This is a genomic window from Streptomyces sp. NPDC090021 (genome assembly GCF_044748225.1).
In the GTDB taxonomy this organism is placed as follows: Bacteria; Actinomycetota; Actinomycetes; order Streptomycetales; family Streptomycetaceae; genus Streptomyces.
Genome location: NZ_JBIVFO010000042.1, coordinates 1 through 56,495, shown reverse-complemented (window position 1 = coordinate 56,495; position 56,495 = coordinate 1). Strand labels below are relative to the sequence as shown.

The 56,495-nt window shown below is 72.5% G+C and carries 52 protein-coding genes and 1 riboswitch (1 of these 53 running past the window's edge); of the genes, 34 read left to right on the top strand and 18 right to left on the bottom strand.

Going from position 1 to position 56,495, the window contains the following annotated elements:
- The 3 genes from ACIPXC_RS28400 to ACIPXC_RS28390 all read left to right on the top strand — a co-directional run.
- A protein-coding gene (locus tag ACIPXC_RS28400) for a DUF5304 domain-containing protein (protein ID WP_401623778.1) crosses the window boundary here: on the top strand, positions 1 to 130 show its end. It extends 353 nt beyond the left edge of the window; 130 of the gene's 483 nt are visible here — the last part of the coding sequence; its start codon lies off the left edge, out of view; the stop codon is at positions 128 to 130.
- A gap of 61 nt (positions 131 to 191) precedes the next feature.
- Positions 192 to 1,133, top strand: a complete 942-nt coding sequence (locus ACIPXC_RS28395; protein WP_386526416.1) for an ROK family glucokinase — start codon at positions 192 to 194, stop codon at positions 1,131 to 1,133.
- Positions 1,134 to 1,201: 68 nt separating this feature from the next.
- On the top strand, positions 1,202 to 1,963 hold the full coding sequence (locus ACIPXC_RS28390) for an endonuclease/exonuclease/phosphatase family protein (protein ID WP_401623775.1): 762 nt from the start codon (positions 1,202 to 1,204) through the stop codon (positions 1,961 to 1,963).
- A 284-nt stretch (positions 1,964 to 2,247) separates the two neighbouring features.
- On the opposite strand, the gene ACIPXC_RS28385 is transcribed toward ACIPXC_RS28390, so the two are convergent.
- Together ACIPXC_RS28385 and ACIPXC_RS28380 are read right to left on the bottom strand one after the other, a co-directional pair.
- Positions 2,248 to 2,829 (bottom strand): hypothetical protein, encoded by a 582-nt coding sequence (locus tag ACIPXC_RS28385; protein WP_401623773.1) that lies wholly within the window; start codon positions 2,827 to 2,829, stop codon positions 2,248 to 2,250.
- Positions 2,822 to 3,601, bottom strand: coding sequence for an alpha/beta hydrolase (locus ACIPXC_RS28380; protein ID WP_401623771.1), 780 nt, complete (start codon positions 3,599 to 3,601; stop codon positions 2,822 to 2,824). The genes ACIPXC_RS28385 and ACIPXC_RS28380 overlap by 8 nt, the downstream gene beginning before the upstream one ends.
- A 171-nt stretch (positions 3,602 to 3,772) precedes the next feature.
- Here ACIPXC_RS28380 and ACIPXC_RS28375 point away from each other — a divergent pair, with 171 nt between their 5' ends.
- The 4 genes from ACIPXC_RS28375 to ACIPXC_RS28360 all read left to right on the top strand — a co-directional run bounded on the left by ACIPXC_RS28375 (position 3,773) and on the right by ACIPXC_RS28360 (position 7,674).
- Positions 3,773 to 4,522 carry a lysophospholipid acyltransferase family protein gene (locus ACIPXC_RS28375; protein ID WP_401623806.1) on the top strand — a complete coding sequence of 250 codons (750 nt, stop codon included), beginning with the start codon at positions 3,773 to 3,775 and terminating at the stop codon, positions 4,520 to 4,522.
- Positions 4,523 to 4,569: 47 nt separating this feature from the next.
- A complete protein-coding gene (gene macS, locus ACIPXC_RS28370; RefSeq protein WP_401623769.1) occupies positions 4,570 to 5,787 on the top strand; it encodes a MacS family sensor histidine kinase in 1,218 nt (405 codons plus the stop codon).
- Positions 5,788 to 5,846: 59 nt separating this feature from the next.
- The gene (locus ACIPXC_RS28365; protein ID WP_046775590.1) at positions 5,847 to 6,491 is read left to right on the top strand and encodes a response regulator transcription factor; all 645 of its coding nucleotides are present in this window, start codon (positions 5,847 to 5,849) and stop codon (positions 6,489 to 6,491) included.
- A 154-nt stretch (positions 6,492 to 6,645) separates the two neighbouring features.
- A complete protein-coding gene (locus ACIPXC_RS28360) occupies positions 6,646 to 7,674 on the top strand; it encodes a 6-phosphofructokinase (RefSeq protein WP_401623803.1) in 1,029 nt (342 codons plus the stop codon).
- Positions 7,675 to 7,708: 34 nt separating this feature from the next.
- Here the strand turns inward: ACIPXC_RS28360 and ACIPXC_RS28355 are convergent, their stop codons facing one another.
- The gene (locus ACIPXC_RS28355) at positions 7,709 to 9,676 is read right to left on the bottom strand and encodes an anthranilate synthase family protein (RefSeq protein ID WP_401623767.1); all 1,968 of its coding nucleotides are present in this window, start codon (positions 9,674 to 9,676) and stop codon (positions 7,709 to 7,711) included.
- A gap of 333 nt (positions 9,677 to 10,009) precedes the next feature.
- Between ACIPXC_RS28355 and ACIPXC_RS28350 the strand changes: the two genes are divergently transcribed.
- Entirely contained in the window at positions 10,010 to 11,371 is a 1,362-nt protein-coding gene (locus ACIPXC_RS28350) for a class II 3-deoxy-7-phosphoheptulonate synthase (RefSeq protein ID WP_401623765.1), read from the top strand.
- A gap of 173 nt (positions 11,372 to 11,544) precedes the next feature.
- Entirely contained in the window at positions 11,545 to 11,811 is a 267-nt protein-coding gene (locus ACIPXC_RS28345; protein WP_401623763.1) for a bacterioferritin-associated ferredoxin, read from the top strand.
- A gap of 69 nt (positions 11,812 to 11,880) precedes the next feature.
- Here ACIPXC_RS28345 and bfr read toward each other — a convergent pair whose 3' ends face one another.
- Entirely contained in the window at positions 11,881 to 12,357 is a 477-nt protein-coding gene (gene bfr / locus ACIPXC_RS28340; protein WP_030037303.1) for a bacterioferritin, read from the bottom strand.
- Between the two features lie 173 nt (positions 12,358 to 12,530).
- Between bfr and ACIPXC_RS28335 the strand changes: the two genes are divergently transcribed.
- Positions 12,531 to 13,163: a sulfite oxidase-like oxidoreductase gene (locus ACIPXC_RS28335; protein WP_401623762.1), complete on the top strand. Its 633-nt coding sequence runs from the start codon at positions 12,531 to 12,533 to the stop codon at positions 13,161 to 13,163.
- Positions 13,164 to 13,274: 111 nt separating this feature from the next.
- On the opposite strand, the gene ACIPXC_RS28330 is transcribed toward ACIPXC_RS28335, so the two are convergent.
- The 5 genes from ACIPXC_RS28330 to thiO all read right to left on the bottom strand — a co-directional run bounded on the left by ACIPXC_RS28330 (position 13,275) and on the right by thiO (position 18,439).
- Entirely contained in the window at positions 13,275 to 14,135 is an 861-nt protein-coding gene (locus ACIPXC_RS28330) for a deoxyribonuclease IV (RefSeq protein ID WP_401623761.1), read from the bottom strand.
- Positions 14,136 to 14,141: 6 nt separating this feature from the next.
- Positions 14,142 to 16,055 carry a Stk1 family PASTA domain-containing Ser/Thr kinase gene (pknB, locus tag ACIPXC_RS28325; RefSeq protein ID WP_401623759.1) on the bottom strand — a complete coding sequence of 638 codons (1,914 nt, stop codon included), beginning with the start codon at positions 16,053 to 16,055 and terminating at the stop codon, positions 14,142 to 14,144.
- A 217-nt stretch (positions 16,056 to 16,272) separates the two neighbouring features.
- Positions 16,273 to 17,067 carry a thiazole synthase gene (locus ACIPXC_RS28320; RefSeq protein ID WP_401623757.1) on the bottom strand — a complete coding sequence of 265 codons (795 nt, stop codon included), beginning with the start codon at positions 17,065 to 17,067 and terminating at the stop codon, positions 16,273 to 16,275.
- A gap of 5 nt (positions 17,068 to 17,072) precedes the next feature.
- Positions 17,073 to 17,273 (bottom strand): sulfur carrier protein ThiS, encoded by a 201-nt coding sequence (gene thiS, locus ACIPXC_RS28315; RefSeq protein ID WP_401623756.1) that lies wholly within the window; start codon positions 17,271 to 17,273, stop codon positions 17,073 to 17,075.
- Positions 17,270 to 18,439 (bottom strand): glycine oxidase ThiO, encoded by a 1,170-nt coding sequence (thiO, locus tag ACIPXC_RS28310; protein ID WP_401623754.1) that lies wholly within the window; start codon positions 18,437 to 18,439, stop codon positions 17,270 to 17,272. Before thiO ends, thiS begins: the two co-directional genes overlap by 4 nt.
- Positions 18,437 to 18,548, bottom strand: a riboswitch (TPP riboswitch). Its footprint overlaps the gene before it by 3 nt.
- An 81-nt stretch (positions 18,549 to 18,629) precedes the next feature.
- Here thiO and ACIPXC_RS28305 point away from each other — a divergent pair.
- The 5 genes from ACIPXC_RS28305 (at position 18,630) to ACIPXC_RS28285 (ending at position 22,957) form a co-directional block, all read left to right on the top strand.
- On the top strand, positions 18,630 to 19,850 hold the full coding sequence (locus tag ACIPXC_RS28305; RefSeq protein ID WP_401623752.1) for an NAD(P)/FAD-dependent oxidoreductase: 1,221 nt from the start codon (positions 18,630 to 18,632) through the stop codon (positions 19,848 to 19,850).
- 84 nt (positions 19,851 to 19,934) lie between these two features.
- Positions 19,935 to 20,300, top strand: a complete 366-nt coding sequence (locus tag ACIPXC_RS28300) for an Rv2175c family DNA-binding protein (protein ID WP_392577359.1) — start codon at positions 19,935 to 19,937, stop codon at positions 20,298 to 20,300.
- A gap of 75 nt (positions 20,301 to 20,375) precedes the next feature.
- A complete protein-coding gene (gene thiE / locus ACIPXC_RS28295) occupies positions 20,376 to 21,011 on the top strand; it encodes a thiamine phosphate synthase (RefSeq protein WP_401623750.1) in 636 nt (211 codons plus the stop codon).
- 140 nt (positions 21,012 to 21,151) lie between these two features.
- Positions 21,152 to 22,066 (top strand): methylenetetrahydrofolate reductase [NAD(P)H], encoded by a 915-nt coding sequence (gene metF / locus ACIPXC_RS28290; protein WP_030964079.1) that lies wholly within the window; start codon positions 21,152 to 21,154, stop codon positions 22,064 to 22,066.
- Positions 22,067 to 22,108: 42 nt separating this feature from the next.
- Positions 22,109 to 22,957, top strand: a complete 849-nt coding sequence (locus ACIPXC_RS28285) for a hypothetical protein (protein ID WP_401623747.1) — start codon at positions 22,109 to 22,111, stop codon at positions 22,955 to 22,957.
- 46 nt (positions 22,958 to 23,003) lie between these two features.
- Here ACIPXC_RS28285 and ACIPXC_RS28280 read toward each other — a convergent pair whose 3' ends face one another.
- The 5 genes from ACIPXC_RS28280 to ACIPXC_RS28260 all read right to left on the bottom strand — a co-directional run bounded on the left by ACIPXC_RS28280 (position 23,004) and on the right by ACIPXC_RS28260 (position 27,224).
- Positions 23,004 to 24,422, bottom strand: coding sequence for a phytoene desaturase family protein (locus ACIPXC_RS28280; protein WP_401623745.1), 1,419 nt, complete (start codon positions 24,420 to 24,422; stop codon positions 23,004 to 23,006).
- Positions 24,423 to 24,458: 36 nt separating this feature from the next.
- Positions 24,459 to 25,085 (bottom strand): DUF4126 domain-containing protein, encoded by a 627-nt coding sequence (locus ACIPXC_RS28275; protein WP_401623743.1) that lies wholly within the window; start codon positions 25,083 to 25,085, stop codon positions 24,459 to 24,461.
- A 107-nt stretch (positions 25,086 to 25,192) separates the two neighbouring features.
- Positions 25,193 to 25,594: a DUF3040 domain-containing protein gene (locus tag ACIPXC_RS28270; protein ID WP_401623741.1), complete on the bottom strand. Its 402-nt coding sequence runs from the start codon at positions 25,592 to 25,594 to the stop codon at positions 25,193 to 25,195.
- A gap of 291 nt (positions 25,595 to 25,885) precedes the next feature.
- Positions 25,886 to 26,644 carry a methyltransferase gene (locus ACIPXC_RS28265; RefSeq protein ID WP_401623739.1) on the bottom strand — a complete coding sequence of 253 codons (759 nt, stop codon included), beginning with the start codon at positions 26,642 to 26,644 and terminating at the stop codon, positions 25,886 to 25,888.
- Between the two features lie 73 nt (positions 26,645 to 26,717).
- Complete coding sequence (locus ACIPXC_RS28260; protein WP_401623737.1) at positions 26,718 to 27,224, bottom strand: SAV_6107 family HEPN domain-containing protein; 507 nt, start codon at positions 27,222 to 27,224, stop codon at positions 26,718 to 26,720.
- Positions 27,225 to 27,395: 171 nt separating this feature from the next.
- On the opposite strand from ACIPXC_RS28260, the gene ACIPXC_RS28255 reads away from it, so the two are divergent.
- Genes ACIPXC_RS28255 through ACIPXC_RS28245 form a run of 3 tightly spaced genes read left to right on the top strand, consistent with a single transcriptional unit; the run spans position 27,396 to position 31,148 of the window.
- Positions 27,396 to 28,421 carry an ATP-binding cassette domain-containing protein gene (locus tag ACIPXC_RS28255; RefSeq protein WP_401623735.1) on the top strand — a complete coding sequence of 342 codons (1,026 nt, stop codon included), beginning with the start codon at positions 27,396 to 27,398 and terminating at the stop codon, positions 28,419 to 28,421.
- On the top strand, positions 28,393 to 30,486 hold the full coding sequence (locus ACIPXC_RS28250; RefSeq protein WP_401623734.1) for a YhgE/Pip family protein: 2,094 nt from the start codon (positions 28,393 to 28,395) through the stop codon (positions 30,484 to 30,486). The genes ACIPXC_RS28255 and ACIPXC_RS28250 overlap by 29 nt, the downstream gene beginning before the upstream one ends.
- Before the next feature lie 29 nt (positions 30,487 to 30,515).
- Positions 30,516 to 31,148 carry a TetR/AcrR family transcriptional regulator gene (locus tag ACIPXC_RS28245; protein WP_401623732.1) on the top strand — a complete coding sequence of 211 codons (633 nt, stop codon included), beginning with the start codon at positions 30,516 to 30,518 and terminating at the stop codon, positions 31,146 to 31,148.
- A 726-nt stretch (positions 31,149 to 31,874) separates the two neighbouring features.
- Here the strand turns inward: ACIPXC_RS28245 and ACIPXC_RS28240 are convergent.
- The 4 genes from ACIPXC_RS28240 to ACIPXC_RS28225 form a co-directional block, all read right to left on the bottom strand.
- Complete coding sequence (locus tag ACIPXC_RS28240; protein WP_401623730.1) at positions 31,875 to 34,298, bottom strand: DUF3488 and DUF4129 domain-containing transglutaminase family protein; 2,424 nt, start codon at positions 34,296 to 34,298, stop codon at positions 31,875 to 31,877.
- On the bottom strand, positions 34,295 to 35,659 hold the full coding sequence (locus ACIPXC_RS28235) for a DUF58 domain-containing protein (protein ID WP_401623728.1): 1,365 nt from the start codon (positions 35,657 to 35,659) through the stop codon (positions 34,295 to 34,297). The genes ACIPXC_RS28240 and ACIPXC_RS28235 overlap by 4 nt, the downstream gene beginning before the upstream one ends.
- Positions 35,659 to 36,669, bottom strand: a complete 1,011-nt coding sequence (locus ACIPXC_RS28230) for an AAA family ATPase (protein WP_401623726.1) — start codon at positions 36,667 to 36,669, stop codon at positions 35,659 to 35,661. The genes ACIPXC_RS28235 and ACIPXC_RS28230 overlap by 1 nt, the downstream gene beginning before the upstream one ends.
- 136 nt (positions 36,670 to 36,805) lie before the next feature.
- On the bottom strand, positions 36,806 to 37,357 hold the full coding sequence (locus ACIPXC_RS28225) for a beta-class carbonic anhydrase (RefSeq protein ID WP_401623724.1): 552 nt from the start codon (positions 37,355 to 37,357) through the stop codon (positions 36,806 to 36,808).
- A gap of 392 nt (positions 37,358 to 37,749) precedes the next feature.
- Here ACIPXC_RS28225 and rsmH point away from each other — a divergent pair, with 392 nt between their 5' ends.
- The 16 genes from rsmH (at position 37,750) to ACIPXC_RS28145 (ending at position 56,144) form a co-directional block, all read left to right on the top strand.
- The gene (gene rsmH / locus ACIPXC_RS28220) at positions 37,750 to 38,679 is read left to right on the top strand and encodes a 16S rRNA (cytosine(1402)-N(4))-methyltransferase RsmH (RefSeq protein WP_401623801.1); all 930 of its coding nucleotides are present in this window, start codon (positions 37,750 to 37,752) and stop codon (positions 38,677 to 38,679) included.
- Positions 38,676 to 39,218 carry a hypothetical protein gene (locus ACIPXC_RS28215; protein ID WP_401623722.1) on the top strand — a complete coding sequence of 181 codons (543 nt, stop codon included), beginning with the start codon at positions 38,676 to 38,678 and terminating at the stop codon, positions 39,216 to 39,218. Before rsmH ends, ACIPXC_RS28215 begins: the two co-directional genes overlap by 4 nt.
- Positions 39,219 to 39,512: 294 nt before the next feature.
- Positions 39,513 to 41,534 (top strand): penicillin-binding transpeptidase domain-containing protein, encoded by a 2,022-nt coding sequence (locus tag ACIPXC_RS28210; RefSeq protein WP_401623720.1) that lies wholly within the window; start codon positions 39,513 to 39,515, stop codon positions 41,532 to 41,534.
- A gap of 45 nt (positions 41,535 to 41,579) precedes the next feature.
- On the top strand, positions 41,580 to 43,289 hold the full coding sequence (locus ACIPXC_RS28205; protein WP_401623718.1) for a UDP-N-acetylmuramoyl-L-alanyl-D-glutamate--2,6-diaminopimelate ligase: 1,710 nt from the start codon (positions 41,580 to 41,582) through the stop codon (positions 43,287 to 43,289).
- Positions 43,286 to 44,716 (top strand): UDP-N-acetylmuramoyl-tripeptide--D-alanyl-D-alanine ligase, encoded by a 1,431-nt coding sequence (murF, locus tag ACIPXC_RS28200; protein WP_401623716.1) that lies wholly within the window; start codon positions 43,286 to 43,288, stop codon positions 44,714 to 44,716. Before ACIPXC_RS28205 ends, murF begins: the two co-directional genes overlap by 4 nt.
- On the top strand, positions 44,713 to 45,783 hold the full coding sequence (gene mraY / locus ACIPXC_RS28195) for a phospho-N-acetylmuramoyl-pentapeptide-transferase (protein WP_350996374.1): 1,071 nt from the start codon (positions 44,713 to 44,715) through the stop codon (positions 45,781 to 45,783). The genes murF and mraY overlap by 4 nt, the downstream gene beginning before the upstream one ends.
- A complete protein-coding gene (gene murD, locus ACIPXC_RS28190; protein ID WP_401623714.1) occupies positions 45,765 to 47,342 on the top strand; it encodes a UDP-N-acetylmuramoyl-L-alanine--D-glutamate ligase in 1,578 nt (525 codons plus the stop codon). The genes mraY and murD overlap by 19 nt, the downstream gene beginning before the upstream one ends.
- A gap of 68 nt (positions 47,343 to 47,410) precedes the next feature.
- Positions 47,411 to 48,781, top strand: coding sequence for a putative lipid II flippase FtsW (gene ftsW / locus ACIPXC_RS28185; RefSeq protein WP_401623712.1), 1,371 nt, complete (start codon positions 47,411 to 47,413; stop codon positions 48,779 to 48,781).
- Positions 48,782 to 48,787: 6 nt separating this feature from the next.
- Positions 48,788 to 49,882, top strand: a complete 1,095-nt coding sequence (murG, locus tag ACIPXC_RS28180) for an undecaprenyldiphospho-muramoylpentapeptide beta-N-acetylglucosaminyltransferase (protein WP_046775255.1) — start codon at positions 48,788 to 48,790, stop codon at positions 49,880 to 49,882.
- Positions 49,883 to 49,913: 31 nt separating this feature from the next.
- Complete coding sequence (locus ACIPXC_RS28175; RefSeq protein WP_401623710.1) at positions 49,914 to 50,768, top strand: cell division protein FtsQ/DivIB; 855 nt, start codon at positions 49,914 to 49,916, stop codon at positions 50,766 to 50,768.
- Positions 50,769 to 51,047: 279 nt separating this feature from the next.
- Complete coding sequence (gene ftsZ, locus ACIPXC_RS28170) at positions 51,048 to 52,253, top strand: cell division protein FtsZ (protein WP_401623708.1); 1,206 nt, start codon at positions 51,048 to 51,050, stop codon at positions 52,251 to 52,253.
- Positions 52,250 to 53,038: a peptidoglycan editing factor PgeF gene (gene pgeF / locus ACIPXC_RS28165; RefSeq protein WP_401623706.1), complete on the top strand. Its 789-nt coding sequence runs from the start codon at positions 52,250 to 52,252 to the stop codon at positions 53,036 to 53,038. Before ftsZ ends, pgeF begins: the two co-directional genes overlap by 4 nt.
- Positions 53,025 to 53,744 (top strand): YggS family pyridoxal phosphate-dependent enzyme, encoded by a 720-nt coding sequence (locus ACIPXC_RS28160; RefSeq protein WP_401623704.1) that lies wholly within the window; start codon positions 53,025 to 53,027, stop codon positions 53,742 to 53,744. Before pgeF ends, ACIPXC_RS28160 begins: the two co-directional genes overlap by 14 nt.
- Before the next feature lie 149 nt (positions 53,745 to 53,893).
- The gene (locus ACIPXC_RS28155) at positions 53,894 to 54,511 is read left to right on the top strand and encodes a cell division protein SepF (RefSeq protein WP_030031797.1); all 618 of its coding nucleotides are present in this window, start codon (positions 53,894 to 53,896) and stop codon (positions 54,509 to 54,511) included.
- Positions 54,512 to 54,571: 60 nt separating this feature from the next.
- Complete coding sequence (locus ACIPXC_RS28150; RefSeq protein WP_030664053.1) at positions 54,572 to 54,868, top strand: YggT family protein; 297 nt, start codon at positions 54,572 to 54,574, stop codon at positions 54,866 to 54,868.
- An 82-nt stretch (positions 54,869 to 54,950) separates the two neighbouring features.
- Positions 54,951 to 56,144: a DivIVA domain-containing protein gene (locus tag ACIPXC_RS28145; protein ID WP_401623702.1), complete on the top strand. Its 1,194-nt coding sequence runs from the start codon at positions 54,951 to 54,953 to the stop codon at positions 56,142 to 56,144.
- Positions 56,145 to 56,495: the final 351 nt, after the last annotated feature.

Genomic DNA, 56,495 nt, shown 5'->3' with positions numbered 1-56,495 from the left:
GGGCCGCTGGACCCGCGGCGAGACCGGGACCCGCGGCGAGACCGGGACCCCCCGGCGGGCGCCCGCGGACCGCGACCCCCGCGCCGACGGCCCCGACGACGGCCCGGCGGAGCGGATCGATCTCGACTGAACCCACGGCGCCCTCGGGTACCGTTGGCCGTGGCGGGGCTTGACCGGAAACCGAGGGACTAATGGGACTCACCATCGGCGTCGACATCGGCGGCACGAAGATCGCGGCCGGTGTGGTCGACGAAGAGGGCACGATCCTTGACACGTACAAGGTGCCCACCCCGCCGACCGCGGACGGAGTGACGGAGGCCATCTGCGCCGCCGTCTCCGAGGTCAGCAGCAACCACACCATCGAAGCGGTCGGCATCGGCGCCGCCGGATACGTGGACGACAAGCGCGCGACCGTACTCTTCGCGCCGAACATCAACTGGCGCCACGAGCCGCTCAAGGACAAGGTCGAACAGCGCATCGGCCTGCCCGTCGTCGTCGAGAACGACGCCAACTGCGCGGCCTGGGGCGAATACCGCTTCGGCGCCGGCCAGGGCCACGACGACGTCATCTGCATCACGCTCGGCACCGGCCTGGGCGGCGGCATCATCATCGGCAACAAGCTGCGGCGCGGACGCTTCGGCGTCGCCGCCGAGTTCGGCCACATCCGGGTCGTCCCCGACGGCCTGCTGTGCGGCTGCGGCAGCCAGGGCTGCTGGGAGCAGTACGCCTCCGGCCGCGCGCTCGTCCGCTACGCCAAGCAGCGCGCCAACGCCACCCCCGAGAACGCGGCGATCCTGCTCGCGCTCGGCGACGGCACCCCCGAGGGCATCGAGGGCAAGCACATCAGCGAGGCCGCCCGGCAGGGCGACCTGGTCGCCGTCGACGCCTTCCGCGAACTGGCCCGCTGGGCCGGCGCCGGACTCGCCGACCTCGCGTCCCTGTTCGACCCGTCGGCGTTCATCGTCGGCGGCGGCGTCTCCGACGAGGGCGACCTCGTCCTCGACCCGATCCGCAAGTCCTTCAAGCGCTGGCTGGTGGGCGGCGCCTGGCGTCCGCACGCCCAGGTGCTCGCCGCGCAGCTCGGCGGCAAGGCCGGACTCGTCGGCGCGGCCGACCTGGCCCGCCAGGGCTGACGCCGTCCACCCGGACCGCCCGCCGCGCCCCTTGGGGGAGCGGCGGGCGGCTGCGTATCTTGCGGTACATGGACCAGTCGCTGCCCCCGCTGCCGAAGTCCCGTACGGAGCCGGACGGTTCCGCCGTCATCCGGGTCCTCGGCTACAACATCCGCTCGCTGCGCGACGACGAGGAGGCGCTGGTCCGGGTCATCCGCGCCTGCGAGCCGGACCTGGTCCTCGTACAGGAGGCGCCGCGGTTCTTCCGGTGGCGCAAACACGCGGCGAGGCTGGCCAGGAAGTGCGACCTGGTGGTGCTGGGCGGAGGCGCGACGGCGACCGGACCGCTCCTGCTGTGCTCGCTGCGGGTCTTCGTGGAGCGGACACAGGACGTACTGCTCCCGCACACACCCGGACTGCACCGACGGGGCCTGGCCACCGCGGTCGTGCGCATCGGGGGCGTGCGCGTGGGCCTGGTCTCGGCGCACCTGTCCCTGGACCCGGCGCAGCGGCGGGCCCAGGCGGACCTCGTCCTCGACGGGGTGGCCGCGCTGGACACCCCGTACGGGATCGTCGCGGCGGACGTGAACGAGGGCCCGGACGGCCCCGCCTTCGGCCGGATCGCCTCCGTGCTGCGGGACTGCTGGTCGGTGGCGCCGTGGGGCGGGGAACGGACCTTCCCGGCGGCGGCGCCGGACCGGCGGATCGACGCGCTCTTCGTCACGGCGGGGGTGGAGGTACTGGCCTGCGGGGTCCCCGCGGGGCTCGCGGGGGTCTCCGGGGCGGACCTGCGGTCGGCGACGGACCACCTGCCGGTGCTGGCGGTGCTGCGGCTGCCGGCTGTCGCGTAGCTCCTCGGGCCGGGTGCGGCGCCGTAGCGGGGGCGCTGCCCCCGAGCCCCCGCGCCTCAAACGCCGGCGGGGCTGGAAAGAGGGGGTGCTGTCCCGGGGCTTCGCGGCTCAAGCGGCGGCGGGGCTGGAAAGAGGGGGCGCTGCCCCGGGGCCTGCGCGCCTCAAGCGGCGGCGGGGCTGGATGGGCGGGGTGCCCGCCTCCGGGCCTGCGCGGCTCGAACTTCCCCAGCCACCGCTGAGAGGTGCCCCCTGGCGGGGCCGGAGGGCAGCCCCGCCGGGGTCGGTCAGACGACCGCGCCGCGGCCCGGGTCGTCGTCCTCGTCGTCGCCGTGCTGCATGCGGGCGACGAGCGTCGCGAAACCGCCCAGGAAGCCGCCGATGCCCAGCGTCGTCAGCCACCACGTCATGTCCCACTGCAGCAGCACCGCCAGCAGCAGGAGCACCGGGCCCCCGACCACCGCGAGCCACGCGAACTTCGCCGTCGTGTCCGCCGGCGGCAGCTCCGGCTCGGGCTGGACGAAATGGCCCTCGTCCGCCGACGTCAGGTCGTCGTCGTCCGGCTCCGCCAGCGAGTGGTCACGCGGGCCCGCCATGCCCACGCCCGGGGCGAAGACCACCGAACTGCCCAGCGCGGGCGCCGGCGCGGCAGGCGGCTCGGGCTCGGACTTGGACTCGGCGTCCGGGTCCGGCTCCGCGGGCAGCGGTTTGACGTCCTCCTCGGGCAGCAGGAGGTTCTCGATGGGCCGGAACGGCCGGGACCCCGGCGGGTCCGGCGGCTCCTGCCCGTACCCGGCCACGATCGCGGCCCACGCCGCTTCCTCGTCCAGCGGCGGGATACCGCCCGACTGCTCCTCGTGCTCAGCCACCGGCCTCCGCCCCCTCCCTGCCCACGCTCTCCGCCAGTCGGCCGACGAACGCAAAACTGTCCGCGAAGATCCGCTCCGCGTCATGGTCCAACGTCGCGACGTGGTAGCTCTGTTCCAGCAGGGTCTCCGTGACGTCCGTCGACGAGACCCGGGCCAGCACCCGCGCCGAGTCGGCGGGCGGCACCACGTGGTCCTGCGGGCTGTGCAGGAGCAGCAGCGGCTGCGTCACCTGCGGCAGCTCGGCGTCCACCAGCTGCAGGAACTTCCGCAGCGAGTGCGCGGCCCGCGTCGGGACCCGGTCGTAGCCGACCTCCACCGCGCCCGGCTTCGCGATGTCACTGGCGATGCCGGGGGTCGAGCGGATGAGGTGCTGGGCGACGGGAAGGAGGGGAGCCAGCGGGTCGTGGACCTTGTTGGCCGGGTTGACCAGCACGATGCCGCTGATGGCGTCCCCGTGCTTGGCCGCCAGCCGCAGGGTCAGCGCGCCACCCATCGACAGGCCGAAGACGAACACCTGCTCGCACCGGTCCAGCAGCTCGCGCAGGGCGCGGTCCACCTCGGCGTACCAGTCCTGCCAGCCCGTGAGCTGCATGTCCTGCCAGCGCGTCCCGTGCCCGGGCAGCAGCGGCAGCGACACCGTCAGGCCCCGCCCGGCGAGGTATTCGGCCCAGGGGCGGAGGGACTGCGGGGAACCGGTGAAACCGTGGCAGAGGAGGACGCCGACCTCTCCGCCCTCGTGGCGGAACGGCTCGGCTCCAGGGAGGACGGGCACCAGGGGTCTCCTTGATCATGGCGTGCTTCGGGCGGGTGCGTTGCTCTGTGTGACTTCACCGTACGCGACCGGGGTGGCACCGGCCAGGGTCGTCGGGCCCCTGCAGGCGGGGGCACGGGATAAGGTCTGTTCGACAGACACAGGAAGGCTTTCGAGTTGATCTACGGCGCAATGAAGTTCTCCGTCGGCGGTTCCCTGAAACTCGCTTTCAGGCCGTGGGTGGAGGGCCTCGAGAACATTCCCGCGGAGGGGCCGGCGATCCTCGCGAGCAACCACCTGTCCTTCTCCGACTCCTTCTTCCTGCCGGCCGTGCTGGACCGGAAGGTGACCTTCATCGCGAAGGCGGAGTACTTCACCTCCCCCGGAGTCAAGGGCAAGCTGACCGCCGCGTTCTTCAAGGGCGTCGGCCAGCTCCCGGTGGACCGCTCCGGCGCCCGCGGCGCCGGCGAGGCCGCCATCAAGAGCGGCATCGAGGTCATCGAACGCGGTGAGCTGTTCGGTATCTACCCCGAGGGCACGCGTTCACCCGACGGCCGCCTCTACCGCGGCAAGCCCGGCGGCCTCGCCCGCGTGGCACTGGCCACCGGCGCGCCCGTGATCCCCGTCGCGATGATCGACACGGAGAAGATCCAGCCGCCCGGCAAGGTGATCCCCAAGCTCATGCGCCCGGGCATCCGGATCGGCAAGCCGCTGGACTTCAGCCGCTACCACGGCATGGACAACGACCGCTTCATCCTCCGCTCGGTGACCGACGAGGTCATGTACGAGATCATGAAGCTCTCCGGCCAGGAGTACGTCGACATCTACGCGACGGCGGCCAAGCGCCAGATCGCCGACGCCGAGAAGGCGGCCAAGGACGCCGAGAAGGCGGCCAGGGCGGACAAGGGCGACAAGGGCGACAAGGCCGCCAAGGGCGAGTAGCGGCGCGGGCCGCGGGCGGTGGGACCGCCCGGCAGGGGGTGGGGGAGATGGCGAAACGCGAACGCGTCGTACGCATGTCGGTCGAGCAGCCGCTCTGGCGCGCCCTGACCGCGTACCGGCTGCTGACCATGGTCTACGCGGTGCTGCTGTTCGCCTCCGCGTACCGGCAGTTCCCGCACCCCTGGCTCGCGGCCGGCTACCTCGCGGTGCTCGCCGTGTGGACCCTCGCCACCTACCGCAAGGTGTCGAACGCCGCCAGCTGCACCAAGGGGTTCCTGGTCGCGGACCTCACCGTCGCGATCGTCGGGATCCTGCTCACGCCGATCGTCGACACCCAGGAGCGGATCACCGCCGGCGGCCCCACCCTCCCCACCATCTGGACGGCGGGCGCGGTCCTGGGCTTCGCCATCAAGGGCGGCTGGCGCTGGGCCTGCTTCGCCTCCACCTTCGTGGCCATGGCCAACATGGTGATCCACACCGGCCAGCCCACCCGGGACACCCTGCACAACGTCCTGCTGGTCTGGGTCGCCTCCGTGGCCATCGGCTACGTCGTGGAGGTCGCCCGGGCCAGCGAGAACACCCTCGCGCGCGCCCTGGAGATCGAAGCCGCCACCCGCGAGCGGGAGCGCCTCGCCCGGGACATCCACGACGGAGTCCTCCAGGTCCTCGCCATGGTCCAGCGCCGCGGCACCGAACTGGGCGGCGAGGCGGAGGAGCTCGGCAGGCTGGCGGGGGAGCAGGAGGTGGCCCTGCGCACGCTCGTCTCCAGCGGCCTGGTGCGGCCCTCCCGGATCTCCCGCGACGAGTCGCGCGGCGCGCTGGTGGACACCTACGAGGACGACGGCCCCGGCGCGGAGGGCGGCGAGCTGGACCTGCGCACGCTCCTCGCCCCGCACGCCGGCTCCCGGGTGAGCTTCGCCGAGCCCGGTACTCCGGTACCGCTGCCCGTGCCCGCCGCGAAGGAGCTGGCGGCGGCCGTCGGCGCCGCCCTCGACAACGTGCGCAAGCACGCCGGGGACGGGGCCAGGGCCTGGATCCTCGTCGAGGACTGGGGCGACGAGGTGATCGTGACCGTCCGCGACGACGGCCCCGGCATCCCGGCGGGCCGCCTGGACCAGGCGGAGGGCGAGGGCCGGATGGGCGTGGCCCTGTCGATCCGCGGCCGGCTGCGCGACCTCGGCGGCAGCGCCGACCTGGTGTCCGTCCCCGGGCAGGGCACCGAAGTGGAACTGAAGGTACCCAGGGGCAGGACGGACAAGAAGTGAGCGAGCACACCGAAGTGAACGATCCGCAGCAGCCGCAGGACCGGAGCGAGCCGAGGGTGATGGTCGTCGACGACCACCCGATGTGGCGCGACGCGGTCGCCCGCGACCTCGCCGCCGCCGGACTCGACGTGGTGGCCACCGCCGGCGACGGCCCCGAAGCGGTACGCCGGGCCCGCGCCGTCAACCCCGACGTCCTCGTCCTCGACCTCAACCTGCCCGGCATGCCGGGCGTGCAGGTCTGCAAGGAGCTGGTCGGCGCCAACCCGGCGCTGCGGGTCCTGGTCCTGTCGGCCAGCGGTGAGCACGCGGACGTCCTGGAGGCGGTGAAGTCCGGAGCGACCGGCTACCTGCTGAAGTCCGCCGGCGCCGAGGAGCTGATCGACGCCGTCCGCCGCACCGCCGTCGGGGACCCGGTCTTCACCCCGGGCCTGGCCGGGCTGGTGCTCGGCGAGTACCGGCGCCTGGCCACCGACCCGGCGCCGACGGCCTCCGACGAGCCGAAGGCGCCGCAGCTGACCGACCGCGAGACCGAGGTGCTGCGGCTGGTGGCCAAGGGGCTCTCGTACAAGCAGATCGCGGAACGGCTGGTCATCTCCCACCGCACCGTGCAGAACCACGTCCAGAACACCCTGGGCAAGCTGCAGTTGCACAACCGGGTGGAGCTCGTCCGGTACGCCATAGAGGCCGGTCTCGACGACGCCTGACCGCCGCTCACGCGGGCGTCGATCGTACTTACGTCCCCGTACGAGTGAACGGGCGTACGCAACGCCCCGCGAATCCACCGGAATTGCCCCCTTCAGGTCCCTTGCTGTGACCTGCGTCACCACTAGCGTGACCGTCATGGCGAAGGGAGATGCAATGAAGGTCGGAGTGCTGACCGGTGGCGGCGACTGCCCCGGGCTCAACGCGGTGATCAGGGCCGTCGTCCGCAAGGGCGAGCAGGAGTACGGCTGCTCGTTCGTCGGGTTCAAGGACGGCTGGCGGGGAGCGGTCGAGGGGCGCACGGTCCCCCTCGGCATCCCCGCCGTCCGCGGCATCCTGCCCCGCGGCGGCACCATCCTCGGCTCCTCCCGCACCAACCCGTTCACGACGGAGAACGGGGTGCGCGACATCAGGGACAACCTGGCCAAGTACGAGGTGGACGCGCTCGTCGCGATCGGCGGCGAGGACACCCTCGGGGTCGCCGCCCGCCTCCACGACGAATACGGCATCCCCTGCGTCGGCGTGCCGAAGACCATCGACAACGACCTGTCCGCGACCGACTACACCTTCGGCTTCGACACCGCCGTCGGCATCGCGACCGAGGCCATCGACCGCCTGCACACCACGGCCGAATCGCACATGCGGGTCCTCGTCGTCGAGGTCATGGGCCGGCACGCCGGCTGGATCGCCCTGCACTCGGGGCTCGCCGGCGGCGCCAACGTCATCCTCATCCCCGAGCAGCGCTTCGACGTGGACCAGGTGTGCGCCTGGGTGACCTCCCGGTTCAAGGCGAGCTACGCCCCGATCGTCGTGGTCGCCGAGGGCGCGATGCCCAAGGACGGCGACATGGTGCTCAAGGACGGGACCAAGGACTCCTTCGGGCACGTCCGGCTGTCCGGCGTGGGCGAATGGCTGGCCAAGGAGATCGAGGAACGGACCGGCAAGGAAGCCCGTACGACCGTCCTCGGCCACATCCAGCGCGGCGGTACCCCGAGCGCCTTCGACCGGTGGCTGGCGACCCGGTTCGGCCTGCACGCGATCGACGCCGTGCACGAGGGGGACTTCGGGAAGATGGTCGCGTTGAAGGGCACGGACATCGTCCGGGTGCCGATCGCGGACGCCACGGCCAGGCTGAAGACCGTCGACCCCGCCCTCTACCAGGAGGCCGGCGTCTTCTTCGGCTGAACACCGGCCGCCGCACCGCGAGTCCACCCGCGCTTCACCGAACGGCCCCACGGGGAGCGCGGGCGGACACACGGCCGGAGTTCCGCGGCCCGGCCGTCGGCGCGCGGACGGCGGTGAGCAGGTCGCGCAGCAGGTCCGGGCCGCGCAGGGTGAGGACCGACTCCGGGTGGAACTGCACGCCCGCGAAGCCGCCGCCGGCCGAGCGGAGCGCGTGGACCTCCCCGGTCACCGGGTCGCGGGACACCTCCACGCCCGCCTCCGCCAGCCGGGCCGCGCCCGCGTCGTCGCACTGCGCGGTGTATGTGTTGTAGAAGCCGACCACCTCCTCGGCCCCGAACAGCCCGATCCGGGTCTGTGCGCCCTGGGCCGGCTCCGCCTTGCGGACCAGGGGCAGACCCAGCTCGGCGGCGAGCAGCTCGTGCCCGAGGCACACCCCGAGCAGGCCGTGACGGTGCCCGGCCAGCAGCTCGGCCGCCAGCCCGCGCAGCAGACGCATCTTCGGGTCGGCGCAGTCCCCTGGGTCGCCCGGGCCGGGGCCCAGCACGATCGGCCCCTCCCAGGCCAGGGCGGTCTCCCGCAGCCCCGGCTCGTCGAAGCGCCGTACGGTCACCGCCGGCCCGGCCACCCGCAGCACGTGCGCCAGCATCGCCGTGAAGGTGTCCTCGCCGTCCACCACCAGCGCACGGCCCGTCGGAGCGGCCGGCCGCTCCTGCATCCGCAGCCAGAAGGGGGCCAGGTCGGCCCGCCGGGCGGCCAGGGCCGCCCGCACCCGGGGATCGTCGGCCGGCCGCGCGCCCCCGGACGGCGGCCGGGGCGCCGCCGGCCGCACCCCGAGCGCCGCCAGCACCCCCGCCGCCTTCGCGTGCGTCTCCGCGACCTCGCCCGCCGGATCCGAGTGGCGTACCAGCGTGGCGCCCACCGGCACCCGCAGCCGTCCGTCCCGGGCGATGTCGGCCGTCCGGATCAGGATCGGGGAGTCGAGCGTCTGCGACCCCGCGGGGTCCAGGCCCAGGAGGGCCAGCGCGCCCGCGTAGTAGCCGCGCCCACCGCTCTCGTACCGCTCGATCACCCGGCAGGCGTTCTGCACCGGCGAGCCCGTGACCGTCGCCGCGAACATCGTCTCCCGCAGCACCTCCCGCACGTCCAGCGAGGAGCGCCCGCGCAGCTCGTACTCGGTGTGCGTGAGGTGGGCCATCTCCTTCAGCCGCGGCCCGACGACCACCCCGCCCCGGTCCCCGACCGTGCACATCATCTTCAGTTCCTCGTCGACGACCATCGACAGCTCCTCGGTCTCCTTGCGGTCGCCGAGGAAGGCGAGGAGCGAGTCGGCGGTCGGCCCCGTGGCGGGATGGCGGTACGTCCCGCTGATCGGGTTCATCACGACCGTGCCCCCGGCCATCCGCACATGGACCTCGGGGCTGGCCCCGACCAGGGTGCGCTCGCCGGTGTGGACGACGTACGTCCAGTACGCGCCCCGCTCGCCCTCCAGCAGCCGCCGGAACAGGGCCAGGGCGTCCGCCCGGCCGAAGCCGTCGATCCGGCCCTCGAAGGTGCGCCGGATGACGAAGTTCGCACCCTCGCCCCGGCCGATCTCGTCCCGGATCACCCGCTCGACCGTGTCCGCGTACTGCCTGTCGGAGACGTCGAAACCGCCGCCGTCGACCCGTACCGCGTGCCCCGGCAGCGCGGCCAGCGCCTCGGTGAGCGGAATCTCGTACACCTCCTCGGCGACCAGCGCGCTCAGCGGCGTGCCGTCGTCGCGTACGTCGAACCCGCGCTCCCGGATCTGCCGGAAGGGCACGAGCGCGAGGGTGGGCAGCGGGCCGACGGGCAGGTCGGCGAGGCGCTCGGCCTCGCGGACCGGGCCGAGGAGCACTTCGACGGTGTCGTGGTCGCGGCCGGGGGTCCGCCTCCGCAGCAGGGCGAACGGCGGGCAGGCGTCGTCGAGCAGCCGGCCCAGTGGGCCGGGCGCCGCAGGTCGGTTCGGTCGGGTGGTGTCCATGGGCGGAGCGTCCTTCCGTCGGGGGGAGGAGCGGCTCTCGCGGCCGGCGCGCGGGCCGGGAACGCGGAAGGCCGCCCCTCGGGGCGGCCTTCGCGTCGTGTGCGTGTCGTCAGGTACGCGCAGGAAGTGGGCCGCCGGGAGCGGGCCACCACCAGTTCTGGTTCGTGAGCGCGTACATGCGGTGAACCATAGCCCAGAGCGGCGTCCCCGCGCCGGATCCCTCCCGGACCCGGAGCCGAACCATGGATTCCGTTCCGTCGGGCCTCCACGGCCTTCGAGAAATCCGTCTCACGTTGTGGGCGGGGGGCCGGACGCCTCCCGTAACGCCGTAATGTGTACGAGGTGACCGTGAACGCTGAAAACCAAGCCCCCGCCGCCAAGGCGACCTGGCGAGACCTTCCCGCGGCGCAGCAGCCTTCGTACCCCGATGCCGAGGCTCTGCGCGCTGTCGTCGCGGACCTCGAGTCGTATCCTCCGCTTGTTTTCGCGGGTGAGTGCGACCAGCTGCGCGCCCGTCTGGGAGCCGTCGCCAAGGGCGAGGCGTTCCTGCTCCAGGGCGGCGACTGCGCCGAGGCCTTCGACGGTGTCTCCGCCGACCACATCCGAGCCAAGCTGAAGACGCTGCTCCAGATGAGCGCCGTACTGACGTACGCGGCCTCGGTGCCGGTCGTCAAGGTCGGCCGCATCGCCGGCCAGTACTCCAAGCCGCGCTCCAAGGACACCGAGACCCGCGACGGCGTCACCCTGCCGACCTACCGCGGTGACTCCGTCAACGGCTTCGCCTTCACCGAAGAGGCCCGCGTCCCGGACCCCGAGCGGCTGAAGCGCATGTACAACGCCTCCGCCTCCACGCTCAACCTGGTGCGCGCCTTCACCACCGGTGGTTACGCCGACCTGCGCCAGGTGCACGCCTGGAACCAGGACTTCGTGAAGTCCTCCCCGTCCGGCCAGCGGTACGAGCAGCTGGCCCGGGAGATCGACAACGCGCTGAACTTCATGAAGGCCTGTGGCACCGACCCGGCCGAGTTCAAGGCGGTCGAGTTCTACGCCTCCCACGAGGCGCTGCTGCTCGACTACGAGGGCGCGCTGACGCGCACCGACTCGCGCACCGGCAAGCTGTACGACACCTCCGGCCACATGGTCTGGATCGGTGAGCGCACCCGCCAGCTGGACCACGCGCACATCGAGTTCTGCTCGCAGATCGCCAACCCGATCGGCATCAAGCTCGGCCCCACCACCACGGTGGACGAGGCGCTGACGTACGTCGACCGCCTGGACCCCGAGCGCGAGCCGGGCCGGCTGACCTTCGTCGTCCGGATGGGCGCCGACAAGGTCCGCGACAGGCTCCCCGAGCTGGTCGAGAAGGTCACCGCCTCCGGCGCGATCGTCGGCTGGGTCACCGACCCGATGCACGGCAACACCTTCGAGGCGGCCTCGGGCCACAAGACGCGCCGTTTCGACGACGTGCTCGACGAGGTCAAGGGCTTCTTCGAGGTCCACAAGGGCCTCGGCACCCACCCGGGCGGCATCCACGTCGAGCTCACCGGTGACGACGTCACCGAGTGCGTGGGCGGCGGCGACGAGATCTTCGTCGACGACCTGCACCAGCGCTACGAGACGGCCTGCGACCCGCGGCTCAACCGCAGCCAGTCGCTCGACCTGGCCTTCCTGGTGGCGGAGCTCTACCGCGACTAGTCGTCGCGATCAGTAGGTGTGTTCCTACGGCTGTGGGGCGCGGATCGATGTGATCCGCGCCCCACTGTCGTACCCGGGGCTTTTAGGTCACCCTAACTTTGGGTACGGTTAGGTAAGCCTCACCGAATAGGGGATGGCTCGCCGCACCACTCAGGACCACTCAGCGCCAGGAGGTGAACCGCGTGTACGTCTGCTCTTGCTTCGGGATCACCGACAAGCAGGTCAAGGAACACGCGGCTGCCGGGGCCTGCACGCCCCGCCAGATCGCCTCGGCCACCAAGGCCGGCACCGACTGCGGTTCCTGCGTGCGCACCATCCAGGGCATCCTCGGCCGCGGGGCCTGCCCGCGCAGGGAGCTGCTGGCGAAGGGCGACGCGGTGTCCGTGCTCGCCGCGGAGCCGGAGCCGGTGCGCTCGCCCGAACTGGCGGAAGCGGCGTAAGCGGCCCGCGGGCTGCTCGGGGACCGGTCACGGCTCCCGGAACGGCTCTCCCGGGGACCGGCTCGGAGGTCAGCTCGGCTGCTCGATGAGCTGCGCGATGTAGAGCGCCTCGCCCAGGGACTCGATGAGTTCCAGCTGGGTGTCGAGGTAGTCGATGTGGTGCTCCTCGTCCTCCAGGATCTCCTCGAAGAGCCGGGCCGACGTGATGTCGCCCTTCCCGCGCATGACCTCGATGCCCCGCTTCAGCCGGTCGATGGCCTCGACCTCGACCTGGCGGTCCGCCTGGAACATCTCGGTGATCGTCTGCCCGACGCGCACGTGGAAGAGGCGCTGGTAGTTCGGCAGACCGTCGAGCATCAGGATCCGCTCGGTGATCTTGTCCGCGTGCTTCATCTCGTCGATGGACTCTTCACGCGTGTACTTGGCGAGCTTGGTCCAGCCCTTGTTGTCCTGGATGCGGTAGTGCAGCCAGTACTGGTTGATGGCCGTCAGCTCGCCGGTCAGCTGCTCGTTCAGAAACTCAAGGACCTCGGGGTCGCCCTGCATCGCAGAGGCTCCTTCCAGGCAATGTCAGCTATGTGACGGGGCAGTTGCGCGCATCCTTGCACCGCCACTGGGGGCCGTCCAGTAAGTGCCTCCTTAGTGGGAGTTGCCGTGACTTGCCCGAATCGGCCTCGGCCTGGTCATGACCACCCTGCCCAGTCTGTCACCATGGAGTCATGGGTCAGCCGGAAAGCCGGGAATCTCCGGGAGCAGAGCAGCTGGAGCTTCCACCGGGGCAGCGGCTGCAGAAGGGCTGGCCGGTCACCCACTACGGTCCCGTGCCCAAGTTCAAGCCGGACCGCTGGGAGTTCCGCGTCTTCGGCGCCACCGCCGACGGCGACAAGCACTGCTGGAACCACGAGGAGTTCACGGCCCTGCCGTTCTCCTCCGTCGTGGCGGACCTGCACTGCGTCACGAAGTTCAGCATGCCGGGCGCCGAATGGGGCGGTGTGCTCGCCCGCGAAGTGCTCGCCCTGGCCCCTCCCGCGCCGCAGGTCACCCACGTGATGGTGTGGGCCGAGTACGGCTTCAGCTCCAACCTGCGGCTGGCCGACTTCGCCTCCGACCGGACCGTCTTCGCCACCCATCAGGGCGGCGAACTGCTCACCGCCGAGCACGGTTTCCCGGTCCGGCTCGTGGTCCCGCACCTGTACGCCTGGAAGGGCCCCAAGTGGGTTCGCGGCATCGAGTACATGACCGCCGACCGCCGCGGCTTCTGGGAGGAGCGCGGCTACCACAACATCGGCGACCCCTGGCGCGAGCAGCGCTACTCGTACCAGGAGGAGCCGGGGGAGGGCCCCGAGTTCTGAGGGTGTCCTGCCGGTCGGCTCACGACGACGGTCGAAGGAGTGCCCGCGGCGGGAGTCCCCCGGACGGCCGTACGCGGACCGGCGCCGGCGGCGCGGGCCCGCCGCGCCGGATCACCGCGGGCCGCGCAGCTCCTTGAGCAGCGCCACGTCCGCCGCATGCCCTTCCTTGCCGCCGGGCGTCTCGATGACCAGCGGAACGCCGTCCATCGCCGGGTGCGTGAACAGCTCGGCGAAGGCGTCCCGGCCGATGTGGCCCTGCCCGACGTTCGCGTGCCGGTCCTTGTGCGCGCCCACGCCCTCCTTGGAGTCGTTGGCGTGGACCAGCTTCAGCCGGCCCTCGCCGACGGTGTCCACCAGCAGGTCCAGCGTGAGCTTCGTCCCGCCCGGCTCCGCCAGGTCGTGACCGGCCGCGAAGATGTGGCACGTGTCCAGGCAGATCCCCAGCTTCGGATGGTGCTCCAGCGCATCGAAGTACGGGCCGAAGTCCTCGGCGAGCGAGCACAGCGAGGAGCCCTGCCCGGCCGTCGACTCCAGCAGCAGGTACGGGTCGTCGTCATGCGTCAGCTCGTCCAGCAGCGGCAGCATGTACTCCCTGACCTGCGCGTACGCCGCCTCCCGCGGGCGCCCGCCGGTCGCCGAGCCGGTGTGGACGACCACCCCGAGCGCACCGATCTGCCGTGCCCGGCGCAGCGAGTGGCGCAGGGACTCCACCGACTTCTCCACGGTGGCGGCGGTGTGCGAGCCGAAGTTGATCAGGTAGGGGGCGTGGACGTACGCCGGGATGTCCTCCCGGGCGCACTCCTCGCGGAACCGCTCGTCCTGCGCGGGACTGCCGACCGGGGTGGCCCAGCCGCGCGGATTGGCGACGAAGACCTGGACGACCTCGGCGCCCATCTCCCGGGCGTACGTCAGCCCGACCGAGGCCAGACCGCCCGCGACGGGGACGTGCCCGCCCACCGGATTGCGTTCCACGTGCGCCTACAGTCCCTTGATCCGGATGGTGATCGTGAGACCCTCGGCGGCGGTCTGCCCGCCCAGCACCGACTGCGCGTCCACGGTCCTGCTGAAGGAGATCAGCGGGCGGTCCACCTTCACCTTGAAGCCCGCCGCCTCCAGGGTCTTGCGGGCCGTGTCCACGTCCTGGCCGACCACGTTCGGGACCGGGAGCTGGCGCGGGCCCTTCGACACGGTCAGGGTGACCGTGTCCCCGGCCGCCGCCTGGGTGCCGGCGCCGATCGACTGGTTGGCGACCGTCCCCGGATCCGACGGCGCGTTCACCTGCTCGGGAGCCGTGGCGACCTTGAGGCCCAGCCCCTCCAGAGTGGCCTTCGCCTGCTCGAAGGGCAGACCCGTCACACCCGGCACCGGCACCGGCCGGCCCTTGCTGACGACGAACGAGACCGCCGTGTCGGGGGCCCGCTTCTCGCCGCCCGCCGGGTTGGTGCTGATCACCGAGCCCTGGGCGACGTCCTGGCTGAAGGCCTGGGTGACCATCCCGGGAGCCAGCCCGGTCCTGGTCAGCTCCTCCTTGGCCTCCTCCAGGGGCCTGCCCCTGAGGTTCGGCACGGAGACGACCTCGGGGCCGCGGGAGATCGTGATCGTCACCGCGCCGTTGCCGCGGATCCGCCGGCCGCCCGCGGGATCGGTGTTCATCACGGTCCCGCGCTCGAAGGCGTCGCTGAACCTGCGGTCGACCCCCTTCACGCCGAGCCCGGCTTCGGACAGCTGGGCGCGGGCCTGCTCCTCGGTCTTGCCGAGCAGATTGGGGACCTTGGTGAACTGGCCGGAGTTGATGTACCAGACACCCGTACCGATGCCCAGCGCCAGCAGTACGCCGACGACCACCAGCAGCACGCCGCGGCGCGGACGCCGGGCCGGCGCCGCACGGCGCACGGGCGGGGCGGGCGGGTCCAGCGGGGGCGTCTCGAACCGGGAGGTGAGGTTCAGGGGCTCCGCGGTCACCGGGCGCGGGATCACGCCGGTGCGGTCCTCCGCCGACGACCGCTCCACCGCGTACGCCTGCGGCGGTACGGCGTCCAGCTCGACGTCGGTGAGCCCGGCGCGGGCCTCACGGGTGAGGCCGAGCAGGGCGGCCGCGTCGTAGGGGCGCAGGTCGGGGGTGCGGGCGGTGGCGGACGCCACGAGAGCGTCGAGCCCGGCCGGCAGTCCGGGGACGGCGGTGGACGGGGCCGGGACGTCCTCGTGCAGGTGCTGGTAGAGCACCTGCGCGGGGGAGTCGCCGAGGTGGGGCTTGGAGCCGGTGAGCATCTCGTACAGGACGACACCGCAGGCGTAGACGTCCGCCCGCGTGTCGGCGATCCCGCTCTCGATCTGCTCGGGGGCCAGGTAGGAGACGGTTCCGAGGACCGAGCCGGTGGTGTTGGTCACCGAGTCGACGGACCGGACCAGGCCGAAGTCGGCGACCTTGACCCGGCCGTCGTCGCCGATCAGGACGTTCTCGGGCTTCATGTCGCGGTGCACGAAGCCGGCCCGGTGGGCGGCGCCGAGGGCGGCGAGGACGGGTTCGAGGATGTCGAGGGCCGCCCGGGGCTGGAGCGCGCCGCGCTCGCGCAGCACGTCGCGCAGGGTGCAGCCGGAGACGTACTCCATCGCCAGGTAGACGTACGGCCCGTCCGTGCCCTGGTCGAACACGGCGACCACGTTGGGGTGCGCGAGGCGCGCCACGGACTTCGCCTCGCGGATGAACCGGTCGACGAAGGCGGCGTCGGAGGCGAGCGCCGGATGCATCACCTTCAGGGCGAGGATCCGGTCCAGGCGGGTGTCGACGGCCCGGTAGACCGTGGCCATGCCGCCGGCCGCGATGCGGGCATCGATGCGGTAGCGGTCGTCGAGCACGCGCCCGACGAGCGGGTCTTCCAGGGTCGTATCCACCCGGCGATTCTACGAGCCGACGCCGGGCCCCCGGCGGGGGCGGGTCGCCTTGCAGCGCAGCTGTGACGTGGGGGAGGGGGCGGGGCGGGGCTCCCACCCCTCGGCTCCCCGCCGGGGACCGGCGGCCGCCCGCCCGCCCCGGGGCCGGTGACCAGCACGCTCGGCGCCGCAGGGCGCGCCGGGCTCCGGGACCTCGGGACGTCCGGGGGCGCTCGGGTCAGAACGCCGGGCGTTCCGGGTCCAGGGCGGCCCGGCCCTCCGTGGGGGAGGAGGCCTCGGCGAAGCGGCGCTGGGGGATGCGGCCCGCCCGGAAGGCCAGGCGGCCCGCCGAGACGGCGTCCCGCATGGCGGATGCCATCAGGACCGGCTCCTGTGCCCGGGTCACGGCCGAGGCCAGCATCACCGCCGCGCAGCCCAGTTCCATCGCCAGCGCGGCGTCCGACGCCGTGCCCGCTCCCGCGTCCAGGATCACCGGGACCCCCGCGCGCTCCGTGATGAGCTCGAAGTTGTGCGGGTTGCGGATGCCCATCCCGGATCCGATGGGGGAGCCGAGCGGCATGATCGCCGCGCAGCCCACGTCCTCCAGCTTGCGCGCGAGCACGGGATCGTCGTTGGTGTACGGCAGGACGGTGAAGCCCTCGTCCACCAGGACCTCGGCGGCGTCCAGCAGTTCGACACCGTCGGGCAGGAGGGTCCGTTCGTCCGCGACCACCTCCAGCTTGATCCAGTCGGTGCCGAGGGCCTCCCGCGCGAGCCGGGCGGTGAGGACGGCCTCGCCCGCGGTGAAGCAGCCCGCGGTGTTGGGCAGGACCGAGATGCCGAGCCGGGTCAGGACGGAGAGGACGGAGCCCTGCACCGTCGGGTCCAGGCGGCGCATGGCCACGGTGGTGAGTTCGGTGCCGGACGCGACCAGGGCGCGTTCCAGCACGTCCAGGCTCGGGGCGCCGCCCGTGCCCATGATCAGGCGGGAGGAGAAGGTCCGGTCGCCCAGGGTGAAGAGGTCGTCGGCCATGCCGGTCAGCCTCCCTGGACCGCGGTGAGGATCTCCACGCGGTCGCCGTCGCCCACGGGGGTGGCCGGCCACTGGCCGCGCGGGACCACGGTCTCGTTGAGTGCGGCGGCCACCCCGGAGGCGGCCGCGGTCAGGTCGGCGACGACGGTGTCGAGCGTGGTGTCGGCCGCGACCTCGCGCGGCTCGCCGTTGACGGAGATGGTCATGCGTACGACTCCTGACGTGCGGCGGAGAAGCGTCGGGGGGCGAAGGGGCGTGCGATCTCGGGCAGTTCGCCGGTGACCAGCAGCTCGGCCATCACCTCGCCGGTGAGCGGGGTCAGCAGCACCCCGTTGCGGTAGTGCCCGGTGGCCAGGTGCAGGCCGGGCAGGTCGGTCGGGCCCAGCAGGGGGGCGTTGTCGGGCGAGCCGGGACGCAGCCCCGCCCGGGTCTCGGTGAGCGGGAGTTCGGTGATGCCGGGTACCAGTTCGTGCGCGTCGCGCAGGAGTTCGTAGACCCCGCCCGCGGTGACGGTGGTGTCCCAGCCGAGTTCCTCGCTGGTGGCGCCGATGACGAGTTCGCCGTTCTCGCGGGGCACGAGGTAGACGTGGCTGCCGCGCACGACCGCCCGTACGGTGCGGGAGAGGAAGGGCGCGTAGGCGGGGGGCACGGCGAGCCGCAGCACCTGACCCTTGACCGGCCGCACGGGCGGCAGCACCTCGGCGGGTACGCCCGCCAGCCTGCCGCTGAGCGAACCCGCGGCCAGGACCACCTGGTCGGCGCGCAGCTCCGTACCGTCGTCGAGGAGGGCGCCGGTCGCCCGGTCCGCGGTGGTGAGCAGCTGTTCGGCGGCCGCCCGGTGGACGGTCACCCCGGCGCCTTCGCAAGCGGCCAGCAGGGCGGCCGCGAGCCGGCGCGGGTCGACCTGGTGGTCGCCGTCGACGCGCAGTCCGCCGCGCACGCCCGGGGCGAGCATGGGTTCCAGACGGCGGCACTCGCGGCCGGTGAGCCATGCGGACTCCAGGCCGCAGCGGCGCTGGAGGGCGTGCAGTTCGCGCAGGTGGAGGCGGTCGTCGGCGTCGAGGGCGACGGCGAGGGTGCCGCAGGCGCGGTAGCCGATGTCCATGCCGCCGCCCGCCTGCGCGAGCTCGGCGGCGAACCGCGGATAGCGTTCGGCGGAGGCGAGACCGAGCCCGAGGAGGGCCTCCTCGCCGTAGTGCAGTTCGGTGACCGGGGCGAGCATGCCGGCCGCGACCCGGGCGGCGCCGCCGCCCGGTGCCGGGTCGGCGAGTACGGTGCTCAGTCCGCGGGCCGCCGCCCGCCAGGCGGTGACCAGGCCGATGATGCCGCCCCCGATGACGAGGACGTCGGATCCCTTTCGAGACGAGTGCATGGGCGTCCAGCCCCTCCCTTCGCCGGCATGACCCGGATCAGGTTCGTACGGTCGGAGGCCGGACAGCCTCCCTCTCAGCCCGGTGCGCCGGACTCCCGCGATAGGTACGGTTGCCAGACTATCCCGGCCGTGGACGGCGGGTAAGGCGGCACCTGTTCCTGACGGAGCGTCAGAAGATTAGGGTGGCCGCGTGAGCGAGCAGACGGAACAGAATCAGCGCGGCGTCGTGATCGTCGGCGCCGGAATGGCCGGGGTGCAGACCGCGGTCGCCCTGCGCGAGCAGGGCTTCACGGGCCCCGTGACCCTGCTGGGAGCCGAACCCCACCAGCCCTACGACCGCCCCCCGCTGTCCAAGGCGGTACTGCTCGGCAAGGCCGAGGACTCCGCCTTCGACGTGGACTTCGAAGGCCTGGACATCGCACTCCGCCTCGGTACGGAGGTCACCGGACTGCGGGCCGCCGACCACGAGCTGGACACCGAGGCGGGACCGGTCCCGTACGGGACCCTCGTCCTGGCGACCGGCGCGCAGCCGCTGCCCCTCCCGGGCACCGAGGGCGTCCCGGGAGTCCACCTGCTGCGCACGCTGGACGACGCGGCGCGGCTGCGCCCGGTCCTGGCGGCCGCCTCCCGGGTCGTGGTCGTCGGCGCGGGCTGGATCGGCGCCGAGTTCGCCACCGCCGCCCGGGAGGCGGGCTGCGCGGTGACCGTCGTCGAGGCGGCCGACCGGGTGCTGGCGGGCGCCCTGCCCGCCGAGGTCGCCGAGCCGATGGCTCGCTGGTACGCACAGGCCGGCGCCGAACTGATCACCGGCGCGAAGGTGACCGCGGTGGAGGAGGGACGGGTCCTCCTGGGCGACGGCAGGACCCTGCCCGCCGACGCGGTGGTCGTGGGGATCGGCGCGCGCCCCGCCACGGGATGGCTGGCCGGGTCCGGAGTGGAGCGCGGGGCGGACGGCTCGGTCACCGCGGACGCCCACCTGCTGACCTCCCTGCCGGGGGTGTACGCGGTCGGCGACTGCGCCTCCTTCCCGTCCGGGCGCTACGGGACGCGGCTGCTGGTCCACCACTGGGACAACGCCCTCCAGGGCCCGCGCGCCGTCGCGGCGAACATCCTGGCCGGGGAACCCACCGCGGTCTACGACCCGGTGCCGTACTTCTGGTCCGAGCAGTTCGGGCGCTTCGTGCAGTACGCCGGCCACCACGGCGGGGCCGACACCCTCGTCCGGCGCGGCGACACCGGCCAGGAGACCTGGTCGGTGTGCTGGCTGCGGGACGGCGCCCTGGTCGCGGTCCTCGCGGTCGGCCGCCCCCGCGACCTGGCGCAGGGCCGCAGGCTGATCGAGGCCGGCGTCCCGGTGGACCCGGTCCGGGTCGCCGACCCGGGCACCCCGCTGAAATCGGCCACCGCGTAGCCGGCGGCCCGCCCGGCCGGGGCGGCGTGCCACGGACGGTCCGCCCGGCTACCGGCTGCCGGTGGGAGGTGGCAGGCTTGGCCTGTGACCGAGATTGACGCAAAGATCGATTCCCTCGTCCCCGACTGGCTGTACCTCCCCGACATCGCGGAGATGCTGAACGTCGAGGTGACGCGGGTCCGCCAGATGGTCAAGGAAGGGCAGCTCATCGCCGTCCGCCGGGGCGAGAACCGGGCCCTGCAGGTTCCGGCGCCGTTCATCGACGGCGACAAGGTGGTCAAGGGCCTCGTCGGCCTGCTGACCGTCCTGCGCGACGACGGCTTCTCCGACGAGGAGATGCTGGAGTGGCTCTTCACCGCCGACCCGACCCTGCCGGGCACCCCCGCCCAGGCGCTGAGCGAGAATCGCGGCACGGAGGTGAAGCGCCGCGCTCAGGCGCTCGCCCTCTGACCTGATCCGCAGTAGCTCCACCGCGGTGTACGGGCCCCGCGCCCGTACACCGCCTCCATCACGGGGGGTACACCCATGCAGCTGTCCGACGCCCGGCTCTACCTGTGCACGGACGCCCGCAAGCGCCAGGGTGACCTCCCCGAGTTCCTCGACGCCGTCCTGGCCGGGGGCGTGGACATCGTCCAGCTCCGCGACAAGGGCATGGAGGCGGGCGAGGAGCTGGAACACCTCCAGGTCTTCGCCGAGGCCGCGCGCCGTCACGGCAGGCTCCTCGCCGTGAACGACCGAGCCGACGTCGCCCACGCCATCGGCTCCGACGTACTGCACCTCGGACAGGGCGACATCCCCGTCCCCGCGGCCCGCGCCATCCTCGGCGGGCAGGTGCTCATCGGCCGCTCCTGCCACGCGGAGGACGAGGTCGCCGCGGCCGCCGCCGAACCGGGCGTGGACTACTTCTGCACCGGGCCCTGCTGGCCCACCCCCACCAAGCCCGGCCGCCACGCCCCCGGCCTGGACCTGGTCCGCTACACGGCCTCCCTGGAACAGGACCGGCCCTGGTTCGCCATCGGCGGCATCGACGCCGGGAACCTCGACGAGGTGCTCGACGCCGGCGCCACCCGCGTCGTGGTCGTCCGCGCGATCACGGAGGCCCCCGACCCCGGTGCCGCCGCGGCGGACCTCGCGAAGCGGATCCGGGCCCGCCTCGGCTGAGTCCCGGCGGCGTGGCATTCCGCGCCGCGCCGGCCCGTACAGGCCCTTCCCGGCCAGAGGCAGGGCCACAGGTGTCCAAAAACCTGTCCAAAAGGCGGACGCCGCTTCGGGGAGCGCCGGGCCGCGTCTAACCTGCCCACATGGCCTCTGGTACCGCTTCCACCTGGTCGGACCGCGCACACACGGTCCGCGACCTCCTCGCGTCCGGGCGCTCGTACTCCTTCGAGTTCTGGGCCCCGAAGACCGAGAAGGGCGAACGCAACCTCTGGAACGCCCTGCGCCGGGTCGAGGCGGTATCCCCGAGCTTCGTCTCCGTGACCTACGGAGCCGGCGGCTCCACCCGCGGCGGCACCGTCAAGGCCACCCAGGAGATCGCCGCCGACACCACGCTGACCCCGGTCGCGCACCTCACCGCGGTGGACCACTCCATCGCCGAGCTGCGCCACGTCATCGGCCAGTTCGCCGACGCCGGCATCCGCAACATGCTCGCCCTGCGCGGCGACCCGCCGGGCGACCCGATGGCCGACTGGGTGCCGCACCCCGAGGGCGTGCACTACGCCGCCGACCTGGTGCGGCTGCTCAAGGAGTCCGGGGACTTCTGCGTCGGCGTCGCGGCCTTCCCCGAGATGCACCCGCGCTCGACGGACTGGGATACGGACATCCGGCACTTCGTGGACAAGTGCCGTGCAGGCGCCGACTACGCGATCACCCAGATGTTCTTCGATCCCGAGAATTATCTGCGGCTGCGCGACAGCGTCGAGAAGGCGGGCTGCGAGACCCCGATCATCCCCGAGGTCATGCCTGTTGTGGGCATCAAGCAGCTCGACCGACTGCCCCAGCTGAGCACCGCCGTCTTCCCCTCGGACGTGAAAGAGCGCATGCTCGCGGTCAAGGACGACCCGGCCGCTGTACGCTCCATTGGCATCGAGTTCGCCACGGAGTTCTGCGCGCGGCTGCTGTCCGAAGGTGTACCGGGACTGCACTTCATCACGCTGAACAACTCCACGGCGACTCTCGAGATCTACGAGAACCTGGGCCTGCACCAGCGGGCCTGACCGGCCGTACCCGTGTGACGGCCGTACCGAGAGGGGCCTTGCATGGGTATGACGGTCCTCTACATCGCGTTCGGAATCGTCGCGCTGTGGCTGCTTGCCGAGGTACTGATGCAGTACAAGGCCCGGCTTCGCTGGCGCCTGCTCGCCTTCGCCGGCTTCCTCGGCGTGGTCGCCGGGGTGATACTGCCCTCGGTACCGGTCATCGGCGCCGGCGCCGCCGCGTTCGCCGTGGGTCAGACCCTGGTGACGCTCTCCTTCCGCAAGGGCTTCGTCGCGGGCTGGGCACTGCGCCGCGGCGGGGAGCCCGCGCGGAAGACGGGGCGTCGCCGGTCGGGGACCGCGCCGGCGGAACCGGCGCTCCAGGTCACCGCCCTGGAGTACGACGACGTGGACGGCGCCCCGGACGCGCGGGCCGCGGCCGAGGAGGTCTACAGCCCGGAGCCGGTGCCCGAGGACACCGGGTCCTACGGGATACAGAGCTTCTCGACGCCCGCCCCCGAGGTCGGCCAGACCGCGGCCTTCGCCTCGCCGTTCACCACCGCCGAGCAGGACGCCCACCAGTACGCGGCCTACTACGACCAGCAGAACCAGGCCGGTTACGACTACTCCGGCGGCTACCCCGCGGGCGACCAGCAGCAGGTCTACGCCGCCTACTCGGACCCGTACATCGGCACCGGCGGCGGCGTCGTCCCGCCCCAGCCCTACGACTACACCCCGTACGCCGACTACGGGCAGCAGCAGTACTCCACGGACACTCCGCCGGGCGGCGTCTGGGTCCCGCAGCAGCGGTCCACCGAGGGGGGCGGCCAGCCCTACCCGGCGGACGGGCAGGGCGAGCCGCCGCAGCAGTACCCCTACCAGCAGGGCGGGTACGAGCAGTACCGCTACTGAGCCGGTCCCGCGGTCACGGGCGGTCCCGGCCGGGGCCGCGGCCCGGTCACTGCGAGCCGCGGAAGCCCGCGCCCTCCACGATCAGCCCGGCCACCAGGGCCCCGGTCATCCCGGCGTGCGCGAGCCCGCCGCCGGGATGGGCCCAGCCGCCCGCCAGGTACAGCCCGGGCAGGGCCGTGGAGTTGGCCGGGTACAGCAGCCGGCCCCCCGCACCCGCGAGGGCGGGCGGGGGCACCGCCCCGCCGACCGCACCGGTCGCGGCCTCCACATCGGCCGGGGTGCGCACCTCCTGCCACAACAGCCGCTCCCGCAGCCCCTGTACGGCCTTCTCCGCGAGGTTCAGCAGCTCCCCGGGCTCCGAGGTCCCCGGGCCGTCCACGGCGCTCACGGTGACCGCCTCGTGCTCCGCGTCGGGCCGGGTGGCGGGGTCGTCCGGCCGCATGACGGTGACCTGGGCCCCGGCCGCGTGCACCAGGGTGCGGTGGACGGTCCCCGCGGGGCGGGCGCCGCGCAGCGCGAGCAGCAGCGTGATCCGGCCGGGCACGCCGTCGCCGCGGGCCGGGACCGCCTCGGCGGGCCACGGCAGCGAGCCGGCCGGCAGCCGCCGCGGGTCGATCCCGCAGACGACGGAGTCGGCCGCCGCCTCGGTGCCGTCGGCCAGCAGCAGCCCGGCCGCCCGGCCGTCCCGGACCAGCACCTCCCGCACCTCCGCACCGAAGACGAAGGCGACCTTCCGCTCCAGGCAGCGCTCGTACACGGCCGTGGCCAGCGCCCGCATCCCGCCGCGCACGTACCAGCTGCCGAAGGTCTGCTCCATGTACGGGAGCACGGCCGCCGAACCGGGGGCGGTGGCGGGGTCGAGGCCGTACCCGCGGACCACACCGGTCAGCACCTCCGCGAGCGGGCCGCCCAGCTCCCGTCCGGCCACCTCGGCGAGGGTCGGCGTACGGCGGCGGAGCAGGCCGCTGCGCCGCAGCGCCGGGTAGGGGTCGCCGCCCAGCGCCTGCCGGGCGCCACCCGGCAGAGGCTCCTCCAGCAGCGGGCGCCGGGTGGCGTCCCAGGCGTCACGGGCCCGGCCCAGCACCCCGTTCCAGCGCTCGCCGGCGCCCTGGCCGACAGCGGCGTCGAAGGCGGCGGCGACACCGCCGTGCGAGGCGCCGGGGAGGGTGACGTCGATGCCGTGACCGGGCAGGACGTGCCGGACGGCGGGGTCGACCTGCGCCATGTCGACGCAGTCCTCCAGCGGCCGTTTGCCGGTCTTCACGAAGAGGTCCCGGTAGACGGCGGGCAGGTGCAGCAGCCCGGGCCCGGTGTCGAAGGCGAAGCCCTCGCGCTCGTACCATCCGACGGCCCCGCCGTAGGTGGCGGCCCGCTCGTACACCGTCACCCGGTGCCCCGCCACGGCCAGCCGGGCCGCCGTCGCCATCGCGCCCATGCCGGCGCCGATCACCGCAATTCGTGCCATGCGGCCGAGCCTATGGCCCCGTGCGGGCGCCCGCGGTCAGTGGGGTGGGGCCCCGGTGACCGCGCGGGCCTCGGCGGCCAGCCGCTTCTCCTCGCGACGCTGGACGCGCCGGCGCAGGAAGCGGCGGATCCGGCTCCAGAGGAAGGCGACCAAGGCCAGCCCGACGACCAGCAGGGAGCCCGCGACGACCGCGGCGGGGACGGGGTAGAAGATCGCGAGGGTGACGAGTCCCGCCACGCCGAGGTCCTCGGCGACGCTCATCGCCACGTTGGTGAACGGCTCGGGTGAGGTGTTGATCGCCATCCGGGTGCCGGCCTTCACGAAATGGCTGGCCAGCGCGGTGGAGCCGCCGATCGCCCCGGCGGTGATGTCGGAGAGCGAGCCGCTCTGTCCGGCCAGCAGGGCGCCGATCACCGCACCCGTCAGCGGGCGGACCACGGTGTGGACGCCGTCCCATATCGAGTCGACGTACGGGATCTTGTCGGCGACCGCCTCGCAGAGGAAGAGCACGGCGGCGGCGATCAGCACGTCCGTGCGCTGGAGGGCCACCGGGACCTCGTCGGTCAGGCCGGTACGGCCGAAGACGCCGAGCAGGAGGACCACGGCGTAAGCGTTGATCCCGCTGGCCCAGCCGCTGGTGAAGACCAGGGGGAGCACACTCATCGGATCATCATGCCGTATGGGTGTACCGGCGAGCCGCAGGGTGGCGCGGAACAGTGAGGGGACGGCCGCACGGCGGCGGCCGTCCCCTCACTCACGTGGTCCGGGGGCTACTGCCCCTGCTCGTCACGGCGGCGCTGCCACCGGTCCTCGATGCGGTTCATCATCGACCGGCGCTGCCGGTTGTGGCCGCGGGTCGAACCGCCGGTACTTCCGGAGACGGGCTGCTCGCCTGGCTTGGGTGCCTTGCGCCAACCGGTGACCACCAGGACCGTACATCCCAGCATGACGAGGAAGCCCACCACGCTGATCCAGAGCACGTTCGGAATGATCACACCGGTCATGAGGAGCGCGATACCCACAACAATGCCTGCGACTGCCAGGTAGACCCGTCGCCGGGTGTACGTACGCAGTCCGCTGCCCTCAAGCGCTGTCGCGAACTTGGGGTCTTCGGCGTACAGCGCTCGCTCCATCTGCTCGAGCATTCGCTGCTCGTGCTCCGAGAGCGGCACGGGAGTCCTCCTCATCCGTCGGTCGCGGGGGTAGCGACCGGGGGTCCCCTTCAGGATAGGCGGGGAATCGCCCCCGTGACACCCGCCCTCAACGCACACGTTCCAAAATGACAAAGCACAGAAAGAACAGCTGGTGAAGCCACTGCGAAAACCGTACCGCCGCGGGAGCGGTCACTGGGGCCGTTATTCCCCAATGGCCCGTTCACCATGCCGGTCACTGCTTCCGATCATACGGGGCGGACCGGCCGAGCGGAGGGTGAGCGGCAGACTCGGTGCGCGGAAGAGCGCAGTTCAGACCTGCTTCTCGCCCAGGATGTGCAGCTGCGTGGCCACCGTGTGGAAGGCCGGCAGCTCCGCCGCGGCCTCCTCCAGACGCAGCAGCGCCTCCACCGCGCCCGGCTCGGTGTCCACCAGGACGCCCGGGACGAGGTCGGCGAAGATCCGTACGCCGTGCACCGCGCCGACCGTCAGGCCGGCCCCGCCGACCAGCTCGGAGAGCTGCTCGGCGGTGAAGCGGCGGGGCACCGGGTCGCCGGAGCCCCAGCGGCCGGCCGGGTCGGTGAGGGCGTTGCGGGCCTCCGTGAAGTGTCCGGCCAGTGCGCGGGCGAGCACGGCCCCGCCGAGGCCGGCGGCGAGCAGGCTGAGCGTGCCGCCGGGGCGCAGGGCCGCCACCGCGTTGGCCACGCCCTCGGCCGGGTCGTCCAGGTACTCCAGGACGCCGTGGCAGAGCACCACGTCGTACGCGTCCCGCTCCACCACGTCCAACAGGCCCTGGGCGTCGCCCTGGACACCGCGGACCAGGTCGGCGACACCCGCCTCGGACACCCGGCGCTCCAGCCCGAACAGCGCGTTCGGGCTGGGGTCGACCACGGTCACCCGGTGGCCCAGGTGGGCCACCGGCACGGCGAACTTGCCGGTGCCGCCGCCGGTGTCGAGCACGTCCAGCACGTCCCGTCCGGTCGCCTTCGCCCGACGGTCGAGCGCCTCCTTGAGGACCTCCCACACCACGGCGGTGCGGAGGGAGGCACGGGGGCGGGAAGTGTCCGACACGGCTGATGGCTCCTCGGCGCGGTAAGGGTGAGCGGTCCGGGCCCCACCCTATTGCCTTCCGCAGCCGGGCAGGTCATCCCGCGTCCGGACGCTCCGGCCGTGGCTGCGGCAAGGTCTGCTCCGGACTCCGGGGCGGGACCTGGGCGGGCGCCCGAACGGCGAGCATCCGCTCCACCAGGCGCAGGAACATCGCGGCGGCGCGCAGCAGGTCGTCCGCGTCCCGGGCGCCGGCCGCGTCCGCTATCCCCGCCTCGGCCCGGGCCCGGCGGGCAGCGCCGGACGCGAAGAGCGCACTCCACTCCGCCAGCTCCGGTGCCAGCTCCGGCAGCACCTCCCATGCGCTGCGGATGCGGGGCCGCCGCCGGGAGCCCACCGGCTCGGGCCGGGCGCGCGCGGCAAGCACGGCCGCGGCGGTGCGCAGTGCGGAGAAGTGGGCCGTGGCGTAGCGCTCGTGGGGCCGGGTCAGCCGGGCGGCCTCGGCCAGGCCGCTGCGGGCCTTGTCGAGAAGGTCGAGGGCGGCCGGTGGGGCCGCCGACTTGCGCAGGACGGGGTGGACAGGGGACGGGGACGGTGTGGCCATGACGAACCTCCTGTCGATGCGTTGCCCCCATCGTGACGGGCCCCACTGACAATCGCCCTGACCTGCGCTTTTGCCGCCATATGCAGAGCAACTGCCCCCTCCTGCACACCTGGTGCGGAATGAGGTGGTAGTTTTTGAACTGACCGGTCAGTTCAAAAGAAGGGGGACGGTGTGGACAGCCCGCACGGCGCGGCCGTCAAGGCCGAGAACTTCGGACTCAAGGGTCCGCGCGGCTGGGCCTTCCGGGGGGTCGGTCTCGACGCGGCGCCCGGCTCGCTCATCGCCATCGAAGGCCCCTCGGGCAGTGGCCGGACCTGCCTGCTCCTGGCCCTCACCGGGCGCATGAAGCCCACCGAGGGCCACGCCGAGGTCAGCCGGCACCGGCTGCCGAAGAAGATGGCCGCGGTCCGCCGGATCACCGCCCTCGGCCCGGTCCCCGGGGTCAACGACCTCGACCAGTCCCTCACCGTCGCCGAACAGCTGCGCGAGGGCGCCCTGCTGCAGCGCCACTACGACGCCCCGATCCGCGCCCTGCTGCGCCCCCGGGCCGAGCGCCGGGCCGGCGCCGCCGCCCGGATCGCGGCCGCCCTGGACGCCGCCGGGCTGGACCTCGCCACGCTGCCCAAGGGCGAACGCACCACCGTCCGGGACCTGGAACGCCTGGAGGCCGTACGGCTCTCCGTCGCCATCGCCCTGCTCGGCTCCCCTCGGCTGCTCGCCCTCGACGACCTCGACCTCAAGCTCTCGGACACCGAACGCACCGAGGTCTGGACCCTGCTGCGGTCGATCGCGGCCCGGGGGACCACCGTCGTGGCGGTGTGCAGCGAGGCCCCCGCCGACGCCGTGGTCCTGCGGACCGGTCCGCAGGAGGACGGCGGCACACCGCAGGCCGGGCCGTCGCGCGCCGCCGTCGCCACCCCGAAGGTCACATGGGGCGCCCGGGCGAAGGCCGAGGCCGAGGACGCCGAGGACGCGGAGGACGCCGGGGCGTCGAAGCCGGACGCGAAGGCGGACCCGAGGCCGGACGCGAAGAAGAAGCCGGCCCTGAAGAAGGCCTCCCGCACGGCGGAGGACACCGCCGTCGGCAGCGGGGCCGACGCCCGAACTCCGGACGCCACCGCCACCGACACCACCGAAGACACCGACGACGACACGAAGGGGGCGGACGATGCGCTCGCCGAAGCTGGCCGCGCTTGAGCTGAAGCGGTTCGGGCGGGGGAAGCTGCCCCGGGCCGCCCTCGTCGCACTGCTCCTGCTGCCGCTGCTCTACGGAGCCCTGTACCTCTGGTCCTTCTGGGACCCGTACAGCCGCCTCGACAAGGTGCCCGTCGCCCTCGTCAACTCCGACCGGGGCGCGACCGTCGACGGCAAGCACCTGGACGCGGGCGGTGAGATCACCAGGAAGCTGCGGGACAGCAGGACCTTCGACTGGCGAGAGGTGAGCCCCGAGAAGGCGGCCAAGGGCCTGGAGGACGGTACGTACTACCTGACCCTGACCATGCCGGCCGACTTCAGCGAGAAGATCGCCTCCAGTTCGGGCGAGGACCCCGCCACCAGCGCCCTGCAGGTCCGCACCAACGACGCCAACAACTACGTCGTCGGCTCGATCTCGCGCACCGTCTTCTCCGAGGTCCGCTCGGCGGCGTCCGCCAACGCCTCCCGCGGCTTCCTCGACAAGATCTTCGTCAGCTTCTCCGACCTGCACGACAAGACCGCGGAGGCCGCCGACGGCGCCGACAAGCTCAAGGACGGCGCCGGAAAGGCCAAGGAGGGCGCCAAGGAGCTCGCCGACGGCCTCGACACCGCCGGGGAGAAGAGCGGCGAACTCAACAGCGGCCTGAAGAAGCTCAACTCGGCCGCCGGCAAGCTGGAGACCGGCACCAGGGACATCGCGAACGGCACCCAGGTCCTCGCCGACAAGGTCAACGGCGCGGCCGACAAGGCCCGCCCCTTCGTCAAGGACCCCAGGAGCCTGGCCGCCACCGCCGAGCTGGTCGCCGACAGCGCGAAGGTCGTCAACAACCACCTCGACACGTTCGTCGAGAAGGCGCCGGCCGCCGCGGCCGTCGCCAAGCGGGCCTCCACCGGCGCCGACGCCTACTACACCAAGCACTGCGTCACCCCCGGCGGCGAACCGCACCTCGCCTCCTGCCCCGACCTGAAGAAGGTCCGGGACGACGCGGCCGAGGCCGCCGAACTCAGCGGTGACGTCAGCACCCTGGCCAAGAACGCCGGCGGGGACGTGGCCAAGCTCCGCACCCAGCTGACCGACCTGGAGAAGAAGGCCCGCGAGCTCGCCGACCAGGCCCCCCACCTCGCGAGCGACCTCGACGCGGCCGTCGCCAAGGTCAACGCCCTCAACACCGGCGCCCACAAGGTCGCCACCGGCATGTCCCAGCTGCACACCGGCCTCGGCACCGCCACCACCGGCTCCGGCGCCCTCAGCGACGGCGTCGGCAAGCTCGGCGACGGCGCCCACCGCCTCGACGGCGGCATGTACAAGCTCGTCGACGGCACCGGCGAACTCGCCGGCGGCCTGCACGAGGGCGTCGGCAAGATCCCCGACTACGACCAGCAGCAGCGGGACGCCCGCACCGAGGTCATGGCCGACCCGATCAAGCTCGCCAACCAGTCCCTGCACAAGGCGCCCAACTACGGCACCGGCTTCGCGCCCTACTTCATCCCGCTGTCCCTCTGGGTCGGCGCGATGGTCGCCTACATGCTGATCGCCCCGATGAACAAGCGGGCCCTGTCCGCGGGCGCCTCGCCCTGGCGGATCGCCCTGGCGGGCTGGCTGCCCGTGATGGGCATCGGCGCCGCCCAGGTCACCCTGCTGATGTCCGTCCTGCACTGGGCCCCGGACCTCGGCCTCAAGATGGCCAACCCCGCCCTCACCATCGGCTTCCTGCTGCTGGTCACCGGCTGCTTCGCGGCGATCATCCAGTGGCTCAACGCCAAGTTCGGCGCGGCCGGGCGGATCCTCGTCCTCGCCGTGCTGATGCTCCAGCTGACCTCGGCCGGCGGCACCTACCCCGTCCAGACCAGTCCCGACTTCTTCAACGCCGTCCACCCGTACCTGCCGATGTCGTACGTCGTGGAGAGCCTGCGCCGCCTCATCACCGGCGGCGACCTCACCCCGGTCTGGCAGGGCAGCCTGGTCCTGGTGGCCTTCACGGTAGGCGCCCTCGCCCTGACCGCGCTCGCCGCCCGCGGCAAGCAGGTGTGGACCATGGACCGACTGCACCCCGAACTGAGCCTGTAAGGACGTGTTGACCTGTGACAATCAGCGCCATGGACAGCAGCAGCACGGGTACGGGTACCGGCGGGGGCCGTCGTGCGGCCACCCGGCAGAAGCTCTACGAAGCGGCCGTCATCCTGATCGCGGAGAAGGGGTTCTCCGCGACCACGGTCGATGAGATCGCCGAGCGGGCGGGGGTGGCGAAGGGCACCGTCTACTACAACTTCGCGAGCAAGAACGAGCTCTTCGAAGAGCTGCTGCGGCACGGCGTCGGGCTGCTGACGGCGTCGCTGCGGTCGGCGGCCGAGGAGACCGAGGCACACGGCGGCAGCCGGGTCGAGGCGCTCGACGCGATGATCCGGGCGGGCCTGGTCTTCATCGACCGCTACCCCGCCTTCACCCAGCTGTACGTCGCCGAGCTGTGGCGGACCAACCGCACCTGGCAGTCCACGCTGATGGTGGTCCGCCAGGAGGCGGTGGCCGTCGTGGAGAAGGTGCTGCGCGAGGGTGTCGAACGCGGGGAGCTCAGCTCCGAGATCGACGTGCCGCTCACGGCGGCCGCGATGGTCGGGATGGTCCTGGTGGCCGCCCTGGACTGGCAGTCCTTCCAGCGGGAGCGGTCCCTCGACGACGTGCACTCGGCCCTGTCGCTGCTGCTGCGCGGCCGGGTCAGCGGAAACCGCTGACCCGCGCGGCACCCCCCACTCGGCGGTGCCGTGCGGGTGCGGCAGCCCGTACAACTGGTGGGGCCCGCCGCGGCCGCTGAGTATCCGTACCTAGGCACGGAGATGAGTACGGACGCGGATGGGCTCCCACCTGCGAAGACGCCAGACTGGGAGCAACGGACAGGGGACCCGGTCCGCACCGCGGACACGGGGCTGCGGAGCGGACCGGGCACCTCCTTCCGGAACCGGGAGAAGGTACGGGGGCCCGGTTGCACGAGCGAGAACGCGGCGGGGCCCGGGGGGATCGGGCCTCGCCGCGTTCTCGCGTCCGCGGGTTCTGCGGATGTCATACCGGGGCGGCGCCGCTGCGGGGGCCCCGCCCCCGGGCCCCCGCGCCTCGAACGCCGACGGGGCCGGACGGCTGGCGCTGTGGCCGTGGAGGTGTACCGGGTCGCGGTGTTCGGTGCGGTGCGGTGCCTCGCACGGCGGAGGGCCGCGGCTCGTACCGGACGTACGCGCGTGGTCCGACAACGCGGCCAGGTGCCGTGTCCGGGCGCCGCGACCCGGTGCACCCTCGCGGTCACAGCACAAGGGCGTGTTTCGAAAGTCCCGCCTGCCCCACGACGCCTGGTACGCACGCTCGCCGCGTTGTCGGGATCGTCCAAGTACGCCCAGTACGAGGACGACCCTCCGCCTTGCGATCGCACGCACCAGACGCCGCGGGGCCCGCAATCCGGGCGGACGGCGCTACTTTCGAAACACGCCCTGGCCGCGGCCCCGGAGGGGGCGGCGCAGAGCCGTCAGGCGGGTGGAGAACGCGGAGGCCAGGGCCGAGCGGCGGGCCGAGACCGCCCAGGAGATCCGGGCCGCAGACCGCGGCAGCAGCAGGGCGCGCAGCCGGGGCAGGCGCCCGGCCGAGGCCAGCAGGCCCGCCCGGGCCTGCCGTACGTCGGCCGCCAGGCCCGCGTACGAGACCTCCGCGCCCGGCGGCGCGTACAAGGCCCGTTCCACGGCACCCGCCACCCGGTGCACCGCGGCGGCGGCGTCCGGCTCCAGGCGGCCCAGTTCCACGACCCGGCTCGCCGCCCGGCGCGGGGACAGCGCCTCGTCCGGGGTGATGCCCATGTCCCAGGCCGCGTCGCCCAGCTCCCGCCAGGCCGCCGGCACCTCGCCGGACGCCAGGCGGCGGGCCCGCAGCCGGTTGCGCCACAGCAGCGGGAGCAGCGGCAGGCCCACCACCGCGAGCCCCAGCGCCGCCCAGCCGAGGACCGCCGTCACCGACGGCCCGGCGCCGGCCGCCGCGTTCTGCTGCGGGGCGGCCGGCCCGCACTCGCCGAGCCGCTTGAGCGCCGGCGGGCACTCGGCGGACGCCGAGGGAGCCGGAGCCGGCTGCACCGCACCCTGCGAGGGCAGCGGCGCCGGCGCGGACGGCTGGGCCGCGGGGTCCGGCGCCCGGGAGTAGTCCGGCACGTTGAGGCCCGACCGGGGCGTCGGCTCGAACCGGGTCCAGCCCACGCCCTGGAAGTACAGCTCGGGCCAGGCGTGCGCGTCCCGCATCGACACGTTCACGATGCCGTCCTGCTGCTTCTCGCCGGGGGTGAAGCCCACCGCGACGCGCGCCGGGATGCCCAGGGTGCGGGACATCGCCGCCATCGAGAACGCGAAGTGGATGCAGAAGCCCTCCTTGTCCGCGAGGAAGCGGGCGACGGCCTGCGCCCCCGTCCCCGAGGCGGTCTGCGTGTCGTAGCGGAATCCGCCGCTCACGGCGAAGAAGTCCTGCAGCCTCACCGCCCGTGAGTAGTCGTCCTGCGCGCCCTGCGTGACCTGGCGGGCCGTGTCGCCGACCACCTGCGGCAGGTTGTCCGGGACCCTCGTGTACTCCTCGCGGATCGCCGGGTCCGGTGCCGGGGCCTGCTGGAGCTGCTCCGCGGTGGGCTTCAGCAGCAGGCTGCGCACCTTGTACTCGGCGCCCTGCACGGTCTGGAACCTGTCGCGGCCCAGCTGGTCCCCGACCAGGGTCCGGCCGACGGGCTCGAAGCGCCACTTGCCGGGGATGTCCACCGCGGTCGCCGGATACGGCATGGGGAGGTAGCGCTGGGTGTAGCCGTCCGAGGCCGCGATGTTCGTGGTCACCTCGGTCGCGTCGAGGCGGACCTGGTCACCGAGACCGGGCGGGACCGGCATCTGCTGCGGTACGTCCGTCAGCGCGCGACCGGACGCCTCCCACCTGACGCCGTTGAACTTGTCCAGGGCCAGGATGCGCAGGTACTGGTCGCTCTGCTGCGGGTTGTCCGTGCGGTACCTGAGCACCACGCGGTTGTCCTGCGCGTTCAGGTTGCTCTGCAGGGAGACCAGCGGGTTGACGGCGGAGATCGTGCCGCCGGACCCGCCGCTGCCCTCGCCCGCCTTCGGACCGCCCAGCAGACCGCCGTCGAGGGCGGGCAGCGCCGCCGGAACCACCAGCGCCATGCCCAGGGCCAGGGCGCCGATCCGCCGGCCGAACCGCACCGGGGCCGTCGCCCGGACGCCGCCGCCGCTGATGCCGGAGTCGGCCGGCGCGCGTCCGCTCGGTGCGGTGCCGAAGACCCGTCCCCACTGGGCGAGCCGGTCGCGGCCCTCGGACAGCAGCAGCATCAGATAGCCGCAGCCCGCCAGCAGGAAGGAGAACCAGGAGGAGTCCCCGCCGCCCGACAGGCCCGCGGCGACGGAGTACAGCGCGAGCAGCGGCAGACCGGCCGCCGCGGCCGTACGCGCGGTCACCGCCAGCAGGTCCACCAGCAGGCCGATCACCAGTACCCCGGACACCAGCAGCAGCTGGATCCCGTCGGTCAGCGGGGCCGGTATCGCGAACTCGCCCACGTCCTGGACGCCCTGGGCGAACAGCGAGCCGAAGTCCGTCACGAAGTAGGCCAGCGGCCCGCTGCCGGTGGACTCGACCTTGCCGGCGAAGAGCAGCGCGAGCAGCAGCAGCGACACCAGCAGCTGCCCAGCCACGGTCAGCGACCGGGCCAGCGGCACCCGCCGGGCCCCCGCTCCCACGGCGCTCTGCACGGTGACCAGCAGCGCGGCCTGGAGCAGCCAGGCCTGCGACTCCACCAGCGGGCTCAGCGACCACGAGGTGAGCAGCGTCGCCAGCGCCGCGAACACCGTCAGTTTCGCCCGTCCGCTCATGCCCGGCCTCCGCTCGTTCCCGTACCGGTCCGCGCGGTCCCGGCCTGGCGCCACAGTTCACCGAAGGCGACCCCGGGGGTGACGGCGAGCGCCGTCCAGCCCGCGTCGCGCAGCCTGCGCAGCCGTTCCTCCCGCGGTACGACGTCGTGCCCGGGCGCGGGCCGTCCGCCCCAGGTCCGGGTGTCCAGGACGAAGGCCACCGCGCCCGAGGCGCGCTGGCGCATCCTGGCCGCCAGTTCGGCCTGCACGTCGTCCAGGTCGCCGAAGAAGGCGATCAGGAGTCCGTCGCCGCCGCCGTCGCCGAAGCCGCCGCCGCGTACGGCGTCGTAGGCCCGGGAGAGCCCGGCGCCGTCGGAGTGTCCGATCACCGCGAGGGTGTCCATCATCAGCCCGGCGGCCTCCGCGGACTCCGGTCCGCCGGCGCAGAAGCCGCCGCCCTCGCCGGGCACCGCGCTCCCGGTGTCGGTGAGCAGCCGTGCCGAGAAGCCCTGCTCCAGGACGTGCACGAGGCTGGAGGCAGCCGCGGAGACGGCCCATTCGAAGGCGGAGTCCGGTCCGGCGCCGTCGAAGGCGAGACGGCGGGTGTCGAGCAGGACGGTGGCCCTGCTGCGCTGGGGCTGTTCCTCGCGGCGGACCATCAGCTCGCCGTAGCGGGCGGTGGAGCGCCAGTGCACGCGGCGCAGGTCGTCGCCGCGCCGGTAGCCGCGCGGGATCACGTCGTCGTCGCCCGCCAGGGCCAGCGAGCGGCGGCTGCCGTCGCCGTAGCCGTTGGATTCGCCGGTCAGCCGGACCGGGGGCAGGGGCTCGGTGCGCGGAATGACGGTGAGGGTGTCGTAGGTGCTGAAGGAGCGGGTCAGCTCGACGAGCCCGAAGGGGTCGGTGAGCCGCAGCTGGAGTGGGCCCAGCGGATAGCGGCCGCGCAGGTCGGAGCGGACCCGGTAGGACACCTCGCGGCGTCCGCCGGGCTCGACCCGGTCCAGGACGAAGCGGGGGCGCGGGCCCAGTACGTAGGGCACCCGGTCCTGGAGCATCAGCAGGCCGGTGGGCAGCCGGGAGACGTTGTCCATGCGCAGCTGCACCCGGGCCTCGGCGCCCGCGGGCACCCGGCCGGGGGACAGCCGACGGCTGCCGGAGACCCGGTGGCGGGTGCGGTGCAGGGCGTAGACGCAGATCAGCGGCAGGAGGGCGAGCAGCAGGCCGACGCGCAGCAGCGCGCCCTGACCGAGGACGTAGGCGCAGACGGCCGCGGCGATCCCGGCGGCCACGAAGGAACGGCCACGGGTGGTCAGCCCGGACAGCGACGCGCGCAGGCCGCCGCTGTTTCCCGGGCCGCCGGCGCCGTGTGCGGCACCGGCGCTCATCAGAAGCCCCGGACGCCGGCGGCGGGCGGCATCTCGCCGCGGCCGTGCGCGGCCGGGACGGGGGTGCGCTGGAGGATCTCGCCGACGACCTGCTCGGAGGTGCGGCGGTTCAGCTGGGCCTGCGCGGTGGGCAGCAGCCGGTGCGCGAGGACCGGTGCGGCCAGGGACTGCACGTCGTCGGGCAGGACGTAGTCGCGGCCGGAGAGCGCGGCGGAGGCCTTCACGGCGCGCAGGAGGTGCAGGGTGGCCCGGGGCGAGGCGCCGAGCCGCAGGTCGGGGTGGCTGCGGGTGGCGGAGACCAGGTCGACGACGTAGCGCCGGACGGGCTCGGCGACGTAGACCTCGCGCACGGCCTCTATGAGCTTGACGATGTCGTGGGCGTGCGCGACGGACCGGAGGTCGTCGAGGGGGTTGACCGCGCCGTGCACGTCGAGCATCTGGAGCTCGGCCTCGGGGCTGGGGTAGCCGACGGAGACGCGGGCCATGAAGCGGTCGCGCTGGGCCTCGGGCAGCGGGTAGGTGCCCTCCATCTCCACCGGGTTCTGGGTAGCGACGACCATGAAGGGGCTCGGCAGGGTGTAGGTGGTGCCGTCGATGGTGACCTGGCGTTCCTCCATCGACTCCAGCAGTGCCGACTGGGTCTTCGGCGAAGCGCGGTTGATCTCGTCGCCGATGACGATCTGCGCGAAGATCGCACCCGGCTTGAATTCGAACTCGCGGCGCTGCTGGTCGTAGATGCTGACACCGGTGATGTCGGAGGGCAGCAGGTCGGGCGTGAACTGGATGCGCTGCACCGAGCAGTCGATGGACTTGGCCAGCGTCTTGGCCAGCATCGTCTTGCCGACGCCCGGCACGTCCTCGATCAGCAAGTGCCCTTCGGCGAGGAGCACGGTCAGCGCGAGGCGGACGACCTCGGGCTTGCCCTCGATCACGTTCTCGACCGACTGGCGGACCCGCTCCGCCGTGCTGGTCAGATCCGCGAGGCTCGCTCGGTCGTCATACGTCGTCACCTGGTTCTCCTCGGCCATTTCCCAGGGCCGACGCCCTTGGCGCATGACCGGCCCACCCCGAAACACGGACACCGGATGCGGGGGTTCCCGGACGGTGTCTCCCCGCATTCTTGACGGCGCCCGGGCCTTGTGTCACTCAGGAGCCGGGATCGATCTCACGGAGCAGTCCGGTGTGCACGTCGAAGACGAAGCCTCGCACATCGTCCTTGTGGGGCAGGAACGGGTTGGTGCGGACGCGCTGCATGGACTGGCGGACGTCCTGGTCGACGTCCCGGAAGGCCTCGACGGCCCAGGCGGGACGCTGGCCGACCTCGTCCTCCAGCTCGTGCCGGAAGTCCTCGGTCAGACGTTCGAGGCCGCAGCCGGTGTGGTGGATGAGTATCACCGTACGGGTGCCGAGGGCCCGCTGGCTGATGGTGAGCGAGCGGATGGTGTCGTCGGTGACCACGCCGCCCGCGTTGCGGATGGTGTGGCAGTCGCCGAGCTCCAGTCCGAGCGCGGCGTGGAGGTCGAGCCGGGCGTCCATGCAGGCCACGATGGCCACCTGGAGGACCGGGCTGGCATCCATGCCGGGGTCGGTGAACTGGGAGGCGTAGTGCTGGTTCGCCTCGACCAGCCGGTCGGTGACGGATCCGCCGACGGATGCCTCGGGTGCGGAGTCTGCAGGCAGGGATGCGGAAGTCGTCATGGGTACGACGTTAGTGGGCACCGGCGGCGCCGCCCGGGCGTGAGGTCGGACAAAGAACGTCAACGGGGCTTGTTGTGAGCTAACCCACAGGGGTGGGCGGAGGGCGGCCGTCCGGGTGGTTCGGCAGCATGTACGGCTTCGGTCCGAGAGGCGCGTACGGCGCGCGGGCCGGTTCGTTGACCGCGGCGACCGTTGCACTAAAGTGACGCGAACCGGCCGGAGCCCGGCCCTGACCGGCCTCCCGGCCACCGATGAAGACTCCGCGTGCGCGGCGCGTACGTACCGGCCCGGCCCTCTTCCGCTCACCGGCCGGGGGAGCGGGCGGTGCGTACGCCTGCCGCGCCGTTATCTGAGAGGGCGCTTTGACTAGCGAGTCCCGACATGTCCCGGTGATGCTCCAGCGGTGCCTGGACCTGTTGGCCCCGGCGCTGGAGAGGCCCGGGGCCGTCGTCGTCGACTGCACCCTCGGCCTCGGCGGCCACAGCGAGGCCCTGCTGACCCGGTTCCCCGAGGCACGCCTGATCGGCCTCGACCGCGACAAGGAGGCCCTGCGGCTCTCCGGCGAACGGCTCGCCCCCTTCGGCGACCGGGCCACCCTCGTCCACGCGATCTACGCGGACCTCGCCGAGGTGCTCGACGGCCTGGGGCTCCCCTCGGTCCAGGGCATCCTCTTCGACCTGGGTGTCTCCTCCATGCAGCTGGACGAGGCCGACCGCGGGTTCGCGTACGCGCAGGACGCCCCGCTGGACATGCGCATGGACCAGACCACCGGCATCAGCGCCGCCGAGGTCCTCAACACCTACGCGCCGGGCGAGCTCGTACGGATCCTGCGCCAGTACGGCGAGGAGAAGCAGGCCAAGCGGATCGTGTCCGCGATCGTCCGGGAGCGCGAGAAGGCCCCCTTCAGCAACAGCGCCCGGCTGGTCGAGCTCATCCGCGACGCACTGCCCCAGGCAGCCAAGCGGACCGGGGGCAATCCTGCGAAGCGCACCTTCCAGGCGCTGCGGATCGAGGTCAACGGCGAGCTCTCCGGCCTGGAGCGGGCCATCCCGGCAGCGGTGGACCGCATCGCGGTCGGCGGCCGGATCGCGGTGCTCTCGTACCACTCGCTGGAGGACCGCCTGGTCAAGCAGGTCTTCTCGGCCGGTGCGACCTCCACCGCCCCGCCCGGGCTGCCGGTGGTGCCGGAGAAGTACCAGCCGAAGCTCAAACTGCTCACCCGCGGCGCGGAGCTGCCGACCGAGGAGGAGATCGCCGAGAACCGGCGGGCCGCCCCGGCGAGGTTCCGGGGGGTCGAGCGCATCCGGGAGGGGCGACCGTGACCAGGGCCGGGAAGGTCGCCACGCTGACCCGCGGGCAGGCGGCCCGCATCGGGCGGGCCCTCGGCGCCCGCCCGGCCCGGCCGCGGCCCGGCGGGCAGGCGGCGCGGATGCCGTTCGTGCTGCTGGTCGTGGCGCTGCTCGCCGGCGGCCTGATCAGCCTGCTGCTGCTGAACTCGGCCCTCAACGAGGGCTCCTTCCAGCTGAGCCGGCTGAAGAAGGAGACCACTGCCCTCACCGACGAGGAGCAGGCCCTCCAGCGCGACGTGGACGCCTACTCGGCCCCCGACGCCCTCCAGCGCCGAGCACGCGAACTGGGCCTGGTCCCGGGCGGCAGCCCCGTCTTCATCGGCGCGGACGGCAAGGTCTCCGGCAGCGTCTCGGTCGCCGAAGCACCGCCCTCACCGACCCCGACCCCGCCGCCCGCGCAGTCCGGACCGGGCCGGTCCCCGGCCCCTGCCGCACCGAACCAGTCCGTCCCCCCGGGTGCCCCGGCGGCGCCCGGCCCGACACCGCAGCCCCACCAGCCTGCCGGAAGGTGACGTCGTGACGCGGATTCCCGCGGGGGCCCACCCCACCCCGCCCTGCCCCCGGTCACCGCGGGGAGGTGACCCCGCCTCCGGCGGCCCCGTCCGGGCCCGCGCTCCCCGCGCGTACCCCGTGTACGGAACCCCGGGGTACGGCACCCCGGGCCCGTACGCCGGGCCCCACGGTGCACCGGCCCACGCGGCTCCACGGCCCGGCCGCGCCAAGGCCCCGGCCCCGGCTCCGGCTCCGGACGAAGCCCACCGGGCCGGCGGGGGAACCCGTACCGGCGCGCCGCGGACGGTGGCCGGGTGAGCCCGCAGGAGCCGCCGCGACGGCGGGTGCCCGGCCCGGCCGGACCCTCGCGGCCCGGCGACCGGCCCCGGGCCACCGCCCGCCCGGCCTCCCGCCCGGCGACCCAACGCCCCGCCGGCCCCCGTACGCCGCACACGATCCGGCTCGGCAGCCCCCGGCCCCGGCTGCGCCTGGTCGGTGTGGGACTGACCCTTGTCATGCTCGCCTTCGTCGTCCGGCTGCTGCAGGTGCAGGCCGTCGACGCCTCCTCCTTCTCCGCCGCGGCCTCCAAGAACCGCTACACCAACGTCAAACTGGCCGCGGAACGCGGCGAGATCACCGACCGCAGGGGCGTGGCCCTCGCCACCAGCGTCGACGCGTACGACATCACCGCAGACCCGAAGATGTTCACCCCGCAGGACAGCAAGGCCCCGGACGCCCCCGAGCAGGCCGCGGCCCTCCTCGCGCCCATCCTCGGCAAGGACGCCAAGGAGCTCACGGAGAAGCTCAGGACCAGGAACAGCCGGTACGTGGTCCTCGCCCAGCGCCAGACCCCGCAGGTCTGGAACCAGATCAAGGACCTCAAGCGTGTCTTCTCGGAGAAGGCGACGGCCGACAAGAAGAACAACGCCCCCGGCGCCAACGTCCTGGCCGGCGTGTTCAAGGAGGACAGCAGCAAGCGCGTGTACCCGGGCGGGGACCTCGCCGCCGGGATACTGGGTTACGTCAACGCCGAGGGCAGGGGCGCCGGCGGCCTGGAGTCCTCCCTCGACAAGAAGCTGGCCGGCCGGGACGGGGAGATCACCTACGCCCAGTCCGGCGGCCGCAGAGTGCCCACGGCCGGCTCCAGCGAGAAGCCCGCCGTCCCCGGCGACGACATCCAGCTGACCATCGACCGGGACATCCAGTGGGCGGCGCAGAGCGCCATCGCCGAACAGGTGCAGAAGTCCGAGGCCGACCGCGGCTACGTCATCGTCCAGGACACCCGCACCGGCGAGGTGCTGGCCATGGCCAACGCCCCCGGCTTCGACCCCAACGACCTGACCCGGGCCAGTACGGCGGCGATGGGCAACGCCGCGCTCCAGGACGTGTACGAGCCAGGCTCCACCGCCAAGGTGATGTCGATGGCGGCCGTGCTGGAGGAGAAGAAGGCGACCCCCGACACCCGCGTCGAGGTCCCCAACCGGCTGCACCGCGGCGACCGGCTGTTCAAGGACGACATCGACCACCCGACCTGGTACCTGACCCTCAACGGGGTCCTCGCCAAGTCCTCCAACATCGGCACCATCCTGGCCACCGGCCAGCTCGGTCCCACCCAGTCCGAGGCCAACGAGGTCCTGTACTCCTACCTGACCAGGTTCGGCATCGGCCGGCCCACCGGCCTGGACTACCCGGGCGAGTCCCGCGGCATCCTCGCCGAGCCCCGGAACTGGTCCACCTCCCAGCAGTACACGATCCCTTTCGGCCAGGGACTGTCCCTCAACGCCATGCAGGCGGCCTCCGTGTACTCCACCATCGCCAACGGCGGGGTCCGCATCACACCGACGCTGGTCCGCGGCACCAGGGGCCCCGACGGCCGCTTCACCCCGGCCCCGGCGCCCGAGCAGAACCGTGTGATCAGCCAGGAGACCGCCAAGACCCTCGCCGAGATGCTCGAATCCGTCGTCGACGACCAGGAGGGCACCGGAACCAAGGCGAAGATCCCCGGCTACCGGGTCGGCGGCAAGACCGGAACCTCCAACCGGGTGGATCCGGCCACCGGCCGCTACAAGGGCTACACCGCCTCCTTCGCCGGCTTCGCCCCGGCGGACAACCCGCGCATCACCGTCTACTGCGCCATCCAGAACCCCACGAAGGGCAGCTACTTCGGCGGCCAGATCTGCGGCCCCATCTACAAGAAGGTCATGGAGTTCGCCCTCAAGACCCTCCAGGTCGCCCCCACCGGCACCGCCCCCGCCGGGCTCCCGGTCACCTACGAGCCCGGCCCGCAGCCCGCCCAGCAGCCCGCCCCGCAGCCCAGTCCGCAGCCCGGCCAGTGACCCTCGGCCACGGCCTGCCCGCCAGAAAAGCGTGAGGCACCATCAGTGACAACGATCACCCCGAAACCCGGGAACCGACCGGCCGCCGCAGCCGAGCCCGGGCCCTCACTTCGCCGCCCGGCCGCCGCGCCCGGTACGCTCACCGCCGTGCCCCACGCTGATCAGCCCAGAACCACCCAGCAAGACGCCCCGGCAGCGCCGCCGGGAGCCCCCAGGCCCGCGTCCGCCGCTCCGAGCCCGCTGGGCGAGCTGGCCACGCTGCTGGGCGTCCCGTCACCAGGCGCTGCGCAGATCACCGGGATCACGCACGACTCCCGTGCGGTCCGCCCGGGAGACCTGTACGCGGCCCTGCCCGGAGCCCGGACCCACGGCGCCGCATTCGCCGCCCAGGCCGCAGGCCTCGGTGCCGCCGCCGTGCTGACCGACCCCTCGGGCGCCGAACGCGCCGCGGCCACCGGCCTGCCGGTGCTGGCCGTCGCCGACCCGCGCGGCCGGATGGGCGAACTCGCCGCCGCGATCTACGGCCACCCCGGCGAAGGCCTGCTCCAGATCGGCATCACCGGAACGTCCGGCAAGACCACCACGGCGTACCTCGTCGAGGGCGGCCTGCGCGCGGCCGGCCGCAGCACCGGTCTGGTCGGCACCGTCGAGATGCGCATCGGCGACGAGCGCATCAAGTCCGAGCGGACCACCCCCGAGGCCACCGACCTGCAGGCCCTCTTCGCGGTCATGCGCGAACGCGGCGTCGAGGCCGTGGCCATGGAGGTCTCCAGCCACGCCCTGGTGCTCGGTCGCGTCGACGGCTGCGTCTTCGACGTCGCCGTCTTCAACAACCTGAGCCCCGAGCACATGGAGTTCCACTCGGACATGGAGGACTACTTCCAGGCGAAGGCGGAGCTGTTCACGCCCCGCCGTGCCCGCCTGGGCGTGGTCAACTACGACGACGAGTACGGCCGCCGCCTGGCCAAGGAGGCCACCGTCCCGGTCGTCACCTTCTCCGCGGCGGGCGACCGGGCCGCCGACTGGCGCGCCGAGGACGTCGTCACCGGCCACATGGACTCCACGCTCACGCTGGTCGGGCCCGAGGGACAGCGGGTGCGGGCCAAGGCCCCGCTGCCCGGCCCGTTCAACGTCGCCAACACCGTCGCCGCGATCGTCACGCTCGCCGCCGCCGGCCTCGACCCGCAGACCGCCGCCGACGGTGTCGCCGCGGTGCCCGGGGTCCCCGGCCGGCTGGAGCGGGTGGACGCGGGACAGCCGTACCTCGCCGTCGTCGACTACGCGCACAAGACGGACGCCGTGGAGTCGGTCCTGCGGGCCCTGCGCGAGGTCACCACCGGCAAGCTGCACATCGTGCTCGGCTGCGGCGGCGACCGCGACACCACCAAGCGCGCCCCGATGGGCGCCGCGGCCGCCCGGTACGCCGACGTGGCCGTCCTGACCTCCGACAACCCGCGCTCCGAGGACCCGCTCGCGATCCTCGCCGCGATGTTCGGCGGCGCCGTGTCCGTACCGCCCGCCGAGCGCGGCACCGTCCTCGTCGACGCCGACCGGGCGGCGGCCATCGCCGCGGCCGTCGCGCGCGCCGAGCCCGGCGACACCGTCCTCGTGGCGGGCAAGGGCCACGAACAGGGCCAGGACACCGCAGGGGTCGTCCGGCCCTTCGACGACCGTACGGTGCTCCGCGCCGCGATCGAGCGCCAACTCGTGCTCGACCGAACGAACCAGGTCCGACAGGCCGAGGTGAACCAGTGATCGCCCTTTCCCTCGCCGAGATCGCCGACATCACCGGCGGGCGGCCCCACGACATACCGGATCCGTCCGTCCAGGTCACCGGTCCCGTGGTCTACGACTCCCGCGAGGTCCGGCCGGGCAGCCTGTTCGCCGCCTTCGTCGGCGAACGGGTCGACGGCCACGACTACGCCGAACGCGCAATCGCCGCCGGTGCCGTCGGCGTCCTCGCGACCCGGCCGGTCGGCGTCCCCGCCGTCGTCGTCCCCGACGTGGTGGCCGCCCTCGGCGCGCTCGCCCGGGCCGTCGTCGCCCGCCTGGGCACCGACGTCGTGGCCCTCACCGGGTCCGCCGGCAAGACCTCCACCAAGGACCTCATCGCGCAGGTGCTCCAGCACCACGCGCCGACCGTGTGGACCCCCGGAAACCTCAACAACGAGATCGGCCTGCCGATCACGACGCTGCGCGTCACCGAGGACACCCAGCACCTCGTCCTGGAGATGGGCGCCCGCGGCATCGGACACATCCGCTACCTCACCGGACTGACGCCCCCTCGCATCGGTCTGGTCCTCAACGTCGGCACCGCCCACATCGGCGAGTTCGGCGGCCGTGAGCAGATCGCCCAGGCCAAGGGCGAACTCGTCGAGGCCCTCCCGGCCGAGGCCGAGGGCGGCGTCGCCGTGCTCAACGCCGATGACCTGCTGGTCCGCTCCATGGCCACGCGTACGAAGGCCCGTACGGTGCTGTTCGGCGAGGCCGACGACGCCGAAATCCGGGCCACGGACGTCCGCATGACGGACAAGGGACAGCCTTCCTTCACACTGCACACACCGACCGGGTGCAGCGACGTGACCTTGCGCCTGTACGGTGAGCACCACGTGTCGAACGCGCTCGCCGCGGCCGCCGTCGCCCATGTCCTGGGCATGTCCGCCCTGGAGATCGCCACCGCGCTCTCCGGAGCGGGCACGCTGTCCCGGTGGCGGATGGAGGTCACCGAGCGGGCGGACGGTGTGACGATCGTCAACGACGCCTACAACGCGAACCCGGAGTCCATGCGGGCCGCACTGCGCGCGCTCGCCGCGATGGGCGGTGACGGCAGGGCGAACGGGGGACGCACGTGGGCGGTGCTCGGCCCGATGGCCGAGCTCGGAGACGACGCTCTCGCCGAGCACGACGCGGTCGGACGACTTGTCGTCCGGCTCAACGTGAGCAAGCTCGTCGCGGTCGGGGGCAGGGAAGCCTCCTGGCTGCAACTGGGCGCATATAACGAGGGTTCGTGGGGTGAGGAGTCGGTGCTCGTGTCCGACGCGCAGGCGGCGGTCGACCTGTTGCGCAGTGAACTGCGCCCGGGTGACGTCGTGCTGGTGAAGGCTTCCAGGTCGGCCGGTCTGGAGCGGGTGGCGCAGGCCCTGCTCGAGGGCACTGTCGAGGGCGAGGTCACCGGCCGATGAGGCAGATCCTGTTCGCCGGTGTCATCGGCATGTTCCTGACCGTTGTCGGAACGCCGCTGCTGATCAAGCTGCTGGCCCGCAAGGGCTACGGCCAGTTCATCCGCGACGACGGTCCGCGCGGCCACGCCGGGAAGAAGGGCACGCCCACCATGGGCGGTATCTCCTTCATCCTGGCCACGCTCGTCGCGTACGCGCTGACGAAGATCCTCACCGGCTCGGAGCCGAGCTTCTCGGGTCTGCTTGTCCTGTTCCTGATGGCCGGCATGGGCCTGGTCGGGTACCTCGACGACTACATCAAGATCGTCAAGCGGCGTTCGCTGGGTCTGCGGGCCAAGGCCAAGATGGCCGGCCAGCTGATCGTCGGCATCACCTTCGCGGTGCTCGCACTCCAGTTCAAGGACTCGCGCGACCTCACCCCGGCCTCCACCAAGCTGTCGTTCGTCACGGACTTCGGCTGGTCGATCGGCCCGGTGCTCTTCGTGGTCTGGGCGCTGTTCATGATCCTGGCCCTGTCCAACGGCGTGAACCTGACCGACGGTCTGGACGGCCTGGCCACCGGCGCCGCCGTGATGGTCTTCGGCGCCTACACCTTCATCGGCGTCTGGCAGTTCCAGGAGTCGTGCGCGATGGCCGCCGACCTCACGAACCCGAACGCCTGCTTCGAGGTACGCGACCCGCTCGACCTCGCGGTCGTCGCCTCCGCCCTCATGGGCGCCTGCTTCGGCTTCCTGTGGTGGAACACCTCGCCCGCCAAGATCTTCATGGGCGACACCGGCTCGCTGGCTCTCGGCGGCGCGCTCTCGGGCCTCGCCATCTGCTCCCGCACGGAGCTCCTGGTGGCGCTCCTCGGCGGCCTCTTCGTGCTCATCACGATGTCGGTCGTCATCCAGGTCGGCTCCTTCAAGCTGACCGGCAAGCGGGTCTTCCGGATGGCGCCGCTCCAGCACCACTTCGAACTCAAGGGCTGGTCCGAGGTCCTCGTCGTGGTCCGCTTCTGGATCATCCAGGGCATGTGCGTCATCGTGGGTCTCGGCATCTTCTACGCGGGATGGGCAGCCGACAAGTGAGCGCCTCCGACTTGGCCGGCCTGCTCGGCCCCGACGCCCTGGGCCGGTTCGGCCTGCCGGGCCGGATCACCGTGGCCGGCCTCGGCATCAGCGGTATCAGCGCCGCCCGGGCCCTGGCCGGGCTGGGCGCCCGCGTGACCGTCGTGGACAACGGCGACGGCGACGCGCACCGGGCCAGGGCGGCCGAGCTCACGGAACTGGGCATCGAGGTCCGCCTCGGTCACCTGCCCGACGGTGCCCGAGCCGGTGAGACCCTCCCCGAGGGCACCGAACTGGTCGTCACCTCGCCCGGCTGGCCGCCGCAGAGCCCGCTCTTCCTGGCCGCCGCCGAGGCGGGCGTCGACGTCGTCGGCGACGTCGAGGTCGCCTGGCGGCTGCGCCCGGCGGGCGTGGAACTGCGCGCCGCCCGCGGGGCCGCGGCCGCCGGCACCGGCGAGGGGGCCGACGCGGCCCCGGCCGGGCCCGCCGAATGGCTCGCCGTGACCGGTACCAACGGCAAGACCACCACCGTGCAGATGCTCGCGTCGATCCTGAAGGCCGCCGGGCTGCGCACCGCCGCCGTCGGCAACATCGGGACCCCGATCATCGACGTGGTCCTCGGCGAGCAGCAGTTCGACGTGCTCGCCGTCGAACTCTCCAGCTACCAGCTGCACTGGGCGCCCTCGCTGCGCGTCCACTCGGGAGCCGTCCTCAACCTGGCCCCCGACCACCTCGACTGGCACGGCTCGATGCAGGCGTACGCCGCCGACAAGGGCCGCATCTACGAGGGCAACACGGTCGCCTGCGTCTACAACGTCGCCGACAAGGCCACCGAGGACCTCGTCGTCGAGGCCGACGTCGAGGAGGGCTGCCGCGCGATCGGCTTCACCCTCGGCGCGCCCGGCCCCTCCATGCTCGGAGTCGTCGACGGCATCCTCGTCGACCGGGCCTTCGTGGAGAACCGGCAGAAGAACGCCCAGGAGCTCGCCGAGGTCAAGGACGTCAACCCGGCGGCGCCGCACAACATCGCCAACGCGCTCGCCGCCGCGGCCCTGGCCCGCGCCTTCGGCGTGGAGCCGCGCGCGGTCCGCGACGGGCTGCGCGACTTCCGTCCGGACGCCCACCGGGTCGCCCGGGTGGACGAGGTCGGCTCGGTCGTCTACGTCGACGACTCCAAGGCCACCAACACCCACGCGGCGGAAGCCTCCCTCGCCTCCTTCGACAAGGTCGTCTGGATCGCCGGCGGCCTCGCCAAGGGCGCGACCTTCGACGAGCTCGTGCAGAAGTCGGCCGCGCGGATGCGCGGTGTCGTCCTGATCGGCGCCGACCGGGCGTTGATCGCGGAGGCACTGGCGCGACACGCCCCCGAGGTCCCGGTCGTCGACCTCGACCGGACCGACACTGGGGCGATGCTCGCAGCGGTCCGGGAGGCGGCCGCGCTCGCCGAGCCCGGCGACACGGTTCTGCTGGCACCCGCCTGCGCATCGATGGACATGTTCGCGAACTACAACAGGCGCGGGGAAGCGTTCGCCGACGCGGTACGTGAACTGGCCGCCGAGAACGCCGCGGACACGGCCTAGCCGGGGGCGCCGGACAGGTTCCCTCCGGCCGGATGCTCGCCTCGTACGAGTGGAGGGGAAGATCACAGATGCCGGCCAAGCAGATGCTGCCGGGGCGGCGGCCGTCCGCCGTGAAGGCGCAGGGCCGCAAGCGCCCCGGGGTGAAGGTGAAGCGCCCGGCGCGACCCGCCGGGCGCGGGCCGCTGGCCGGACTCCGGCGTACGCAGGAGCAGTTGCGCAGGGCCTGGGACCGGCCACTCACGGCGTATTACCTGATTTTCGGCAGTTCGCTGCTCATCACCGTGCTCGGTCTGGTGATGGTGTACTCCGCCTCCATGATCAAGGCGCTCCAGCTGGGCCTGGGCGATGCCTACTTCTTCAAGAAGCAGTTCCTGGCCGCCCTGATCGGTGCGGTCCTGCTGCTGGCCGCCTCGCGGATGCCGGTGAAGCTGCACCGGGCGCTGTCCTATCCGGTGCTGGCCGGCACGCTCTTCCTGATGGTGCTGGTCCAGGTCCCCGGGATAGGGGTCTCCATCAACGGCAACCAGAACTGGATCTCCCTCGGCGGCCCGTTCATGCTGCAGCCCAGTGAGTTCGGCAAGCTGGCGCTGATCCTCTGGGGCGCCGACCTGCTGGCCCGCAAGGGGGACAAGGGGCTGCTGAGCCAGTGGAAGCACCTGCTCGTGCCGCTGGTCCCCGTGGCCTTCCTGCTGCTCGGGCTCATCATGCTGGGCGGGGACATGGGCACCGCGATGATCCTCGGCGCCATCCTGTTCGGCCTGCTCTGGCTCGCGGGGGCCCCCACGCGGATGTTCGTCGGCGTACTGGCCTTCGCGGGTGCGATCGTCGCACTGCTCATCAGGACCAGCCCGCACCGGATGGACCGACTGGAGTGCATCGGTGCGACAGAACCGGGCAAGAACGACCTTTGCTGGCAGGCCGTCCACGGGATCTACGCCCTCGCATCAGGTGGCTGGTTCGGTTCCGGACTGGGTGCAAGTGTGGAAAAATGGGGTCAACTACCCGAAGCCCACACCGACTTCATCTTCGCCATCACGGGGGAGGAACTGGGACTGGCGGGGACGCTGTCGGTGCTCGCCCTGTTCGCGGCTCTAGGCTATGCGGGTATCCGCGTGGCCGGACGCACGGAGGACTCCTTCGTACGGTTTGCCGCGGGAGGCGTGACCACCTGGATCACGGCCCAGGCCGTGATCAACATCGGTGCGGTGCTCGGTCTGCTGCCGATCGCCGGTGTCCCGCTCCCGCTGTTCTCCTACGGGGGGTCCGCCCTGCTGCCGACCATGTTCGCGGTCGGACTGCTCATCGCCTTCGCGCGGGAGGAGCCCGCCGCGCGCGCGGCCCTCGCGATGCGACAGCCGAAGACCGGCTGGAGGCGGACCGGGGTGAGATGGAAGTCGATGAGACGGCGCGTCAAGAAGCGTCCGTCCGGAGAGCGGTGAATTTCGGTGCATGTCGTACTCGCCGGTGGGGGGACCGCCGGCCACATCGAGCCGGCGCTCGCCCTCGCGGACGCCCTGCGCAGGCAGGACCCTTCAGTGGGCATCACCGCCCTGGGCACCGAGCGCGGACTCGAAACCCGCCTGGTACCGGAGCGCGGCTACGAACTCGGGCTGATCCCCGCCGTACCGCTGCCCCGCAAGCCCACCCCCGAGCTGATCACCGTCCCCGGACGGCTGCGCGGCACCATCAAGGCTGCGGAGGAGATCCTCCTGCGCACCAAGGCCGACTGCGTCGTCGGCTTCGGCGGCTACGTGGCCCTGCCCGGCTACCTCGCGGCCAAGCGGCTCGGCGTGCCGATCATCGTCCACGAGGCCAACGCCCGGCCCGGACTGGCCAACAAGATCGGCTCCCGGTACGCGCACGCCGTCGCGGTCTCCACGCCCGACAGCAAGCTGCGCGGCGCCCGCTACGTGGGCATCCCGCTGCGCCGCTCCATCTCCACCCTCGACCGGGCCGCCGTACGCCCCGAGGCGCGCGCCGCCTTCGGCCTGGACCCCAACCTGCCCACGCTGCTGGTCTCCGGCGGCTCGCAGGGCGCACGACGCCTCAACGAGACCATCCAGCAGGTCGCTCCGACCCTGCAGCGCTCCGGCGTGCAGATCCTGCATGCCGTCGGCCCGAAGAACGAACTGCCGCGTGTCGACAACATGCCCGGGATGCCGCCCTATGTGCCGGTACCGTACGTGGACCGGATGGATCTCGCGTACGCCGCCGCCGACATGATGCTGTGCCGCGCGGGAGCGATGACCGTCGCCGAACTGTCCGCCGTCGGGCTGCCCGCCGCCTACGTCCCGCTGCCGATCGGCAACGGCGAACAGCGGCTCAACGCCCAGCCGGTGGTCAAGGCCGGCGGCGGCCTGCTCGTGGACGACGCGGAACTGACGCCCGACTGGGTGCTCGGCCAGGTCCTCCCGGTGCTGTCCGATCCGCACCGCCTGTACGAGATGTCCCGCGCCGCCGGTGAGTTCGGCCGCCGGGACGCCGACGAGCTGCTGGTCGGCATGGTGTACGAGGCGATCGCAGCCCACCGAGCCCGCTGACGCGGGGAGCACGGACGCAGGAGGCACAGGAGTGGCCGGAGCGAGGACCGCACAGCGCGGAACACCGTCTTCCGATCGGCCCGGCCGGTCGCCCCGCAAGGGCGCCGGCTCTCCCAAGCCACCCAAGGGCCCCAAGTCCTCGAAGGCCCCGAAGAGGACCGCCGCGCGGGGCCCCGGCGCATACCTGCGCCGGGGTCCTGTGCTGGCCTCCCTGGCCGCGGCGGTACTCCTCGCCTCCGGCGGCGCCTGGGTCCTCTACGGGTCCTCCTGGCTCCGCGTCGAGCGGGTCACGGCCACCGGTACGGAGGTGCTCACGCCCGAGCAGGTCCTCTCCGCCGCGGCCGTGCCCGTCGGCGCGCCCCTCGTGAGCGTCGACACGGACGAGATCGAGAGCCGTGTGCGCGGCCGTCTGCCCCGCATCGATTCGGTCGATGCGGTGCGGGCCTGGCCGCACGGAATCGGACTCAAGGTGACGGAGCGCAAACCCGTCCTGCTCATCAAAAAGGACGCCAACTTCGTGGAAGTGGACGCATCGGGTGTGCGATTCGACACGGTTCCGAAAGCACCCGCGGGCGTTCCGGTCCTCGAATTGAACGCGGCGGGCTCCCCGAGCGCCCGCCGCTTCGACGAAGACCGGCTGCTGCACGAGGCCGTGCTCGTCGCCGGATCCCTTCCGGCCCCGATCGCGAAGGAGACGGTGCAGGTCAAGGTGGGTTCCTACGATTCGATCGTGCTGGAGCTGACCGGAGGCCGGTCCGTTCGGTGGGGCAGTGGTGAACAGAGCGACGCGAAGGGGCGTGCGCTGACCGCTTTGCTGAAAGCCGCACCGAAGGCCGGTCACTTCGACGTGAGCGTTCCCACCGCCCCTGCGGCGACCGGGAGTTGACGTCAGGTCGAACAGCGGCGCACCCTGGTTGGCCAGCGATACGGGTGATCACATAGGGTGAAAAGAAAAACGGGAGGTTCGGCGTGTTCGTTGAACACGCGCTACTTGTCGACTTAGTGTCCTGTTCGGAAGAGTCCAGGGAACAGACACACCCCTAACCCTAAACTTCAGGGTGAGGGTTCGGGTCGGCGCGTTCGGACCGTCCCTATTTCGGCATCAGTCGTCGCAACGCAGGCCCGCGAGGCGGCGACACGTAACTCGAGGCGAGAGGCCTTCGACGTGGCAGCACCGCAGAACTACCTCGCAGTCATCAAGGTCATCGGTGTCGGCGGCGGTGGTGTCAATGCCATCAACCGAATGATCGAGGTCGGTCTCAAGGGCGTCGAGTTCATCGCCATCAACACGGACGCGCAGGCGCTGTTGATGAGCGACGCCGACGTCAAGCTCGACGTCGGCCGCGAACTCACCCGCGGCCTCGGCGCCGGCGCCAACCCGGCGGTCGGTCGCAAGGCGGCAGAGGACCACCGCGAGGAGATCGAGGAGGTCCTCAAGGGGGCCGACATGGTCTTCGTCACCGCCGGTGAGGGCGGCGGCACCGGTACCGGCGGCGCACCCGTCGTCGCCAACATCGCGCGCTCGCTCGGCGCCCTGACGATCGGTGTGGTCACCCGGCCGTTCACCTTCGAGGGCCGGCGCCGCGCGAACCAGGCGGAGGACGGCATCGCCGAGCTCCGCGAAGAGGTCGACACCCTCATCGTCATCCCCAACGACCGCCTGCTGTCCATCTCGGACCGCCAGGTCAGCGTCCTGGACGCCTTCAAGTCGGCGGACCAGGTCCTGCTGTCCGGTGTCCAGGGCATCACCGACCTCATCACCACCCCGGGTCTGATCAACCTCGACTTCGCCGACGTCAAGTCCGTGATGTCCGAGGCCGGCTCGGCCCTGATGGGCATCGGCTCCGCCCGCGGCGACGACCGCGCCGTGGCCGCCGCCGAGATGGCGATCTCCTCGCCGCTGCTGGAGGCGTCCATCGACGGCGCACGCGGCGTGCTGCTCTCCATCTCCGGCGGCTCCGACCTCGGTCTCTTCGAGATCAACGAGGCCGCGCAGCTGGTGAGCGAGGCGGCGCACCCCGAGGCGAACATCATCTTCGGCGCCGTCATCGACGACGCGCTCGGCGACGAGGTACGGGTCACCGTCATCGCGGCCGGGTTCGACGGCGGACAGCCCCCGGCCCGCCGGGACAACGTCATCGGCGCCGCGTCCACGAAGCGCGAGGAGCCGGCCCCGGCACCGGTCCGTGCCCCCGAGCCGGTCCGCCCGGCCTTCGGCGGACTCGGCACGGTCCCGCCGCGCGAGGAGCCCCCGGCTCCCGTCGAGCCGGCCCCGGTCGAGGCCCAGGCCCCCGCGCCGCAGGTCCCCACGGCCCGGCCGTACCAGGACAGCCCGGCCGAGGAACTGGACGTTCCGGACTTCTTGAAGTGACACCGGAGCAGCATCACGTGGGCGGCGCCCACTTCGCCTTCACCGACCGGTGGGGCGGAGTGAGCGCCGTTCCGTACGAAGAGCTCAACCTCGGCGGCGCGGTCGGAGACGACCCGGCCGCCGTTCTCGCGAACCGGGCCCTGGCGGCCCGGTCCCTGGGACTCGACCCGGACCGGGTGGTCTGGATGAACCAGGTGCACGGCCGGGACGTGGCGGTCGTCGACGGTCCCTGGGGACCGGACGCGCAGATCCCGGCGGTGGACGCGCTGGTGACCGCCCGTCGGGGGCTCGCCCTCGCCGTGCTCACCGCCGACTGCACGCCGGTCCTGCTGGCGGACCCCGTCGCCGGGGTCGTCGGAGCCGCCCACGCCGGGCGGCCCGGTCTGGTCGCCGGGGTGGTGCAGGCCGCGGTGGAGGCGATGGTCTCCCTCGGTGCCGAACCCGCGCGGATCGTCGCCCGTACCGGACCCGCGGTCTGCGGACGCTGTTACGAGGTGCCGGCCGGGATGCGGGAGTCGGTGGCGGAGTCGGTGCCCGCCGCCCGGGCCGAAACCAGTTGGGGGACACCGGCGGTCGACGTGGTCGCGGGGGTGCACGCCCAGCTCGCGGAGGCGGGGGTGGTGGACGGAGCCCGTTCCCCTGTCTGCACACTGGAGTCGCGGGACCATTTCTCGTACCGCCGTGACCGGGTGACCGGACGGCTTGCCGGATATGTCTGGTTGACGGAGCTTTCCCGGGGGGAGACCCCCGGACTCCCGGGGGAAAAGAAGAATGACGGATCGTAAGTCGGAGCTCGCCGAGAACCTGGCGCGGGTGGAGGAACGCATCTCGTCCGCCTGCGCGGCGGCGGGCCGCGGGCGGGAGGAGGTGACCCTCATCGTGGTCACCAAGACCTACCCGGCCGGCGACGTACGACTGCTGGCGGAGCTGGGCGTCCGCCATGTTGCCGAGAACCGCGACCAGGATGCCGCCCCCAAGGCCGCGGCCTGCGCGGATCTGCCACTCAGCTGGCATTTCGTCGGTCAGTTGCAGACCAACAAAGTCCGTTCCGTGGCGGGATACGCGCACGTGGTGCAGTCGGTCGACCGGCCCCGCCTGGTGACCGCCCTCTCGGCGGCCGCGGTGAACGCGGGCCGTGAGATCGGCTGCCTCGTCCAGATCGCCCTCGACGCCGAGTCGGGCGAGCGGGGGACCCGGGGCGGGGCCTCGCCGGAGCAGCTCGCGGAGTTGGCGGACCTCGTCGCCGCGGCGCCCGGACTGCGGATCGACGGACTGATGACCGTCGCACCCCTGTCCGGCCACTACGCGGGACGCGAACAGGCCGCCTTCGAGCGGTTGGTGGAATTGTCATCCCGCCTGCGCGCGGACCATCCGACTGCCACGATGGTGTCGGCCGGGATGAGCGCAGACCTGGAACAGGCCGTTGCGGCCGGTGCGACACATGTACGCGTCGGCACTGCGGTACTCGGCGCGAGACCCCGGCTCGGGTAACGTCGCGAAGAAAGTCGGACCACAGCAGAAAATATGGTCATTCCCGCCGATGAGCGGGCAGACCACGTGGATCGCGGGCAGTTGGTGACATTCGTGACACGGCGGCACCTGCGACAGGGCGATCCACCACAGAGCGGAGGACTCGGAGAATGGCCGGCGCGATGCGCAAGATGGCGGTCTACCTCGGCCTCGTGGAGGACGACCGGTACGACAACCCGGGGTACGACCCCGACGACGAGTTCGAGCCCGAGCCGGAGATGGAGCGGGCTCGGGAGCGGGATCGCCGACAGCAGCCCGTGCACCAGTCGCCCGTATCGGACGAACCGGTACGAGCCGTACAGCCTCCGGCGCAGCGGGAACCCATCCCAATTCCGGTGGAAAACGGACGTCCTGCGCGAATTGCCCCCGTGGCATCCATCACACCTGATCGCACGAACCTGGAGAAGAACGCCCCCGTGATCATGCCCAAGGTCGTCTCCGAGCGGGAGCCGTACCGCATCACGACACTGCACCCCCGGACCTACAACGAGGCCCGTACCATCGGGGAACACTTCCGTGAGGGCACTCCGGTGATCATGAATCTCACGGAGATGGACGACACGGATGCGAAGCGTCTCGTGGACTTCGCCGCCGGACTCGTGTTCGGTCTGCACGGCAGCATTGAACGCGTGACACAGAAGGTGTTCCTGCTGTCGCCTGCTAACGTCGATGTCACGGCGGAGGACAAGGCCCGCATCGCGGAGGGCGGGTTCTTCAACCAAAGCTAGACCGATCCGTCAGATACGGGACCGGGAACAGATCGGAAAACGGGGAGAGGAAAGCACGGGATGGGCATCGCACTGCAAGTGGTCTACGTCGTGCTGATGTGCTTCCTGATCGTGTTGATCTTCCGACTGGTCATGGACTATGTGTTCCAGTTCGCACGTTCATGGACACCCGGCAAGGCGATGGTGGTCGTTCTGGAGGCCACCTACACTGTCACCGATCCACCGCTCAAGCTCCTGCGGCGGTTCATTCCGCCGTTGCGTCTCGGCGGCGTGGCACTCGACCTGTCCTTCTTCGTTCTGATGATCATCGTTTACATCCTCATCAGCTTCGTGAGCACCGCTGCGAGAAGCGTGTGAACGATGAGCTTCCCCGTACGCGCGGGGACGGTCCCGATACGGTCTTGCCGACTGCCGACGACTACGTAGAGGTGAAGAAGACATGCCGCTGACTCCTGAGGACGTGCGGAACAAGCAGTTCACGACCGTCCGCCTCCGAGAAGGCTATGACGAGGACGAGGTCGATGCCTTCCTCGACGAGGTCGAGTCCGAACTGACGCGCCTGCTGCGCGAGAACGAGGACCTGCGCGCCAAGCTGGCCGCCGCCACGCGCGCCGCCGCGCAGAGCCAGCAGCAGCAGGGCATGCGCAAGCCCGAGCCCCAGGACCAGCGCGGCCCCGGCGCCCCCGTGCCCGCGGCCATATCCGGCCCGCCGCAGCAGCAGAACCCGCAGATGGGCCCGCCCCAGCTGCCGGGCGGCGCACCGCAGCTCCCGCCGGGCCCCGGCGGCCAGGGCCAGCAGGGCCCCGGCCCGATGGGCGGCCCCATGGGCGGCCCGATGCAGCAGCACCCCATGGGCGGACCGCAGGGCATGGGCCAGCAGCCCATGGGCCAGCAGCAGTCGATGGGCGGCCAGAACCCGCTCGGTCAGCAGATGCAGCCGATGGGCCAGCAGATGCAGCCGATGGGTCAGCAGATGCAGCCCATGGGCCAGCCCATGCAGCAGATGCAGCAGCCGCAGCTCCCGCAGCAGGGCCCCGGTGGCGACAGCGCCGCGCGCGTCCTGTCGCTGGCGCAGCAGACCGCCGACCAGGCGATCGCGGAGGCCCGCTCCGAGGCCAACAAGATCGTCGGCGAGGCCCGGTCGCGCGCCGAGGGCCTGGAGCGGGACGCCCGCGCCAAGGCCGACGCGCTGGAGCGGGACGCGCAGGAGAAGCACCGCGTCGCGATGGGCTCCCTGGAGTCCGCCCGCGCCACGCTGGAGCGCAAGGTCGAGGACCTGCGGGGCTTCGAGCGTGAGTACCGTACGCGTCTGAAGTCCTACCTGGAGTCGCAGCTGCGCCAGCTGGAGACCCAGGCGGACGACTCGCTGGCCCCGCCGCGCAACCCGGCCGGTCCCGCGCTGCCGCCGTCGCCGTCTCCGTCGATGGCCCCGGCCGGTGCGATGGGCCACGCCATGGGCGGTCCGTCCATGGGCGGTCCCTCCCCGATGGGTGCCGGTCCGTCCTACGGCGGCCAGCAGCAGATGTCCCCGGCGATGACCCAGCCGATGGCTCCGGTCCGGCCGGCTGCGCCGCAGCCGATGCAGGCGCCGTCGCCGATGCGGGGCTTCCTGATCGACGAGGACGACAACTAGGCGCCGCCGCGCAGTCGGCAGTCACGGGCCGGGCCCGGTTCCCCCACGGGGGCACCGGGCCCGGCCCGTTTCCGTGTGCGGGTCGCTGGCGCCCAGCTACCGCTGGGGGGTTTGGCCGCCTCTGCCCTGGCCGGGCGGGTGCGGTTGTCCTTGCGGCTGCGGGCGGGTGGCCAGGCTGCCCCAGTTACCGCTGGGAGGTGTGCCCTGGCGGGGTTGGGGTTTGGCCGCCTGGGCGGGGTCGGGGCGGGGGGTGGGGGCGCGGGGCCGCCGGGGGGTGTCTCCTCGGCTCGGCGCGCGCGGCCTTGTCCCGGCGGCCGGTCGGTGGTCCCGCCTCGTCCTGCGGGGACACAG

Coding starts and splice junctions, on each gene's coding strand:
- ACIPXC_RS28395 (WP_386526416.1), top strand. CDS start 192: ATGGGACTCACCATCGGCGTCGACATCGGCGGCACGAAGATCGCGGCC.
- ACIPXC_RS28390 (WP_401623775.1), top strand. CDS start 1,202: ATGGACCAGTCGCTGCCCCCGCTGCCGAAGTCCCGTACGGAGCCGGAC.
- ACIPXC_RS28375 (WP_401623806.1), top strand. CDS start 3,773: ATGAAGTTCTCCGTCGGCGGTTCCCTGAAACTCGCTTTCAGGCCGTGG.
- macS (WP_401623769.1), top strand. CDS start 4,570: ATGGCGAAACGCGAACGCGTCGTACGCATGTCGGTCGAGCAGCCGCTC.
- ACIPXC_RS28365 (WP_046775590.1), top strand. CDS start 5,847: ATGGTCGTCGACGACCACCCGATGTGGCGCGACGCGGTCGCCCGCGAC.
- ACIPXC_RS28360 (WP_401623803.1), top strand. CDS start 6,646: ATGAAGGTCGGAGTGCTGACCGGTGGCGGCGACTGCCCCGGGCTCAAC.
- ACIPXC_RS28355 (WP_401623767.1), bottom strand. CDS start 9,676: ATGGACACCACCCGACCGAACCGACCTGCGGCGCCCGGCCCACTGGGC.
- bfr (WP_030037303.1), bottom strand. CDS start 12,357: ATGCAGGGCGACCCCGAGGTCCTTGAGTTTCTGAACGAGCAGCTGACC.
- ACIPXC_RS28335 (WP_401623762.1), top strand. CDS start 12,531: ATGGGTCAGCCGGAAAGCCGGGAATCTCCGGGAGCAGAGCAGCTGGAG.
- ACIPXC_RS28320 (WP_401623757.1), bottom strand. CDS start 17,067: ATGGCCGACGACCTCTTCACCCTGGGCGACCGGACCTTCTCCTCCCGC.
- thiS (WP_401623756.1), bottom strand. CDS start 17,273: ATGACCATCTCCGTCAACGGCGAGCCGCGCGAGGTCGCGGCCGACACC.
- thiO (WP_401623754.1), bottom strand. CDS start 18,439: ATGCACTCGTCTCGAAAGGGATCCGACGTCCTCGTCATCGGGGGCGGC.
- thiE (WP_401623750.1), top strand. CDS start 20,376: ATGCAGCTGTCCGACGCCCGGCTCTACCTGTGCACGGACGCCCGCAAG.
- metF (WP_030964079.1), top strand. CDS start 21,152: ATGGCCTCTGGTACCGCTTCCACCTGGTCGGACCGCGCACACACGGTC.
- ACIPXC_RS28285 (WP_401623747.1), top strand. CDS start 22,109: ATGGGTATGACGGTCCTCTACATCGCGTTCGGAATCGTCGCGCTGTGG.
- ACIPXC_RS28280 (WP_401623745.1), bottom strand. CDS start 24,422: ATGGCACGAATTGCGGTGATCGGCGCCGGCATGGGCGCGATGGCGACG.
- ACIPXC_RS28275 (WP_401623743.1), bottom strand. CDS start 25,085: ATGAGTGTGCTCCCCCTGGTCTTCACCAGCGGCTGGGCCAGCGGGATC.
- ACIPXC_RS28260 (WP_401623737.1), bottom strand. CDS start 27,224: ATGGCCACACCGTCCCCGTCCCCTGTCCACCCCGTCCTGCGCAAGTCG.
- ACIPXC_RS28250 (WP_401623734.1), top strand. CDS start 28,393: ATGCGCTCGCCGAAGCTGGCCGCGCTTGAGCTGAAGCGGTTCGGGCGG.
- ACIPXC_RS28245 (WP_401623732.1), top strand. CDS start 30,516: ATGGACAGCAGCAGCACGGGTACGGGTACCGGCGGGGGCCGTCGTGCG.
- ACIPXC_RS28240 (WP_401623730.1), bottom strand. CDS start 34,298: ATGAGCGGACGGGCGAAACTGACGGTGTTCGCGGCGCTGGCGACGCTG.
- ACIPXC_RS28235 (WP_401623728.1), bottom strand. CDS start 35,659: ATGAGCGCCGGTGCCGCACACGGCGCCGGCGGCCCGGGAAACAGCGGC.
- ACIPXC_RS28225 (WP_401623724.1), bottom strand. CDS start 37,357: ATGACGACTTCCGCATCCCTGCCTGCAGACTCCGCACCCGAGGCATCC.
- rsmH (WP_401623801.1), top strand. CDS start 37,750: ATGCTCCAGCGGTGCCTGGACCTGTTGGCCCCGGCGCTGGAGAGGCCC.
- mraY (WP_350996374.1), top strand. CDS start 44,713: ATGAGGCAGATCCTGTTCGCCGGTGTCATCGGCATGTTCCTGACCGTT.
- murD (WP_401623714.1), top strand. CDS start 45,765: ATGGGCAGCCGACAAGTGAGCGCCTCCGACTTGGCCGGCCTGCTCGGC.
- ftsW (WP_401623712.1), top strand. CDS start 47,411: ATGCCGGCCAAGCAGATGCTGCCGGGGCGGCGGCCGTCCGCCGTGAAG.
- ACIPXC_RS28160 (WP_401623704.1), top strand. CDS start 53,025: ATGACGGATCGTAAGTCGGAGCTCGCCGAGAACCTGGCGCGGGTGGAG.
- ACIPXC_RS28155 (WP_030031797.1), top strand. CDS start 53,894: ATGGCCGGCGCGATGCGCAAGATGGCGGTCTACCTCGGCCTCGTGGAG.
- ACIPXC_RS28150 (WP_030664053.1), top strand. CDS start 54,572: ATGGGCATCGCACTGCAAGTGGTCTACGTCGTGCTGATGTGCTTCCTG.
- ACIPXC_RS28145 (WP_401623702.1), top strand. CDS start 54,951: ATGCCGCTGACTCCTGAGGACGTGCGGAACAAGCAGTTCACGACCGTC.